We start from the raw sequence: 56,361 nt of genomic DNA, 5'->3' as shown, positions 1-56,361 counted from the left end.
AGGATCGGCGACGGCGTGTGGGTGCCGTAGTAGCCCTGGCCGATGTAGGTCTTGAACAGCTGGTTTTTGCCGGCGATGGACTTGATCAAGGCCAGGGCATCGGCTTCGCTCAGGCCGTCTTCGAGGCCGAGGACGCTGGTGCCCTTGATGCTGTCGGGGATGACGCTGGCGCTCAGGGCTTCCAGCGAGTCGAAACCCAGGCTGTTGAGCATGGCTTGCTCGTCGCCGGCACGCGGGCCGATGTGGCGGGCGATGAATTCATTACGGGTGTCGAGGAAGTTAGTCATGCTGAAGTCCTCAAGCGTCGTCGTGGGTCAGGCGCTCGTAAGCGGCTTGGTCGAGCAGGGCGTCCATTGCGCTGGCATCGCTGGGGCGCATGCGGAAGAACCAGCCCTCACCCAGTGCGTCTTCGTTGATCAATTCGGGAGAGTTTTCGAGTGTCGAATTCACCTCGACCACTTCGCCGTCCAGCGGCATGTACACGCTGCTGGCGGCTTTCACCGACTCCAGCACCGCCACCTCATCGCCAGCGCCGAAGGTGCGCAATTCAGGCACCTGAACGAAGACCACGTCGCCCAGCGCTTGCTGGGCATAAGCGGTGATCCCCACGGTGATCAGGCCATCGCTCTCAAGACGCAGCCATTCGTGATCGACGGTAAAACGCAATTCGCTCATATCAACTCCTCATTGTTCAGACTCATCCACTGCTGGTGGCGGATGACGATGGGCAGGCTCGTGCCGGGCAACGAGCGTGGCTTGAGGGTTGATAGCAAGGGTGGTGCCAATGTTGTTTATTTGTTTTAAATCAATGGTTTGAGATATTTCTAGCAGGGTTGACGTGCAGCTGCCGTATTGAAATCAATACAGGCATTCATGGAGGAGGGTGCGAAGCCCGGGCCAGACGCGTCGAGAGGGATTTGTCTTGAAATCGATACGCTGTATCGATTTGCAGACATTTTGCCTGATGCATATCCCCTGTGGGAGCGAGCCTGCTCGCGATTGCGGTGTGACAGGCAACATAGGTGTCGCCTGAAACTACGCCATCGCGAGCAAGCTCGCTCCCACAGGGTTAAGTGTTGGTGATGGAATTGTGCTCCGGCAATGGCTTCATTGCTTGTTCGGAATGCCGTACTTACGCAAACGAATGGCTATCGCGCTGTGCGAGGTTTGCAGGCGTGCCGCCAGTAAACGGCTGGAGGGATAGCTGCTGTAGAGCTGTTCCAGCAAATTCTTTTCAAACCCTTCGACGGCATCCTCCAGGCTGCCAACCTCACCGTCGTTTCGTCGCTCCATCGCTGTTCTGGCGATGTCGAGGTCGTCGATGTCCACCAGTGGATTTTCGCAAATGGCGGCGGCGCGGAAAATCACGTTCTGCAGCTGCCGCACATTGCCCGGCCAGCGGTTACCGAGCAGCGCCGGAAAGGTCCCGGGCGCCAGGCGACAGACCGGACGCTGGATCTGCGCGCAGGCCTGTTGCATGAAATGGTTGGCCATCAACAGGATGTCATGACCACGCTCGCGCAATGGTGGCACTTGCAGATTGAGCACGTTGAGGCGGTAGAACAAGTCCTCGCGAAAACTGCCTTCGCTGACCATTTTCTCCAGGTCACGGTGGGTCGCGCTGAGGACCCGCACGTTGACCCTGACCTCACGATCGCCACCCACTCGACGGAAGCAGCCATCGCTTAAAAAGCGCAGCAACTTGGCTTGCAGGTAGGGCGACATTTCGCCGACTTCGTCGAGGAACACCGTGCCCTGGTCGGCCAGTTCCAGCAGGCCGAGTTTGCCGCCACGCTGGGCGCCGGTGAAGGCGCCCGCGGCGTATCCGAACAGCTCGCTTTCGGCGAGGCTCTCCGGCAGTGCCGCACAGTTCAGTGCCAGGAAGGGCGAGTCATGCCGTGCGCTGATCGCGTGGCAGGCACGCGCCACCAACTCTTTGCCGGTGCCGGTTTCGCCCTGAATCAGCAGCGGTGCGTCGAGCGTTGCCACGCGCTGGGCGCGGGCCTTGAGCGTACGAATCGCCGGGGACTCGCCGAGCAGCGCATCGAATCCTTCGGCATGGTCATGATGCAGCGCCGAGAGCCGTTCACCGATGCGGTTCGGGTGATACAGGGTCAGCAGGGCGCCGGCATCGGTGATCGGCATGGCGTCCAGCAGCAGTGTCTGGCCTCCGAGGCTGACCTCGTGCATGGGCAGGCGATAACCGTGTTCGATCAACGTCTGTTGCAAGGAGGGATCATCGAAGAGTGCCGTCAGCGGTTCACCGGCAGGCTCCCGGCCGCACAGCGAAATCAGCGCCGGATTGGCCAGCAGCACATGACCGCGCTCATCCACCGCCAACACCGGGTCGGTGCTGGCCGCCAGCAAGGCATCGAGTTGCAAGCGTCGGCGCTGCCCCGGGAGGATGTCGACCATCGTCACCGCTTGCACGCCCTGGACGCCAAGAAAGGCCTCGCGTAACTCCTCCAGAACATCGGCGCCGAGGGTGGGTGCATCGATGTAAACGTTGGGCGGCACCATCTCGACGGCATCCAGATTGAAACGGCGCCCACCGAGCAGGGCCAGCACTTCCTGGGTGATGCCGACGCGGTCGATGAAGGTGACGTGGATGCGCATAGGTGGCCTGCAAGGGTTGCGAAACAGAATGAGTATGACCGGCACGCGCCGCGTCTGTCAGGTGTTGCCGGTGGTGCGCGAACAGGCGGCCAGATCCTCAAGGAACGCCTGAAGGATCGGCGGCGGGGCCGTGCCACGTCGGGTGATCACGTCGAACGGCGACATCAGTTGCAGGCTCGTCGGTGCCAGTTGGTGCATCTCACCGGTCTTGATCCACTGGGCTGCGAAGTGCATCGGCAGAAAGCCCAGATAGGCGCCGGAGATCAGCAGAATCGCCAGCGCTTCGATGTTGTCCACGGTCGCGGCGGCTTTGCTGACGCCCAGGTGTTCCAGGTCGTACTGCTGCATGTAGCCCCTGACGACAATCCGGCTCGCGGCAATCTCTTCGAGCAGTTCGTCGCCCTCGGTCTTGCTGCCATACAGCGGATGCCGCCGCCCGCAATACAACCCCAGTGCTTCCTGATACAGCGGTGAGTGCAACAGGCCCGGAACGTAGATCGGAAAGTGCCCGATGGCCAGGTGCAGTCGGCCGTCTAGTACGCGTTCCTCCAGTTCGGCGGGGGTGCCGACGTACACGTTCAGGTGCACATCATGTCCCCTCGACACGAAGCGCTGGGTGGTGCGCGGCAACGGTGAGTCCGGGTCGGTAATGGTGGTGTCGATGATCCCCAGATTGAGCTTGCCGCTGATGTGCTGCTTGAGCACGTCGGCGTCCATGCAGAAATTTTCGACCGCCGACAGCAGGCGTTGAGTGGCTTCATGAATCGCCACGCCTTGCTCGGTCAGGCGAAAGCCGCTGCGCCCGCGTTGACAGAGCTTGACCCCCAGGCGGGTTTCCAGATGAGTCATCTGTTCGCTGATGGTTGATTGGCCGGCATTCAACGCCGCCTGCGCGGCAGAGAAACCGCCGCACCTGACAATCGTGGCAAACACCCTGAGCAGTTTCAGATCGACATCGTGTAGCTGGATCACCTTGAACCTCCCGCGTGTGGATGCATCGGTAATGCCGATATGAGTATCTGATGTTTAGCATTTTTTCCACGAAAACCTGCGCCCATAGTCATTCCAACGGCGGTCGCCTTCCAAGTCCGCTAGCTGATAACAAGAATTGGAGATGCCTGAAATGTCGAACAACGGTTATGAATCCGGTCGCTTGAACCTGCCATTCGTGGGTCACTGCACCTTTGGCAAATCCCCGGTGTGCACCGATTGGGATGCATTGGATGCGGACGTGGCGGTCCTCGGCGTGCCCAACGACATGGGCACTCAGTGGCGTTCCGGCGCACGCTTCGGACCACGTGGCATTCGTGAGGCATCGACCCTGTTTTCCTTCGGCCATGCCGGCGCCTATGACCACGAAGATGACGTCATGTACCTGACCGCCGCCGACGTGCGCATGGTCGATGTGGGTGACGCCGATATCGTGCACACCGACATGGTCACCAGTAACGAGAACACCGAATACGCCGTGCGCAAGATTCTGGATGCCGGTGTCATGCCGGTTGTACTCGGTGGCGATCATTCGGTTCACGCCCCGGTGATCAAGGCGTTCGAGGGCCGTGGCCCGATTCACATCATCCACTTCGATGCGCACCTGGACTTCGTCGATGAGCGTCATGGCGTTCGCTACGGCCATGGCAACCCGCTGCGCCGCGCGTCCGAAATGAACCACATCGTCGGCATGACCCAGATGGGTATCCGCAACGTGTCGTCGTCCAATCGCGATGACTATGAAGCCGCCCACGCGGCCGGCTCGAAGATCCTTTCGGTCCGTGATGTGCGCCGCCTCGGCGTCGAAGGTGTGCTGGCGTTGATCCCGCAGAACATCAACTACTACATCACCATCGACATCGACGGTTTCGACCCGTCCATCGCCCCTGGCACCGGCACCCCAAGTCACGGCGGCTTCCTCTATTACGAAGTGCTGGAAATCATTCAGGCCCTGGCCAAACGCAGCCAAGGCAACATCGTTGGCATGGATCTGGTCGAGGTTGCACCGGTCTATGACCCTTCCGGCATGACCTCGATTCTGGCGGCGCAACTGCTGCTTAACAGCATTGGTTTCATCTTTCATGAGCGGGCTCAAGCACGGCAAGCCATGAGCGAAACCACCACGGCCACGGCGTGATCTGACCGCCGCACAGAGGGAACAAAAATGGACACGATCGTTAAGCAGTATTTGCAGAAATTCGGTGTATCCGAAGCCACCCAGACCTTCCTCAGCAAGGTTCAGAAAATGTTCATCGGTGGCGCCTTTGTCGAGGCCAGCGACGGGCAGACATCTGATGTTATCGAGCCGTCGACCGAGGGCCTGATCACGCGTATTCCGATGGGCACCACACAGGATCTGGACCGCGCCGTGCAAGCCGCCCGCGCACAGTTTGACGGTGGCGCCTGGAGTCAAGCCAAACCGGCGGAACGCGAGCGGCTGATGCAACGCCTGGCGGACCTGATTGAAAGCAACGCCGCCGAACTGGCGGAAATCGAATCGATCGACATGGGCAAGTCAGTCGCCTTCGCGCGGGATGTCGATATCCAGGGCACGGTCGATACGCTGCGTTACTTCGCCGGTTGGGCGACCAAGCTGCATGGTCGAACCGTTGAGCCGTCGCTGCCGGGCAACTACCTGGCCTATACCCGCAAGGAAGCGGTAGGAGTGGTCGGCGCCATCGTGCCCTGGAACTTCCCGCTGCAAACCATGGCCTGGAAGCTCGGCGCCGCGCTGGCAACCGGTTGCACCGTGGTGGTCAAACCCGCCGAACTAACCTCGCTGTCGGCCTTGCGCTTTGCCGAACTGGTTCAGGAAGCCGGCATACCGGACGGGGTGATCAACATCGTGACCGGACGCGGCAGCGTGGTCGGTGCGGCGATGGCCACGCACCCCGGTATCGACAAGCTCACCTTCACCGGCTCGACCCCGGTCGGCCGTACCGTTGGCCGTGCCGCGCTGGACGAAATGAAGCGACTAACCCTCGAACTCGGAGGAAAATCACCGGTAATCGTATTGGCTGATGCCGACGTGCCAGCCGCCGCCCGGGCCATTGCCAACGGCGTGTTTTTCAACTCCGGCCAGGTGTGTGATGCCGGTACTCGCGCCTATATTCATCGCAGCGTCTACGACGAATTCCTGCGCGAACTGATCGCCTACACCCGCACGCTGAAAATCGCACCGGGTCTGGATCCAGACTGCTTCATCAGCCCGTTGGTCTCGGCGTTGCAGAAGGAGCGAGTGACCGACTACATCGAAACCGGCAAGCAAGAGGGCGCCGAACTGGTCTACGGCGGCCAGCCTGTCGAGGGGCCCGGTTTCTTCGTCGAACCGACCATTTTTGCCCATTGCCGCAACGACATGCGCATCGTCCAGGAAGAGATCTTTGGTCCGGTGCTGGTCACCGCACCGTTCGACGATGAAGAAGAGGCCTTGGCCCTGGCCAATGACTCGCCTTACGGCCTGGCCGCCGCACTGTATTCCAATGACCTTGGAAAGGTGCACAGCCTGATCCCACGGTTGAAAGCGGGTTCGGTCTACGTCAACGCCCACGGCACCCTCGACCCGTCGATGCCGTTCGGTGGCTACAAGCAGTCCGGGTTCGGCAAGGACCTGGGCGCAGAGCAGCTCGATTATCTGCTGGAGACCAAGGCGGTCTGGATCACGCTCCCCTGAGTCATGGCTGACTCAAACCCTGTGGGAGCTCGTTCCCACAGGGGTGTACACCAAAAGAATGCAGTTATCTCGTCATGATCTTCCAACAATAAGAGACCATCATGAACACTAACGCCAAGTCAGCCCTGAGCGTGTCGGTCCTGGACGACAAACCCGTCGTCGAAAGCCATTCAATCGATTTCATCCCGGAGAGCGAGCGCACCGATAAACTGTCGAGCCAGGGCCCGTTCTGGTTCCTCGGCAATTTCACCTTCTTCACCATGACCATCGGCTTCGTCGGCCCGAGCGTCGGCCTGACCGCGCTCTGGACCACACTCGCCGGCACGCTGGGCATCATGTTCGGCACATTGTTCATGGCGTTTCACGGCTCGCAAGGCCCGCACCTTGGCTTGCCGCAAATGATCCAGTCGCGTGCGCAGTTCGGCTATCGCGGTGTGATCCTGGTGCTGCTGGCGACGCTGTTTGTGTTCGCCGGTTTCAACATCGTCAACCTGGTGTTGATGATGCAGGGGCTGCACACACTCTTCGGCTTCAACCCCGCGGTGATCGCGGTGGCGGTGACGATACCGGCGGCCGTATTGGCGATTCTCGGGCATGACTGGATGCACCGCAGTTTCAAATGGGCGTTGTACCTGTCGCTTCCTCTTTACGGCCTGGTGACATTGGCGGTGCTGATGGGCTGGGTTCCCGATGCCGCGGTGCCGGTACTCGCGGCCGGTGAAGTAGCCCCGGCGCCGCTGGGCTTCAACTGGACCGGTTTCATTGCCCAGTTCGCGGCAGCGGCGAGTTACAACATCGCTTACGCCCCGTATGTGTCCGACTATTCGCGTTACCTGCCGAAGAACACCTCCAGCGGCAAACTGATCGCGGTGGTGTTCCTGGGTGCCTCGTTGTCCGGCGCATGGATGATCTCTGTCGGTGGCTGGCTGGCCGATCACCTGCATTCCACGGACGTGCTGGTGGCCCTTGGGCAAGTCGGCAACACCGTGTCGCCACTGATGGGGACTGTGGTGGTGGTTGTCACGATCCTGGCGTTCCTGCCGGTCATCGCCATGAACATCTACAGCGCGAAGTTGACCACGCTGACCTGCGTCGACTCGATCAAGCACATCGAACCGACCCGCAAGGCACGCATTCTGGCGATTGGTTTTGTGATCCTGCTGCAACTGGGCGTGGCCCTGAGCATTCAGAGTTCGGGCAAAGGCCTGTCAGTGTTGGGCATCTACCTGGTGGTGATGCTGTACTTCCTGGTGCCCTGGACCTCGGTCAACCTGACCGACTACTTCTTCGTCCGCAAGGGGCGCTACGCCATCCCGCACTTCTTCATGCCCCACGGCAACATCTACGGCAGCTGGGGCCTGCGCGGCATTGCGGCGTATGCCATCGGCTTCATCTCGATGATCCCGTTTTTCTACATCTACGACGGCGTCGAGCAGCGTGAGGTCTATGTCGGCCCGCTCGCCAAGGCACTCGGCAGCATCGATATCGCCTGGCTCGTCGGGCTGATCGTGTCGGGGCTGGTGTACTACTGGTTCAGCCGCTCGATCGACCTCAAGCGCGAAGAAATCGTCATCCAGCACATCGAAAAAACATCCCCGCAATACACCACCGGCGACACGTTGACCAAGCCGTCGTTGCCCGTTTTCAACGAATCGGCGGTCCGGAGATAATCATGGCTACGCAAAAATACGACTACATCATCATCGGCGCCGGCTCGGCAGGTTGTGTGTTGGCCAACCGCTTGAGCGAAGACCCGGCCACCTCGGTCCTGGTGCTGGAATTCGGCGGCAGCGATCGCAGTGTGGTGATCCAGATGCCAAGTGCGTTCTCGATCCCGATGAACACCAAGAAGTACAACTGGCGCTATGAGACCGAGCCGGAGCCGTTCCTCAACGGACGTCGTATCCACTGCCCAAGGGGCAAAGTGCTCGGTGGCTCGTCGTCGATCAATGGCCTGGTGTACATCCGTGGCCACGCCTATGACTTTGATGAATGGGAGTCCCTCGGTGCAGAGGGTTGGGGTTACCGCAATTGCCTGCCTTACTTCAAACGGGCCGAGCATTACGAGGAGGGCGGTGACGGCTATCGCGGCGGTACCGGCCCGTTGCACACCACCAACGGCAATCACATGAAAAACCCGTTGTACGGGGCCTGGGTCGAGGCCGGCGCAGAAGCGGGCTACATCAAGACCGAGGACTGCAACGGTTACATGCAGGAAGGCTTCGGTGCCATGCACATGACGGTGAAAAATGGCGTGCGTTGCTCCACGGCCAACGCTTACCTGCGTCCGGCCATGGGACGTCCGAACCTGACCGTGATCACCCATGCAATGACCCGTCAGATCATCCTTGAAGGCAAGCGAGCCGTCGGCGTCATGTATGACCACGAAGGCCAGACACACCAGGTTTATTGCAACCGTGAGGTGCTGATTTCCTCGGGGCCCATCGGTTCGCCGCACTTGTTGCAACGCTCCGGTATCGGCCCGGCCGAGGTCCTGCGCAAAGCCGGAATTGGCGTGCGCCATGACCTGCCGGGAGTAGGGGAGAACCTGCAGGATCACGCCGAGGTGTACATCCAGTTCGGCTGCAAGGAGCCGGTGACGCTGAACAGCAAAATGGACCCGCTGAGCAAACTGTTGATCGGGCTGCGCTGGCTGTTGTTCAAGGACGGACTCGGCGCCACCAACCATTTCGAGGCCGGTGGTTTCATCCGCTCGGACAAGGGCCTGCGCTGGCCGGACATTCAGTTCCACTTTCTGCCTGCGGCCATGCGTTATGACGGCAACAAACCGATCAAGGGCCACGGCTTCATGGTGCTCACCGGGCCGAACAAACCGAAAAGTCGCGGCTACGTTCGGGTGCGTTCCGCTGACCCTTACGAGCATCCAGAGATTCAATTCAACTACCTGCAACGCGAAGAAGACCGCGAAGGTTTCCGCCGCTGCATCCGCCTGACTCGCGAGATCATCGGCCAGCCGGCGATGGACCGCTTCCGCGACGGCGAGATTGCGCCCGGGCCACAGGTGAACACCGACGAAGAAATCGACGCCTTCGTGCGTGCAAACCTCGAAAGCACCTACCATCCTTGCGGCTCATGCCGCATGGGCGAGGACGAGATGGCAGTGGTTGACTCCGAGCTGCGTGTGCGGGGCATCGCGGGTTTGCGGGTGATCGACTCATCGGTGTTCCCGACCGAGCCAAACGGCAACCTCAATGCACCGACCATCATGCTGGCCGAGCGGGCTTCCGATCTGGTTCGTGGGCGCACCATGCTGCCAGCTTCCGATGCGCCCGTCGGTCTGGTCCAGGATTGGGAAACCAGCCAGCGATCATCGTTGCCGGGGCGCAATGTGAGGGTTTGAACCCGACGGGTTAATCGCTTAGGAAACATGTAAAACGGGCGCCTTCAGGGCGCCCGTTTTTTTCTTCGCAGCCCGTACAGGCGCTAGCTCATTTCAACACCAGCAGGCGATAAACCCCGCCCTCGCTTTCGATCCCGTGGGTGTCATGGGTGAAACCCGGGAAGGATTTGTCGAAGGCTTCCAGCGCCTTGAGATACGCCAGCAAAGGCCCGTCTGCAGGCCCGGCGTTTTCACCCGGCATCAGCAATGGAATGCCCGGTGGATACGGCACGATCCCGGTGGCGGCGATACGTCCGGCGGCTTCTTCGAGTGTCACCCGTTCGATGTCGTTTCTGACCAGTTTTTCGTAGGCCTCCACCGGGCTGAATTCGGCTTTCGGCAGTGTGCCGAACGCCTGGGCCATGTTGGCGGTGGTTTTGTGTTTCTTCATGGCGGCGAAGATTTCGTCGGCCAGGTCCTTGAGGCCCATGCCGGCGTAACGAGTCTGGTTGGCGGCCAGCAGATCCGGCAGGCACAGTTCCAGTTCGACGTTGTCGTCATAGTCGCGTTTGAAGTCGAGCAGGGCATTGAGCAAGGTGCCCCATTTGCCTTTGGTGATACCGATAGAGAACAGGAACAAAATGGTGAAATCGGTGGTTTTCTCGACCACGATGCCCTGACGTCCCAAGTACGCCGTGAGCACACAGGCCGGGATGCCCGAGTCGAGCAGGTTGCCGTCGTCGCCCATGCCGGGGCTGAGCACCGAGACCTTGATCGGGTCGAGCATGCAGTAGCCTTCTTCGATGTCACCGAAGCCGTGCCATACCGCGTTGGGATGCAATACCCAGCAGTTCGGCTCGGTTTTCAGAAGCACCGGGTCGACTTCATGGAACGGCACGGTGGCCGCGCCAACCTGCACGGTCGGCGGCTGCCAACAGGTAAAGAACCAGTCATCCTTGCTCAACATCTCGTTGTGCATGCGCGAGACGACCTGGCGGAAACTGATGGCTTCTTCGATCGATTCGGTGGTGAGGATTTGCCCGCTGGGCGCTTCCATCATCGCCGAGCTGACGTCGCACGAAGCCATGATTGCGTAGTTCGGTGAAGTCGAGGCGTGCATCATGTACGACTCGTTGAAGCGCCCGTGCTCGATCGGGTTGCGGCCGTTACGCACGTGAATCATCGAGGCCTGGGACAGGGCGGCCAGCAACTTGTGGGTCGACTGGGTGGCGAACACGGTCGGCTTCGAGTCGTCGTGATCGTCCGGGCTGCCGTGCATGGCGTGGCGCTCGCGGTACAGCGGGTTGAAACGCGCATAACCGTACCAGGCTTCATCGAAATGCAGACGATCGACGCTTTGCCCCAGCAACTCTTCGACGCGGGTGACGTTGTAGGTCAGGCCGTCGTAGGTGGAGTTGGTGATGATGGCGTGGACGGGTGTCGGGTCGATGCCTTGCTTGACCAGCGGGTTGCTGGCGATAGCGGCTTTCACGCCTTCGGCGCTCAGGGTTTGCGGCAGGATCGGGCCGATGATGCCATAGCGGTTACGGGTCGGCACCAGATAGGTCGGAATGGCCCCTGACAGGGTCATCGCATGCTCGGCGGACTTGTGGCAATTGCGGTCGCACAAGGCGATCTGATTGCGCGTGACGCTGGCCATGAGGATGACGCGGTTGGACATCGACGAGCCGTTGGTGACGTAGTAGGTGCGGTGGGCCCCGAACACTTTGGCAGCGTAACGCTCGCCCTGGCCGATGGGGCCGCTGTGATCGAGCAGCGAACCGAGTTCACCGACCGAAATCGACAGGTCGGAACGCAGCAGGTTCTCGCCAAAAAACTCGTAGAAGGCGCGCCCCGCCGTACTCTTTAGAAACGCTGTGCCACCGGCATGGCCGGGGGTGTGCCACGAGTACTCATAAGTCCGGGAAAACTTCACCAGCGCACCGAACATGGGGGGCAGTGCGGCTTGGCGATAACGTTCGATGGCCGCCAGGATGCGCCCGCTGAGGAAACGGCTGGTGTCCTCGGGCAACCAGATGAAATCGTCGGCGTGCTGCATGACCACCAGCGGAATGCTCGACGCGGTGCTGCGGTCGCTGATCAAAAACACCGGCACCCGGGTGTTGCGCTCACGCAGGCTGACCAGCAGTTGGATGCATTCCTCGTGGTCTTCGCTTTTGTCCATTTCCCAGCTGAGCAGCACGCATTGAATGGCCGGGTCCGAACGCAGGATCGACGTGGCGTCGCTCAGGGTTTCCGAGGCCAGCACCCGGACGGCGCGTTCTTCCACATCGTTGATCAACTGATGCAGGGCGCGACCAAAGACGGTGCGTTTGTCCGGCGGGCTGCTGACCAACAGCGTGAGCATCCCGAGCGTCTGTCTATATTCCGTCATGATTAAGCCTCCACTCTTACTGCTTGCAAGTTATTGACCGGCACCGGCTCACCCGTGATGTGCTGAGCGCTGACGGTCTGTGTCGGTACGCTGTTATTGAGCGCTTCGAGACGGATCAGGCGGTTGTTGACGAAGCCAAACAGCGTGTAACCAAAGATGGTCGCCACGCCGCCGAGCATCAGTGCCTGCGCGCCCGAGCTGTACAGCGCCAGGTAGCTGTAAGCCGCTGCCACCCACGCAACGATGTTGCTCACCAGCGCCGTGCCAGCCGGAACGTTGGAGACCTTTTGTATGGTCATCAACGCGGCCATGGAGAGGATGTAGGGCACGAGGTTGGTGACCACCGCGAGGTTGACGAGTGTGTCGAACTGCTTGCTCAGGTCAGGGCTGATGGTGAGAAAAGCCAGCGCCGTCTGCACTGCCAGCAGCACCAGCATCCCGACAATCGGTGTTCCGGCCTTGTTGGACTTGGCAAAGATCGACAGGAAATAACCGGTGTCCGCGGAGCTTTTGTAGACCTGTGCGATGGTGAATTGCCAACCCAGCAGCGAACCGATGCAGGCGAGAACCATCGCGGCCATCACAATGTCGCCGACCATTGGGGTGAACATCTTGGCAAAGACCAGCCCGAACGGTGCGGTTGAGGAGGCCAGTTCCGGGTTGTCGACGATACCGGCGATGACGTTGGTGGAGACGATGTAGATCACCGCCGCGCCGAGGGTGCCGCCGAGTACCGCAATCGGTACGTTCCTCTCTGGATTTTCCACGGCATCGGTGTTGGCGCACGCCGACTCCAGGCCGAGGAACGCCCATAAGGTGATCGCCACCGATGCACCTGCAGCTTCGAACCAGCCCATGTTGTGCGGGTTCCAGCCTGCGGCGTAGACACTGCTGTCGAACCAGTACCAGCCAACGGTGGATACCAGCACCACCGGCGCAATCACCCCCCAGACCGTAATCGCACCGATCCGGCCGGTAATCCGCGCGCCGCCGAAGTTGGCGAACGTGGTGATCCACAACAGAGCGATGGTCGCCAGACCCACTTGCAGTGAATCAAGCTTGATGTGGAACAGCTCCTGGATATAGCCGACCGCCGTAATACTGATCGCCACGTTGGCAATCAACAGCGAGAGGCCATAGGTGTAGTTCGTGATGTAGTTGCCCGCCTTGCCGAAGGTGTATTCGGCATAGCCGCCCATGCCCCCGGTCTTTCGGCTGAGCATCCCGCAGCGCGCAAAGGCATAGGCCAGTGCCAGGGAACCGGTGGCCGTGATCAGCCAGGAAAGGATGGAAATACCGCCGACTTCGGCAAGTTTTGTGGGGAGCAGCACAATGCCGGAGCCCAACATGTTGACGGCTGTCAACATCGTCAGTTGCCCCACTGTCATTTTCTTTGCGACTGACATTCCGTTGCCTCATTCGTTGGCGGGAGAGAGTGTTAGCTATAGCAAAGGATTGAAATGCCGCAAGAAATGTCCGTAAGACACTGAGAAAACAAGCTATAGCGCACTTAAGGCATTTTGCTGGCCCCGAAGTCTGAAAGTTTTGATCAAAATCAATTTATTTTCAGATAGTTAGGATCGAATACAAATGCGGAATGTGATGGTTGCGCTGATTTCGTTAGGCCTGGCGAGCGTTGCCGCCTCTGTCCAGGCCAAAGAGCTGGCATCGAATGATCGTTACATTTGCAGCTGGGGCGCAGGTACTGCGGCGAGAGCCCAGGAACTCAAGCTGTCCGGGGTTTCACTGTATGCAGCGCGGCAAAAGTTACATACCTACAAGTTCAGCAAGCCGTGGATGCACATGATGGCGATGGGCATTACCGAGCAGACCTATGACAGTCATTCGCGGATGAAGCCCGCAGCCCTGCGCGAGAGCTTTTATGAGGAGTGCGTCCGGTACAAGTTGGCGCGCAAATGAGGAGGGTGGTCCGCCGCAATCACCCGGACACGGCTCCTGCGCCGTGCCGGGCTGGTTACGTCAGGCATTGGATGCTTCAGACCATTCCTAAAGAGAGACAACTATCGAGTTCTTCTCAGGTTTTTTGCCTTTAACCTCCTGAGCATACCCATTACCGGCCGCAGGAGAGGCACCCTGTCAAAGATGGAAAGCTCATGCAGGTCCGTCCGCGAGGGCCTTTGATAGCCACAATTCCAGGTGAAATAGTAAGCCAGAATCTCTTTATTCTTATGAATAAGCGTATTGAGAGCAGCGTCATAATGCATCGGACCTCCGTCAGGATGTCCCGGTGGCCGCTCCAGAACCTGGAATAAAAAATCCCTCAATTTCCCAAAGCATTTCCCGTTTACAGCATAGAAATGGGCCAAATGTATTGGCCGGTCGACTGCTTTCCAAGCGGGCAAGTTTGAGTTTTCTTCAAACGGATGCCCAAAATAGACGATGTCCCACTCCATACCTTCCAGAGACTCGATGGCCTCTCTCCCATATTGAGAAATATGTCTGGAAAACTGTATGTCGTCCTCCATGATCAAGATATTTTTCAAATTCAGGCGCATTGCCTCTTCCAGTACCCCCAGATGACTCAAAAAGCAGCCTCTGACCCCGACGCTCGGGAAGCCATTTCCCTCACTGGGCGTAACAGCCTCAAAAAAGCCTATTTTTTCATCATCAATGTGAAAGCCGTTGCGAGTGAATTCTTCTACTGTTTCTAAACGGCGATCCTTTCTTGACGAGATATTGATGATTCTTACTCGATCAAAGTATTCGATCACATTCATCTGTCAGGTCCTTAGCGCAGACAATCAGGGCAGTTGGATTGGCCGGATTGCAGTATAGGCAGCATTTCCGGATGAAGTTTTAGTCTCGTAAATCGGCATGCGGCACCCGTCCGATAAGACCCGCCGGATAGGTGCACAGTGAATGGGCACCGGGCGGAAAGCTTCTATAGATCCGGGCACGCCAGCGCTTCGGCGGGGTGCAGAGCGAAGTCTTCAAGGTCTCCTATACTGGATCGTTCCGAGAGTTTCCCTACCCTTCACAGCGAGGAGAACGCACATGACCATTCGAATTGGCGACGAAGCACCGGATTTCACCGCCGAAACCACCGAAGGCACGCTCCATTTCCACGAATGGATTGGCGATAAGTGGGCCATCCTGTTCTCACATCCGAAGGACTTCACCCCGGTCTGCACCACTGAACTCGGTTATATGGCCGGGCTCAAGCCGGAGTTCGACAAACGCAACACCAAGATTGTCGGCCTCAGCGTCGACCCGGTCGGTAATCATCAGACCTGGGCCAAAGACATCGAAGAAACCCAGGGCCATGCGGTCAACTACCCCATGATCGGCGACGAGAATCTGGTGGTGGCCAAGCTCTACGACATGATTCACCCGAACGCCAGTGGCGGCGCTCGTACTGCCGTGGACAACGCCACGGTGCGTTCAGTGTTCATTGTCGGCCCGGATAAAAAGATCAAGGCGATGCTGGTCTACCCGATGAGTGCCGGGCGCAACTTCGATGAGGTGCTACGGCTGCTCGATGCTATTCAGTTAAACGCCAAGCACACGGTTGCCACACCGGTGAACTGGCGTCCGGGTGAGGACGTGATCATTCCTACGTCGGTATCCGACGACGACGCAAGGAAGAAGTACCCGGATGGCTTCAAGACGGTGAAACCTTATTTGCGTACGGTGGCGCAACCGAAGTAATGGTCAGTCATTCATCCTGTCTTCAATCGCGATGCCCTTTACGCGCATTGCATTGATCTGCTCGGCGCGGGTGCCAGGGAGGTTGAGCATGCTTCCCTGGCGCAGCGCCGAGACTTCTACAGTGTTCCAGGGCTGAGAATGCACGGGGAGCCTTTACCCGCCATGCCGTCTTCATGCGTCAAAAACTCTCGGCCGCCGGGTACTTTCAGAAAGTTGCCGACAAACCCGCCTTTACAGGCGTCGTCGGCAGTCGAGCCCATGCCATTGCCAAGGTGCTTCGTTGCCCGGTGCAGGGCGCTTTGCCGGGTCGCGTGCCAACGTCCTGATGCGGGCTAGCGCCCATGCGTAATGCTATTTCACATGGATAGAATTCATTGGACTGACGTGCTTGTTGTGGCGTTATTTTGACGCCACCCGCCCTAAAATTAAATTTCGATTTATTATGGTGACGAGCTATTGACGTAATGGCGATGTGCTTATAGGCTCAATCTAGCCGATAAAGATTCCTTCAACCGACAAAAGAATAACCCCCTACGCAAGGAGGCGGTGTTATGCGCTCAACACTTGTCATTAAATTTGTGTTGTTGTCTGTGATCCTGAATGGTGCAGCCGTTGCTAGTGCTCAAGCGACCAGTTTGGCCTATGAAATTAGTCGCATAAGCAGCGCATGCGAGGAGTTAGGGCCTCAACTTTGTACTGCTCTCAAAGAGCACGCGGGTGGCGCACTGCTTACTTTTGGAAAGGGTCTTGGCTTGCCTTCATTGATCACTGATGTTTACGTCGATGATGCCCATTCTGCGAAAGTTAATAGTGTCATTCATCATGCTGACTCGGGCGTGGATGTAACCGTCAATTCTTCTTCGCGTGACAGATTAATGGCGGCGGTTGACAATAAGCAATTCAAGATTGATTCATCTCTCCAGGATAAAAGTCTGGTGGGGGTATCTGATATCAACCAACCCAATGCAGTACCGCTTTCTGCGGCAGCATGGTTATTTTCTTCCGCGTTGTTTGGTTTTATTGTGGTCGCCAACCGACGGAAGATATAGGTGGTGGTAGTTAGTATTTTCGGCAATAAGGTCTGTTAGACAGTCACTCTGGTGGCTGGCTAGACACACGACTTTATATATTGTTTTTGCGGATAATATCGGTCTTGCAATGATGTTGGTTTGTAATTGTTGATATCAGTTAGTTGCGCTGGCAAACGTAGCCATCGTCGGGTTGACAATGTCGCAGTTGAGCCAGCTCAAGCGGGCATGGTGTAGTTAATATTGGCGCGTAATACATCGGGGGCAGCTTGCTTGCTCCAAGTCATTGTTAAATAACGCCATTCTGTGGTTTTGCACTAACGTTCCGGTTTTGAGTGTGTTTCATTGGCGGAATTGACCGCCCAGACGCTCAAGGGGAATGCTGTTTAGGCATTTCTTTGGCGTGAAATAGGCTAGAGTGATTTGACTTGGTTTTTTTGCTCTAGACTCCTTGCATGGCTACTAAGACGGAGGGATCCCGATGTTCCGTTCAATGATACCTGTGCTCTGCGCGCTGGCCGTTTGGCCCAGCATTTCCAGTGCCGTCGAAAACGACCCGACTTACCGGCTGAGTCCGGGAGATAACCTTTCTGTTTCCGTGTGGGGCGAAGATAAGCTCAAACAGGATGTACGCGTACTCCCCGATGGCAGCATTACCTTCCCGCTGGCAGGGCAGGTCAATGTTGCGGGGCTTGATGCCACCGCTGTCGCGAAGCAAATCGCTGCCAAGCTTGAGGCTTTCATACCTGATCCGCAGGTGAGCGTTGTCGTCACCGGCACCGAAGGTAATCTCGTCTACGTTCAGGGCAAAGTGCTGAAACCCGGCACTGTGCATATGTCAGGTCAAACGTCAGTGCTGCAGGTAATAAGCATGGCGGGTGGGCTCGACAAATTCGCCGATAAAGACGACATTAAGGTCGTGCGGTCCACTGGGGCTAAACAAGAGATCCTGCGCGTCGACTACAGCGAGTTGATGTCAGGGAAAGACATGACCACCAATTTTCTACTTAAAGCCGGCGATACGCTGGTCGTGCCTTAGCCTTGCGCGAGGCACTAGGGATTACTTTGCTTGGATTTCGAACTACCGGGGTTGCGACGGCAATCCTGGCTTTGTCGTGTTCGGACATGGCCTATGCTGCCACTTGGCAATCAGCAATAGCAGTGCCTTCGACGGTCGAGTACGACAGCAACCCACTGCTGCTCACGAGTGATGAGAAGGGGGTGACCCGTACCATCATCGCCCCCGATTACAGCCTCGTGGGTACTTCCGGACGGGATGAGTTCCAGTTCGGTCTCGGATTAAATATCGTGCGTTCGTCGGATACGTCCGTCGTTTCGGACCGTGAAGATCCCAGATTGAAGTTAGGGTGGCAGCGCGAGACCGAAACGGGTGCTTTTGGACTCACGGCGAGATATGAAGAAAGCTCTACGCTTTCCTCGGCGGTTCAGGAAACCGGCGCAGTAATAACCACAGATGGCACGCAAAAGCTGTATTCGCTAGGCGGCAACTGGCGCACTGCTCTCAGTGAACGCGGCACCTTGGCTAACGAGACTGACTACAACCATGTCACCTACGATATTAATTCGCTGACCAGCTATGACGAGCTGTCGACCCGGTTGAGCTATACCTATGCATGGAGCGAACGTGTGGAGCTATTCACGCGTTTTGGAGCGAGGCGTTATGAGCCCGATCAAGGATCTGCGGTGGCCTCTTCAAACAGCTACACCCCCGATATTGGCATGAACTACCAAATCTCCGAGCGGCTCAGGGGCTCGGTATACGTGGGCGCCAATCAAGTCTCCGGCACGAACAGCGGTCCCACTGGCCAGGGCGGTTTTACCTTGAACTATACCGGTGAGCGTATTGATACCAGTATTGACGTCGGTCGTACCACTCTCGCCAGCGGGGATGGTGGTTTCGTCGAGGTTGATTCCGTGAGGGGTACATGGAGCTATGCCGTCGACGAGACCCGACGCACCGGTTTCGATGCCTCCTGGCAAGACTCCAAAGGCCAGAGGCCTAATACCCTGAAAAATTACAGTGCCTGGTTTAGCCAAGAACTCTCGCCTTTTTGGATTGCGCGCCTATCCTACACATACAAACAACGCCAGCAAGATGGCTTGCCGGATGCCACTGCAAACGTCGTCGGGCTGATGCTGACTTATAGTTATCCCGGTCTCTGACATTCAGCTGTGTGAGAAATATGGCCTCTGATTACGAAATGTCGTTCAACGACTACCTAGCTATCATCAAGCACCACGCCCTGCTGTTGATCGTGAGTTTCGTGGTCATACTCGGCGTGTGCATAGCGGTAGCGATCTCTCTCCCGCCGACCTATGAGTCATCCGGCACGATTCTGGTGGAGTCTCAACAGATTTCGCCAGACCTGGTGGCGGCCAACAACAATACCTTTGCCGATGAGCGCATCGAAGTCATTCGCCAGCGCGTGATGACCCGTGAGCATCTGGAAGGGATCATCGACAAATACAATCTTTTTGCTTCGCAAAGTCGGCAGCTGAGCGTTAGCGAGAAGATCGAAGAAATGCGCAATGCGATTGTGGTTTCCCTGGTCAGTGCTGCCGTCAAGGGGCGCGGAGAGGTGACGATTGCTTTCCGTCTTTCCTTTGAACACAGGCAGCCAGAGATTGCGAACAAAGTTGCCAAGGAGCTGGTGACGCTGTTTCTGGATGAAAACATCAAGCAGCGCACCGAACGCGCCAGTGAAACGACAGAGTTCCTGACGCAGGAGGCGGACAAGCTCAGGGTAGAACTGGAAGCCCTGGAGAACCGGTTGGCGGACTTCAAGCAGGCACACAGCAACGCGCTGCCCGAGCATCAGGAGCTGCGCATGAATATGTTGTCGCGTGCCGAAACCGAGCTTAAAGAGGTCGACCGTGACTACAAAACTGCCCGTGAGGAGTTGCGCTTCAATGAGTTGGAGCTCTCCGCCGCGAATGCCGGGCTAGCGACCAAGCCTGGGGCACCCGGTGCGACAGCTGATAAACCACAGGATCTGGCTAGCCTCAAAGCGGAGTACACCCGGTTGCTGTCGCTGTATACGCAAGCCCACCCCGACGTGCGTGCCGTCAAACGCAAAATTGCTGCGCTTGAGGCTGGCAAAGGTGCTGATGGTGCAGCGGCCCCGGTCAATCTGGACGCGGCCAAGGCCCAGGCGCGGATCTCCGCAGCAGAAGCACGTATCAAGTCACTGGCCGATCAAAAGCAGCAAATACTCGGAAAAATTGCCGAATACGAGGCGGAAATTCTTGAGACGCCGCAAGTCGAGCGTGGCCTGGTCACGGTGATGCGTGACCATGATAATGCTCGTAAAAAATATGAGGAGATTCGCACGAAGGAAATGAGTGCGAAAATTTCCGAAAGCCTGGAGCAGGAAAACAAAGCCGAGCGTTTTGTTCTTCTGGAGTCACCGCTGATGCCCGAAAAGCCGGTACGGCCGAACCGTAAAAAAGTGGTTGCCATGGGTTTCTTGCTTGCCCCGGTGGGTGCTGGCGCACTGGTGATGCTTCTCGAGATGATGAGTCAGCGTGTGCGCGGTGCCCAGGCCTTGGCCAGCGTGCTGGGTAGACGCGTATTGGTTTCCATTCCCTACATTCACACCAAGGCTGAACTGGCACGCCGCAGGAAATGGCGAACGCTATTGATCGTCTGTGGAGTCGCGACAATCGCGATCTTTCTGGTGCTCCTGCACTTCCTCTACATGCCTCTGGATCTTCTGATGTTTAAAGCTCTGGGCCGGTTTGCATAAGGAATATAGCCATGGAAATATTCAATCCCGATACCGAAAATGCCGAGCAACAGACCTCGTCAAAAGCCATGACACCGACCGCGCAGTCCACAGGTCTGAACGCTCTCAGTTATGTGCAAACCAAGGTTGTACCTTTGCGACCAGATCACCTTGAGCGCCACCGCATTGTGGCTTACAACAAAAATTCGAACATGGGCGGGGCATTCGATCTACTGCGTACACAAGTGCTGAAAATCATGGAAGAAAATGGCTGGCGCACGCTCGCCATCACTTCGCCGACTCCGGAGGCAGGCAAGACGGTGTTGGCTATAAACCTGGCAATGAGTATCGCGCATCACACGACCAAGACGGCGTTACTGGTGGACTTCGACTTGCGTCGTCCGAAGGTGGGTGAGTATCTGGGTCTGCCGATGGAAAAATCGCTGAATGAATTGTTGGCAGATGAAGCTGAACTGCAAGAAGTACTGGTCAATCCGACCTTGCCGCGCTTTGTGGTCCTGCCGACGCGTGAGCCGATTCCTCTTTCCACCGAGGTGTTGTCATCGCCTGCTGTGAGTCATTTGATTGCTGATCTGCGCGAGCGCTACAACTCACGCATCGTGATTTTCGACTTGCCGCCGTTGTTGAGTTCGGATGATGTGATTAACGTCCTGCCCAGGTTCGACTGCGTCCTGCTCGTTGTCGCTAATGGATTGAACAGCAGGAAAGAGATCGAGGAAAGCCTGCATCATCTTGGGACCGCCAATCTGATTGGCACGGTGTTGAACAAAGCCGAGCCCGAAAACCGCTCTTACTACTAGAGCATCACCCGCAGGAGATCGGCGCTATTGGCTAGCGCCGACGCTCAGTGCCAAGGGTACTTCTGCTCCCAGCTCCAGGCGTGCGCCACTATCTGTTCAAGTGAGCCAAATTGCGCTTGCCAGCCAAGTAATGTGTTGGCCCTGCGGGGATCGGCCACTAGGCGTGGTGGATCGCCCGCGCGACGTGGCGCTTCGCTGACAGAGATATCCTGGCCGGTCACGTAGCGCGCGGTATCTATTACTTGCTGTACTGAGAAACCTTGACCGTTGCCGAGGTTGAACGCCGTGCTTGCCCCCCCTGCCAGCAAATAATCCACGGCAAGTGCGTGAGCTGCAACGAGGTCGACAACGTGGACGTAGTCGCGAATGCAAGTGCCGTCAGGTGTGTCGTAATCACGGCCATAGACGGTGATGGTTGCGCGCCGTCCTGAGGCTGCTTGCAGGATCAGGGGCAGCAGGTGGGTTTCCGGTTCATGGCGTTCACCTAACTGTCCTTCAGGGTCTGCTCCGGCGGCGTTGAAGTAGCGCAGGCAGACCGATTTCAGCCCGTAGGCGCGGTCGAAATCTTCAAGCATCTGCTCCACCATCCACTTGCTGCGTCCATAAGGGTTGATCGCGGCCTTGGGATGCTCCTCGTCGATGGGTACATACACCGGGTCACCGTAGACGGCGGCGGTCGAGGAAAAAATGAAGTTTTTAACCCCGGCGCGAACCATCGCCTGGAGCAGTGTCAGGGTGGCGGCGAAATTGTTTTGATAGTACTTGGCAGGTTCAGCAACGGATTCGCCCACCTGTATAAAGGAGGCGAAGTGGAACACGGCATCAAAGTGGTGTCCCGCAAACAGGGCGTCCAGCGCCTGTTCGTCGGCTATGTCCAGTTCGACCAATGTCCCGCCCCTCAACGCGCTGCGATAACCGGTTGAGAAATTGTCTGCCACCACAAGATCGTGACCTGCACTCAGTAGCTGCTTGACCATGTGCGAGCCGATGTAACCCGCGCCACCCACCACCAAAAATTTCATCCTGATCTCCGATTTCCAGGGCACTATTGCTGTGCAAGCACCGATGGCAACGTCAGTGCGATCCGTCTGATCATTACATTAAAGGACAAGTTGGATTTTTCGCTACACGCTTGCTGGCAATAGCCGAGACTCGCTACGTTTGGAACGCCAAAGGAGAGAATATTTCGAACAAGACACAGCGAGCGGGCCAATTGGAGCTACCCTCTGAGGAGACATATGGGCATCCCGCGAGAGTAATTGTCAAATGAAAAACTCTGCCAGAATTATCGATGGCTCATCAAAAATATTAAAAGCAGAATGGCCAAATTTAGTATTGTGGTCATTTCTGCTGTCACCGTTGATTGTTAGAACGCTAGCAAACTATCAATATTCTAAAATTGATTTATTGGTCGTTTACACCCTTGGCATGTCGGTGTTGTGGCTTTTGGCAATTCGATTTATTTCATCCAATCAATTCAAGGTTCACCTTATTCTGTTGCCGTTCTATTTGGTAGCAGCTATTGATCTCTTTTTGGTTTTGAATTTTAACTCGAGATTAACAGCTGCCTATATATTTATTGGCTTGACAAACTATCAGGAGGCCCGCGAATTTCTACCGACCTATTGGCAACCGATCAGTATCGTTTTGGTGATTTTCATATTTTGCTATGGGGCTGGATTAATAGGCCTGCATAAGCGCGAATTATATAAAAACAAAGGCGTTTTTGTTTTGGTTGTTAGCGCCTTGCTAGTGGGGTATGGGGCGTATTTTTATAAAACCGCCAAACTTAATTCTTTCGGGAAATCTGCGGTCATGGATCTCCTTGCAAAAGATCAAAGCACGCCAGTAGGTTATTTGTCGCAAATTGCCTTGACTGCAAATTTGTATTTGGGGACGGAGGAGCTTATCACGCGCCGTCGGGAATCTGATGTAAAAATAACCAGCCTGTCGAATCAATCAAATATAGAAACCATCGTTTTTGTAATCGGTGAGTCATCACGGCCGCAGAACTGGTCCCTCTACGGTTATAACAAGGAAACCACCCCGAATCTCGGTAAGCAGGCGGGGCTTTTCAAGTTTAATAAGATCTGCACGACAGCCCCCTATACCTCGTTCGCGGTTCCTTCAATGCTGAGCCTTGAGCCTATATCGGATTGGGACGCCATTGCGTCAACCAAATCATTGGTGAGTATATATCGCGCAGCCGGGTACATGACCTACTGGTTGTCTGTGCAAGAGGTTGATAGTTTTGGCGGAATAATTCCACAAATAGCCGCGGAGGCACAGCACCGTCAGTATTTTGAGAGAAGCTATGATGGAGCATTGATTTCAGAGTATGAAAAAATACTAAATAAAAGCGGTACAGAAAAGAAAGCCATATTCATTCATGTCAAGGGTAGTCATTTCGAGTATTCACGCCGATACCCGGAAAACTTCGATAAATTCAAGCCGTCAACAGACAGCTTCAAAGACAAAATTACCGCAGAATATGACAATAGTATTTTGTATACGGACTGGCTGCTGAGCACAATCATTGACCAATTGAAGTCAAGCAAAAAACCATCTGTCTTGTTTTATTCATCGGATCATGGTGAAAATATGATGGATGACAGTCGAGGCCTCCTGGGTCATGGTATTGGCAATAAATATGACCTTCCGGTTTCGGCATTTATCTGGGCATCCGATAATGTTTCAAGCCCGCAATCGCTCAAGCTTTTAAAGTTGAAGGAAAGAGAGAGTCAGAAAATCAGCATCTCCTCCTTGCCACATACTCTTTTAAGTATCACAGGGGTTTTAACGAGTAAGTACAAAAGTTCGGATGATTTATTAAGTGATGATTTTGTATCGTCGAAATGTCCACATCTGCTCGGCGCAGGCTATGTTCCATCGTTTGATTTTGACGCCCTTTAAATAGCCCTCACTGAAAAACGCCGCAAGGCGTTGTTTCATCAAGTTGAGGTCGGCTGCGCATAGCCTAAGGTTGTGCTTGCGTGACGTCTTTTTTCAAGAACAACCAGTTCGACGCCTGCAAGCCGTCGAACTTGATTGTATAGCGGCCATCAAGGTAGGTCGCGGGCAGCTTCTTCATTTGCCTCAGAATGCCGTGGGTGAACAGTGTCAAGCCTTGCGGCGCCTGGATGGTTAGTGTGCCTTCGAGGGGCTCAACGTAAAAAGGTATTTTGTCGCCGTCCTGGGGGACGGCACGGGTGCCTAACGAAATCAGTAAATCCTGCGATCGGCCCAAAGGCGCGTCGTCCAGACTTTGCACCACCACACTGGCGTTGGCGGTCTTCACTTGAACCTTAATGTTGCCAAGGCTGATCGACTCGCCGCCGATCCAGCCGGTAGCGGCCTGGGTACGTGGTGTATTGATGGTGTAGACGCCTTGTTTCCAGTTGCGCTTTAGCTCACCCGTGTCTGTCGTGGACTCGCTGGCATTGGCGTCCAGCAGCGACTGGTCAGGGTCATGAAATTCCTGTGCATTGCTTGGGATAACGCTCTGTTGCAACCAAGGCAATTCCGGCGTCTGTGGCATCGCGATTTCCAGCTTGCCTTTCTCCATGGCTGTGCGCAGGAGAGCAGAGTTGGCCGGTGTGATCATTTGGTTGAACAGGGTTGTTGATGTCGGCGCGAAGACGTAGGTCGTTGTTGCTTCGCGAACGTCTGCACGGCGATAAAGCAAGGCGGCGGCGGGCAGGGTGGCCAGCATTGCAGGGTCGTTATAGGCGTGCCAGTTGTTGGCACTCATCCCTTCGCCCCCCATGGGCTCCTGGCTGTAGGCATATTGCATCAGTGCATCCCAGCCTTGGTGGCTGGCGGTGCCGGCGATATAGAGTGGCAGCGAGTGACGGTCTGGTATCGGGAAGGGCTCATTGTTCCACTCGGTGACGGTCAAGGGTTTGCCGATGACCTGGCCGGCGGCAATCCAATTCACTATGCCGTCGCTGTAGAGCGGGTTTTTCTCGACCTGTCCCGAGCCCCCGTAGCTATGGACATCGATTACGTCGCCGGCAGTAAGGGCCGGCAGGGAATTCAGGCCATTGCGGCCCCAGCTACTGGTCGTGGCGATGGGGACCTTCACGCCTATTCCACGCAGGTGTTGAATCATGTCGACGTTGAAACGTCGCTCCAGATCGTTAAGGAACATCTTGGAGGGGCCTGGCTCCCAGGAGCGCCAGGTCTGGTCTGCAGACAGATTGTGCTGTTTGGCAAAAGCCTCGGCCTCCGCCATGTAGACGCGGTTGTGCTTCGGCAAATTCTTGTCTGGCAGCAGGGCGTTGCCAAAGTGGTTGGTGACGTCGTTTTCGTTGGTAATCAGTACGGCGGCAATCGCCGGGTCGTCTTTGTAGGCGAGACCGGTGTAGCTGTTTACATGGGTCAGGTAGGCTTCGGCAAAGCGCTTCATAGCTTTCTGAATGGTGAGATTCACATAGGAATAGCCCTTGAGATAGGTAAAATTCTGTTCTTCTTTTGGCAATTCATCGAAGCCAAAAATGTTGTCGTTTTCAGTAAAGACTCGCTGGACGTGCAGATCGAGCCACACATAAATGCCTTCGTCTTTCAGGCACTTGATCCACCAGTCGATTTTTTTCAGCGATTCCGGGCTCAGTTGCTGGGTGGTGCTGCGCGTGACCCTACCGTCGCCAAAGATGTTCGGGAAGACCCATGGCGAGTCATGGTGGTGCAGTCGTACAAGATTGAAGCCCAGTGCCGACAGGCGTTTGGCCTGCAGCTTGATTGCATCGTCTGACGTGAGGAACAGCGCGTAGGCTGAAAGGTTGGTGCCCCAGAAACGCGCCGTAGTGTTGTCGGCAAATTGCAATTGCTCGCCGGAGGCTTTGATGAAGCCGCGCTTGCCTGCAGGTTTTTCCTGAGCGTTGAGAAAGGACAGGTCGACCGGCGAAGTTTTCCAGTCGAGCTTGTCAGTCGGCCAGCTCTTTGGGTCCGACAACCCGAAGCGCTCGGTCGTGGTTGGGCCGACCGCCACATCGCCAGAAACGCTCAAAGTGGCTGTGAAATCCAGGCGGCCAGGTTTGATCGTGTTCTTGTAGAAAAAAGCACGCACCTCGGATTTACTGCCCGGTTCTAAGTACACACTCGCCAGTGCGGGCTCGAAGCGCATTTCGATGCGTCGCCCTTGTGCATTGCCCCAGGTCCAGCCGCGGTTGTCGGGCAGCAAAGTGGGCTCGCCCATTTCTCCAGCGAAAAGAGCGGGGTCGAATGTGAAGACCATGCCACCACCTGAAATGCCCGACTTCCCGCTGTGTGCATCCACGGCAAAATTCCAGGTCAGCTTTTGCTCGTCTTGCTTCTGAATCTGCGCAGTCAAGTCGAAATCCAGCGCTTTGTTTTTGCCTGCAAGGGAGTATCGATAAGGGGTGTTTACCTTGAATTCGGTCTGCAAATACGTCCAGTCCCAGTTGCGCCCAAAGAACGAGAATGTCGTAGCAAAAACCGGACTGCCGCCACGCTCCAGCATTGGCAGGCCGTTGCGCTCATCCACACTGACGACCCAGTCCGACGCCCAGCTACGAAACGGCCAAATAGCAAAAAACAGCAGGAGCAGTATCTGGGGGCGGCGAAACAACTGGATCATGGGTTCTACCTGAGTTGGAGATGGGCACTCGCCGTGACGGCCGTCGAGGTCTGCTTGAACCTGCGTGCCATCTGAGCGTAGGCCACGCACAGTCCAGCCACCGACCAATACACCACGGGGATGACCGTGATACTGCTAACGGTAACGATGGTGATCAGGATCCCGGACAGTGTTGCCAGAAGTGCACGTCCGAGTCGGCGTGCCTCATCGTCTTGGTTGGGGAACGAACGCATCCCCTTGCGGATGCCCAGCAGGACACTGGCGAAAAAAACCACGAAAAGCGTCAAACCAATCAAACCGAACGACAGCGCTATGCCGATATAGGTGTTCACGATATCGATGATCCCCTGGCCCTGAATCATGGACTGCATTTCCGGTGTGTTGCGGAAGTCGAAAGAACCCAGCCAAGGGTTGCGCTGGATAACGATCACGGCGTTATCAATCAAGCGCTGCCGGTAGGTGATATTTTCGACCTCCACCGTGCCGATAAACGGTAGCAGATCAAGCACTTTTTGCCCGCCCGGTACGATGGCCAGCAAGGGCAGGGCGAGCGCCCCGGCGGCCGCCAGCAGCATCAGGCGTTTGATCGCTTTACGGCCGGTGCCGATGAACACGACGATCATGACGGCTGCACCGATCCAGGGGCCACGCGACAGCGGTGCGAACAGACCACCGGCGAGCAACAGTGCGCCGAGGCTGCGCTGCATTTTGCTACGTACCTCCTCCTGCAAGTACAGGTAAAAGCCGATGGCCACGCTGATGACTAAGCCCAGCGCAATGGCCTGGCCGGTAGTGGCGCTGGCGCGTAATGAACCACCACGGCTCAAGTAGCCGGGATCCCATTGCAGGCCCATGGCGTAGACAACCGCGCTGTACAGCTGCCAATGCTTGGCATATTCGAAGAGACCTATAAGCGACAGCACCATGGCGGCAAGTACAAAACCGAACAGAGCGTCCTTGAAGTCGCTGAGGTTCTTCAGCGCCCGGCTGGCAACGTAGTAAGGCAAAAAAACTTCGAGGAACAGGTAGAGCATTTGGCGCAAGGTGTCGGTGACGGTGGTTTCGCGCAGGAAAAGCAGACTCGTCAGCAGGAGGTAGGCGGCTAACAGTTTGTCAGGCCAGGTGCGCCCGAAAGAGATCGTGTCGGCGCGTTTGCGCAGAACCAAAAAAGCCGGAAGCAACACACACAGTGCCAGCAGACGAACATGGTTAAGAGCAAAAAAATAGTTGACCAGGCCGAAGCCAGGAATCTCCGCCGTGGCCGGCGGGATGAGAAACAGCAGAAGGAAAAATAGCGCCACGGGGTTGCGTTCGCGATTTCGTGCGAAGGTCAAAACGATCGCGGCAATGCCCGCGTACACCCAAAAGCTGTGCGACACAAAGGCCAGAAGCGTTAATACGAACCACAGATTACGCCGACGAGTGAAATTACGGTCGGGAATCAGGTCTGCTGCTGGTCGATGTGCCATGGCAAATACGATGCCAGTAAGGACCAGAATGACGATTAACGCTCGGAAGTGCTCAGGCATGGATGATTGGACTTATTGATTGATGAGCGACGGCTAGTGGAATGGCCAAACGCGACTATAGTTCCTTTTGAGCCATTGAGTCCGGGGATGATGCTATGTCGTTAGTTGATTTGTCGCCAACGTTGGGCCTTCGTAAGCGAGCGATCTCTGCCGGAGCATGGAATCTGGGGGCGCTGGTTACGTCGCAAGCCTTTCGCTTGGGCGGCAACCTGATAATGGCCCGTCTGCTGATGCCGGAGATGTTCGGCATCATGATGATCGCCATCACCGTTTCTCTGGTTCTGCACATGCTTTCCGATGTCGGCTTGCGCCAGAACATCATCCAGAGCCCGCGTGGCGACGATCCGGTGTTTCTCAATACCATCTGGACCGTGCAGATCGTGCGCGGCTTTATCCTCTTTGCCTCGACACTTCTCCTTGCGGCTCTCGCCTGGTATGCACAGACCCTCAATCTGTGGTCGCCCAATTCTACCTACGCCGCACCCGAGTTGCCGCTGGTGTTGGCCGTGACCGGTTTCTCGGCAATCATCGTGGGTTTTCAGTCGACGAAAGTCGACCTGGCAGTGCGCGCTTTCCAGCAAAAGAAAGTGGTACTCACCGATTTTGGGTCTCAGATCGTCGGGCTGTTGGTCATGCTGGCCATCGGTTACTTCACCAGGTCCATCTGGTCGCTGGTGATTGCAGGTCTGGTCCAATCGATGGTCAACACGCTGCTGGGGCATTTCTGGTTTGAGGGCCCTTCTAACCGTCTACAGTGGGAGCGTTCTGCGCTCGATGAATTAGTCGGCTTCGGCCGTTGGATACTGTTGTCGTCGGCGGTGGGCGTATTGGCCATGTACGGTGATCGTGTCTGGTTCGGCGGCAGCATGACGGCCGGCGAACTGGGCGTTTACTCCATTGCCGTGCTGATTTTGGGAGCTGTTCAGCTTGCGTTGCAAAAGATAGTCGGGGCTGTGGCCTTGCCGGCCTTCAGTGAGGCCTCAAGAACTAATGACACCGTACGGCTCCACGCTTTGTACTACCGCTTGAAATTGATGCTCGATCTTGCCTGTCTGTTTCTCTGTGGACTGTTTTGGACTGGCAGTCCACTGCTCATCAGCATCTTGTACGATGAGCGTTACGCTCAAGCCGGCAACATGATGGCCATTCTTTCACTCTCTTTTTTCACCATGCGCTACATGCTGGCGAATCAGGTCTGGATTGCGTTGGGACTCACCAAGTACCAGGCCATTGATAACATTATTCGCGTGGTCTCGTTGTGGGTGCTGCTGCCACTGCTGCTGGCGATTGGTGGGGTCAAATATGCGATTTGGGGCGCTGCCCTGTACACGTTTCCTACGCTTATCCTGGTTTTTTATGTCAATTGTCGTCTGGGGATGTTCAGTCTCAAGCGTGAATTGGTGGTGCTGCCTATGCTGGCGGTGGGGGCATTGTGTGGGGAGTTGTTGACGGATTTTGTTAAATGGCTTTGATCTATTTCTCGTGATGTTTCCAAAGCTGTGGCACAGCGTCGCCATTGAGGTATTGATGGCCGTCGCACAAAAAAATGTGGCCTTGATGTGTAGTTGACATTTCCAACGTAATCTCGGTGTCGTGGAGCTTTGAATCATGAGAGAAACTGATTTGAATACCTCTGTGATGGGGCGCAGAGGCTTCCTCCAGGCTTCTGCCGTGTTGAGTATTGGAGGGCTCATGTTCGGATTTTCCAAAGCCGTTGCCCGGCCTTCTGCTGCTAAATCCGAGTTTGTTGTCATCAACGGATGGGTGCTGCCCGCCCAGCATTTTCGGCAAACACAAGCATGATCAAAGATTACCAATCGCAGAAAGAACTCCGCGACCACTATGACATCTGCATCATAGGTGGGGGGCCAGCCGGCATTACGCTGGCCTTGCGTTTAGCCGGTAATGGTCGGCGTGTGGTGCTTGTCGAGGGCGGCGGGCACGAGTATTCGCCGGCCTCGCAGAACCTCTACCAGGTCTCATCGTCAGGCCTCGAGGTCTACGCTCATGAAACACGCCTGCGTTATCTTGGCGGGACCTCCAATCACTGGGCCGGGCGATGCCGTCCATTCGAACAGTCGGACTTTACCGTAGGCCCTCCGGTGCCCGTGCCCGGTTGGCCCATCGCGTTTTCCGAGATCGAGCGCAATCTGTCGGCGGCCATGGATATTGTCGATCTTCCGCCGCACTCCGGATTCAAGGCTATCAATGCGACTTTGGACGGCACTGACTTTGAGGCTGATCGTTTCCTGCTGAGCCCGCCGACGCGATTTGCACAAAAATATGCCAAGGAACTTAATGAGACCGAGGGGCTGGATGTCTTCATCCATTGCAATTGTGTCGATCTTGAGTTCGACAGCAAGACTGGCCGCATAGCAACGATAGTCGTCTCGGACTACGAGTTGCATCGAGAGCGAGTCACGGCAAAACAATTCATTCTGGCGACAGGCGCGATCGAGAATGCCAGGCAACTGCTTAACAGTGAGTCCCTGGCAGCTGGCGGTATTGCTGGCAAGGATGGTTACGTCGGTAGATGCTTCATGGAGCACCTGAACGTCGATCTGGGTACCTTCATCCTGAAAGACGGGCAGGGTACAGATTCTCGGAAGGAGTACTTCACGACCGATGCCTTCGTGATGGAGCACAAGTCGGGTAAAGGGAATGTGACGGCCTCTCTAGTATCTGAAGTGAAAGCCTATGGGCGAACGGCGGCAATCAAGGACTTTTTCGAGAATCTCGTCTGTGACATCGGTGCGGAGCGCAAGGTTGAATTTATTGCCAAGTTCGATTGCCCTGGAGATGGGGTGCTCGGCACGCTGATCGAGCAGTTTCCCAACCCCAATAGCCGCGTCTCATTGCTCGACGAGCGAGATGCGTTAGGGATGAGGAAGACCAAGATTCATTGGGAGCTAACTCCTGCAGACAGGGAAACCGTCAAGTCCATAGGGCTCGAAGTGGCAAAGTGTTTTGCCGACACAGGGCTGGGCTTCGTCAAGTTGGAAGAGTGTGTGTATGACGTCGATTTGCCACTGAAGCTCAATCCCCATGCTCATCATATGGGGACCACGCGGATGGCGACGTCGCCTGAGTTTGGTGTGGTCGACGAGAACTGCAAAGTGTTTGGTGTTGAGAATCTTTACGTTGCGGGCAGCAGTGTTTTCGCTACAGGCGGTGCCTGTAACCCCACGATGCCTCTTTTGCAACTTGCTCTAAGGCTGGCAGATTATCTCAACCATCAGATGGGGCTCGTGGTGGGCAGGTATTCCTGAGTGGGAGCATGGGAGGATTATTTGAGTGTTGAATTTTAGGGGAGCGTCTACTCTTAGAGTAGTGGTAATGAAGAATCAGGGTGTATCTAACTCTGGCACAGATGTCTATCGCTGAATAATTGAGGCTGACAGGATGATTGGTCTACTAAAACGTACGATTGCTTACATTGCAAAAACAACGGGGCATGGGACCTCACTCTATAAAAAATTCTGTAAACCGGACGGGTATGACTGGGCTAAACATATGGTTCGGTGGGGTGGGCTACACTCCATCGGTAAAGGCGTATGGATCAATCCTGCTGCCAACATAACTGACCCTTCGCTAGTACGACTCGGAAATAATGTAGGTTTATCGTGTTGCACGCTATTCGGCCACGATGGAGTAGTTGGCATGCTCGAGGTGCGCTATGGTAAAAAACTTGATTCTGTCGGCGCTATCGACATACTTGATAATTGTTTTATCGGCTATGGCTCTATCATCATGCCGCGTGTGACTATTGGCCCGAATTCGATTGTCGCAGCCGGTGCTGTAGTCATAAAAGATGTTCCGCCTGGGGTAGTGGTTGGGGGTAATCCAGCCAAGGTTATCTGTACCCTGGATGAAGTGTTGGCGAAAGTCGAAGAGCGTAGCGCCACTTATCCGTGGATTGACCTTATCAGGCAGCGCGATGGTGTATACGACCCGGCATTTGAACCGAAACTTATAAAAATGAGAGCGCAACACTTTTTTGGCGAGCAACCCAATGGTTAGTGCTCCCCTTGACGTGTTGGTAGTTAATTACAATACAGCGGCGCTGTTGCAACCGATGTTTAATGCGTTACGCCAGTCAAACAGTGTAGGTCGCACGCGCTATTTGGTGGTGGACAACGCCTCTGCCGATAATTCGCTGGAGTGTCTGGCAACTGTTTGTCCAGAGGCGTTGCAACTGGCCAATGAAAATAATGTGGGATTTGGTCGTGCCAATAATCAATTGGTTGAGCACCTGCAGGGCAAGTATGCGTTGCTGCTCAATACCGATGCCTTCGTTTCTGCGGATACGCTGAGCAAGACCCTCGACTACATGGAGACTCATCCTGATTGCGGTGTCCTCGGCGTTCGGTTGGTTGGACGAGAGGGAGATTTACAGCCCTCCTGTCGCTATTTTCCGACGCCGTTGAATATCTTCCTTGCGCGTACAGGGCTTGAACGCTTTTTCCCTGTGGTGAAGAGGGTCGACGACATGGCCTGGGATCATGCTTCGGTGCGTGAGTGCGACTGGGTGCCCGGGTGCTATTACCTGATCCGCCGTGAAGTCATCGACCAGGTTGGTTTGTTCGATCCGCGCTACTTCCTTTACTTCGAGGAGATAGATCACTGCAAACGCGTTAAACAGGCAGGCTGGAAGGTGGTTTACTACCCGCATACCACGGTGGTGCATATCGGTGGTGAAAGTGCCAAGTCTGTTGACACACTCAATGCGGCTAGTCGCCAGCTACCCACGTTACAAATCGAAAGTGAGCTTTTGTACTTCCGCAAGCACCACGGTCTGCCTGGTTTGGCCTCACATATGCTACTGGTGAGTCTGGGTGATCTGATTTTGGCGCTCAAGGTGCTATTGAAAGGCCGTGGTCGGGCCGCTTTAGGGGCGTGTTGGCAGCATACTCGTGTGACCTGGGCGTTGCTGCGTGATACCAAATTCGCTAGCCAACCAACACGGTAGAGCCAGTTATGTTCGAAAACATACGTGCGGACTTGCGTGCATACGCCGGAGATTGGGGGGCTCAGGGGTTTTGGGTGATGGTGGTTTATCGCTTTGGGCGCTGGCGTTACGGTGTGCGACCGGCACTGCTACGTAAGTTGTTCTCCTTTATATACAAAGTGCTCTTCAAACTGGTGCAGATTGTCACGGGTATCGAGTTGCCGTGTGAGGTGGTGGTCGGGCGCAACTTCGTCATCGATCATTTCGGCGGAATCGTGATCAGTGGCTATGCGCAGTTCGGCGATGATTGCCGTATTCGCAATGGCGTCGTCGTGGGCCTCAAGAATGTGAGTGAGCCGATTGCTCCGGTGATGGGTAACAATGTTGATATCGGTGCAGGGGCCAAGGTGCTGGGCAATATCCGCATTGGTAACAATGTCGTGATTGGTGCCAATGCTGTGGTGCTGACCGATGTACCGGACGACTCGGTGGCAGTGGGCGTGCCTGCGACTATCAAGAAAAGGAAGTACGAAGAATCGAGGGAATTCTCATGAACCACCCGATGGATTACTTCAATCGCGTCGCTGAGTGAACGCCATGGCTATGGGTATGGGTGTCGTTGTTATCGGTCGCAACGAAGGCCTACGGCTTGAGCGTTGTCTGACTTCCCTCGTCGGTCCGGCGCAGAAGGTTGTTTATGTCGACTCTGGATCAACGGACGGGTCGGTGCAGATGGCACTGAGGCTTGGGGTCGAGGTGGTCGAGTTGGACATGACCATTCCCTTTACGGCTGCGCGTGCGCGCAATGAAGGATTTGCCTGCATACAACGCTTATTGCCGGCGATGCGTTATGTGCAGTTCGTCGATGGTGATTGTGAGGTTGTCGGCGGTTGGCTGCCCCGGGCGCAGGCCTTTCTTGATGCACATCCTGACGTCGCGGTGGTCTGTGGACGGCGCCGTGAACGTTTTCCGCAGCACTCTGTTTACAACTTACTGTGTGATTTCGAATGGGATACGCCGGTAGGTGAGGCCAAGGCATGTGGTGGCGATGCGCTGATGCGGGCTGACGCCTTCGTTGAAGCGTCCGGGTTTCTACCGGGTCTTATTGCCGGGGAAGAGCCTGAATTGTGCGTACGTCTGCGTGGGAATGGTTGGAAGATCTGGCGTCTGGGCGAGGAAATGACCTTGCACGATGCAACCATGACCCGGTTCGGCCAATGGTGGCAGCGTACCCTGCGCGGTGGTTATGCCTTTGCCGAGGGCGCATTTTTACATGGGGCCGCACCGGAGCAACATTGGTTGCGTGAGTCGCGGCGTGCCTGGTTCTGGGGATTGGGTGTCCCGCTGGCGACTGTTATCGCGAGTTTAGTGTTTGGATGGTTTGGGCTGCTTGTGCTGCTGGTCTATCCATTGCAGGTCGTGCGCCTCGCCCGCGGGGGCGATAGATCCACGCGCGAAAACTGGCTGCGGGCTTTCTTTCTCGTGCTGGGGAAATTTCCCGAGATGCTCGGGCAAGTCAAGTTTCTACTGAACAGATTCGGCGCTGGCAAGACGGCGCTGATCGAATACAAGTGAGACTTATATGAATAATTGGGTGATATTAAAGAGCGTGTTTTTTTTACACGCTGGGTATTCCTTAAGGGCATTGAATAATAAATTTAAAATGTTGGTTCTGGTTGCAAAAAACTGGTCCGAGCTAAAGTTGTTTTGCGGGCGGATGTCGAACGCCCTGGGTAAGTCCGGTGTTGAGAAGTTGGGCGGGGATTGTGTCGGCGTTGTTCATTGGCCATACATCAGTAAAAGCTGGAGCCCCAAGAATAAACTTAGTGTTTTAGCCTCGCACTACGAAGTGGTTACCAAAAGCTGTCCGCAGCTATTGCTGTTGGGGCGAAGTGACAGTTTGAAGCTGAGTGATTTGTCGGAGTTTGCGGCTGGTTGTTCCCTGGTGCTGGATCGTCCCTTCTGGTTTATGCGTGAAGGGGAGTTGGTGCTGAACTTGTTTCAGGGGGATCTGCGCATTGCATCAATAGCCTTCACCTTATGTCGCACGGACACAGAGTTATGTATTTTTATCGGCGCCGTTCAAGGGATACATAAAGGCGTCGAGAGTGAGTTGTCGTTGAGTATCTACAGGGACCTGACTAAAGACTTTGAAGGCCTTCGGCCAAGAAGCTTTTTGATCGAAGTTATTAAATACATTGCCATCAATATCGGAGTTGAGAAAATTTATGCGGTAGGGGATGGGTATCGCCACCATCGTCATCCGTATTTTGGCGCTCACAAAGCCCTGGAACTGGCGGCAAATTATGATGTGATCTGGTTAGAGCATGGAGCGACTCCGTCAGAGCGCGAAGATTTTTTTGAGATTCCCATGATGCTGTCCAGAAAGCCGCTCGACAGTATTGCTTCAAAAAAACGTGCCATGTACCGCAGGCGCTATGAGTTGCTGGATGACACCTTTAAAAAGATAGACAGCGTGTTGATAGGCAGTTATAGCAGTAGTCGTGTGGCTAGTTGACGTTCCTGAGACCTGTACTACTGTGGGATTACTTGCAGTAATAATCCACCGCAACGACAACTAAGTCTGGTTCCTATGCGCATCGCTTATTTCATCAATCAATACCCCAAAGTCAGCCATAGCTTCATTCGTCGCGAGATTTTGGCGTTGGAGCGTCAGGGGTTTGTGGTGCAGCGCATTGCCCTGCGTGGCTGGGATGCCGAATTGGTGGATGCCGAGGACGTGTCCGAACGCGATAAAACCCAGTATGTGCTGCAGGGCGGAGTCAAAGAGCTGTTAGTGCCTGTGCTTCAGGTGCTGCGCGCCCAGCCGCGACGCTTTTTTTCGGCGCTGTGGCTGGCGCTACGCATGGGCCGGCGTGCCGATCGCCCCTGGCCATACCATTTGGTTTATTTGTCCGAGGCGTGCCGCGTGCTGACCTGGTTGCAGGCGTTTGGGGCCGAGCATGTGCATGCGCATTTCGGCACCAACTCAACCGAGGTGGTGATGCTGGCCAATGTACTCGGTGGGCCGGCGTACAGTTTTACCGTGCACGGGCCGGAAGAGTTCGACAAACCGCAGTTTATTCATTTGGGTGAGAAAGTCCGGCGCGCAGCTTTTGTCGCGGCGATCAGTTCTTATGGACGTAGCCAGCTGTTTCGCTGGGTGGCTCATGCGCACTGGGCGAGGGTAAAGGTGGTGCACTGTGGGCTGGAGCGGGCGTTTCACGATGTGCCGGCCGTTGCCGTGCCATCCGCGCCGCGGTTGGTTTGTGTAGGTCGTTTGTGTGAGCAGAAGGGACAACTGTTGTTGCTTGAGGCTGCCCGCATCCTGGCAGCGCAAAACGTGGAGTTCGAAATAGTACTGGCCGGCGATGGAGAAATGCGCGCGGAAATCGAAACCCTGATTGCACGGTATGGCTTGCAGGCGCGGGTGCGAATTACCGGCTGGATCAGCAGCGATCAGGTGCGGGCGGAGATTCTCGCGGCGCGGGCCTTGGTGTTGCCGAGCTTCGCCGAGGGGTTGCCGGTGGTCATCATGGAAGCCATGGCGTTGCGCCGACCCGTACTGACGAGCTATGTGGCGGGCATTCCCGAGTTAGTGCGACAGGGAGAGAACGGTTGGTTGTTTCCCGCTGGAGCGGTGGATGAGTTGGCGGCGGCACTGGCGGACTGCCTCGCGCAACCTGTCGAGGTGTTGCAGCGGATGGGCGAGGCGGCTTATCAGAGAGTGCTGGAGCGACACGACATCGATATCGAAGCGACCAAGTTGGCTAATTTGTTTAGGGCGCAAGCATGATCACATTACTTAGTTGGCTGTTCAGCTTACTGCTGATACTCCTCCTCCTGCCGGTGTTGGTGCTGTTTGTACAGGTGCTGATGGCCTGCCTGCCTGCACGGTCGCGCTCGTCGGTGCAAGGATCGCGACCGCGGGTGGCGGTGTTGATACCGGCACACAATGAATCCTCGATCATCGTCGCGACGTTAAACAGCATTCGGCCGCAGTTGCTTTCGGGTGATCGCCTATTGGTGGTGGCGGACAACTGTTCTGACGACACGGCGGCGCTGGCCCGCACGGCGGGCGCCGAGGTGGTGGAGCGCAGCAATGTTCAGCAGCGTGGCAAGGGTTATGCGCTGGACTGTGGGGTGCGTCATTTGGCGAGCGATGCGCCTGACGTCATGATTGTTATCGATGCGGATTGCCAGGTGGCCGAGGGTTCTATTGAGCGTTTGGCAATCTGTTGCATCGACTCAGGGCGGCCAGCGCAAGCCCTTAATTTAATGCTTGCTCCCGCAGGTTCCGGGCTGAAAGTGCGGCTTGCCGAGTTTGCCTGGTGTGTGAAGAATCGGGTACGACCGCAGGGTTGGACCCGACTTGGTTTGCCCTGTCAGCTAATGGGCACGGGAATGGCTTTCGTCTGGCGGGATCTGACGTTGATCAATTTAGCCAGTGGCCACATCGTTGAAGATTTGAAGTTGGGCCTGGATTTATGCCGAAGCGGCAAGCCGCCAGTGTTTTGCCCCGATGCGCTGGTGACCAGTTACTTTCCGCGCAGCGATGAAGGCTTAACTACCCAGCGTACGCGCTGGGAGCATGGTCATTTAGGGGTGATTCTCGGAGATACGCCAAAGTTGCTGGTGGAGTCGATTGGCCAGCGTAACGGGAGTCTGCTGGCGATGACGCTGGATTTGATGGTCCCTCCATTGGCCTTGTTGACGTTGGCCTTGGCGGCGGCATTTGGTCTGTCATGGTTGGTATTTATGCTGTCGGGAGCGTTGGCGCCAGCATTGATCGCTTCTTCCGGGGTGGCAATATTGGGTGTGACGATCTTGCTGGCATGGAGCCAATTTGGTCGCGGGATTATTTCTTTTTCAGCCTTGTTGTATGCGCCGTTCTACGCGCTGAAGAAAATCCCTCTGTATCTCGGATTTTTGCTTAAGCGCCAGGTTGAATGGGTGCGTTCGAAGCGAGATGACAGCTAATGCGTGCTTTATCCTGGCAGCACAGCTGGCAAACGATTACCCGGAAACTCAGGGTGGTCAGCGATGTTGATGACGAGCAAGCCTTGATTGATGCGTTATCCAGACCTGACGTGACGACAGTGCTCGGGTTTGCGAATGCCCATGCCATGAATCTGGTGGCGGCCAATACCGACTACTTTAACGCGCTGCTGGCTGCTGACGTGTTATTACGGGACGGCTCCGGCATGGCCATCCTGTTTCGTCGCCTCGGCCTGGAGCCGGGGCTAAACATGAATGGCACCGATTTCATTCCCAAGTTGCTGGCCGCGTTCAAGGGCCGGCGCGTGGCTTTCTGGGGGACTGAAGAGCCCTTTCTAGCCAATGCGGTGCAGCGTAGCGAAGCACTATTTGCGATCAATGTAGTGTCTGCTCACCATGGATTCGCGCCGGTGGATGCCTACATAAACCTTGCACGGCAGTTTCAGCCGGAACTGGTTGTGCTGGGTATGGGCATGCCCAAGCAAGAAGCCGTTGCTGCCAGGTTAGCCGTCAGCGGCGTGCCCTGTCTGGTCGTGTGCGGTGGGGCGATCCTGGATTTTCTCGGCGGTAAGGTGACGCGTGCTCCGCAATGGGTGCGTCGTCTCGGTTGTGAGTGGCTGTTCAGGCTAATAGGTGAGCCAAAGCGATTATTCAGTCGCTATGTGGTGGGTAATCCGATGTTCTTGTTACGCACGTTGATCTACAGGGATTCCTGACATTACAAGAATTTGACGCCTGGCCGGCGCCATAAAAAACACGGCTGAAATATCTTGCAAAACCCCGACGTAGCACCTTTACTCAGGTTGGAATTATCGACTTGACGGGTATGTTCGGGGTCGTTTTCATCATTAAGATTGGCGTCAACAAAATGTTGTCAGACGCCGCATATTTTGAAAAAAGTGCTCGGCTGTCGAGCGCTCATTTCGAGTAGTTAGGTTATTGATTTGTAAACTCAAATGGCCATTCCTTGAAGTGTGCTAATAACCAAATGAAAAAATACATAACCGAATTAATACGTAAGCTAATCTCTCCTTCAATGCGATTTGAGCTAAGGAAAGCGCGCGCCTGGTTGCAAGATATAGGGGGGAGGGCATGTTTTTGGCGCTGGGAAATTGCCAGATTCAAACTGCGCGAAGACAGCACCTATGACATTCTCTATGTGGGCAGGAAAACACAGCGGGAATTTGTAAAGGTTCTACTGGGCGCCGAATCTCAAACGGTTAATAGCCAATTGAAGTTGGATAATTCAGAGCGGACAGTGTGGGTCAGTGAAATGCCGACCTTGGGTGCATTATCTGTGCCTCAATATTTAAGTGCTGTCGTTCCGCTGAGCCGGTCAATTGAGGATATTACGGCCCGGTACAATACCGAGTTGCGTCGAAATCTGCGCAAGAACCGGTTGCGCTATCGTATGAAGCAGGCCTTGAACGATGACGAAATTGAAATCGCAGATCGGGAAATGCTGAAGCCCTATGCCAGCGCAAGGCATGGAGCAGCGGCCTCTCAAATTGAATCCCGTGAAGTTCAACGGGTGGCAAAAAGCGTCGGGCGGCTCGATCTAGTACTGCTGGAGGATGAAATTGTTGCATGCCATCTTGGGTGCGTGATTACCCGGGCAGGAAAACGCTACTGGAGCACCGTCCGTTTCGGCTACCCCGATGTTGTATTTTCAGATGCTAAGAAATTACGTGAAATTAACTCGATTACCACGTTCATGGCGCTTGAGTGGGCGATAGAAAATGGTTTTGACTATTATGATATCGGAACTTGCCTGGCACGCCCGGACGATGGACTTCTCGAATGGAAAAGACGGCGTGGTGGTGATGTCGATACGCTGGGTAACTACGGTTATTTATTTGTTCGACTGCCTAAGGTGGGCGCGGCGCAATTTCTTTGGGAGACGCCTCTATTTGCTGTCGAAGGCAAAAAGCTGACACTTCATCTTGGGTTGCCGGACGGACCAAGTGATGAGGAGGTCGCGGGTCGATATCGTGAAATGGGTTTTGGTGGACTGTTCAAAATATATCTTCATTGTTCTAGAAAACCGGAAGAGGCGCTTCTCGACACCTTGCGCGGCCGCTACGCTCATCTGGCATTACCCCCTGTTCTGGAAACTGTTGTATCCACCTGAATAGGTTGCTTTAAAGAAGTACGGTTTACGTGTTTGGCGATAAACGCTGTTTCGGTATAACCACATTACGATGGGGGGCATATGTCGAAATTTAACGCATTGACGAGTGGCGGCCAATCAAAGTGGAGCCTTGCTGCGTATAAACACATTCTTGAAACGCGACTTATACGGAAGCCGTCGTTAGCGCTGCAAAGCCTGGCCGTGAAAACGTGGGAAATTGCTCCAGGCGAAATCTCAATTGCTCCGCCCGCTTTTTTCCTTCCCAATCAACTCGAACGTGTGACGGGATGGGCAGGGGAACTTTTTTATCCTTACGAGCATCCCCGTCGCACAATGGAAGGAGTGGGCAGTGTTGAACATGGGTCAACACGAGGCTACCTGCTTAAAGATGTCTGGTTAATTGATGGCACTCTTTACAAAGGTAATGCCAAGTCTTCGTTGTCGCCTAGATCTGGATGGTTACCAAAGATTCGCGTAGAAAACGAAATTGATCGCGGTGCGATGTTTTGCACGGCGGGAGGGAATAAATGGTTTGGCTCGTGGTTAATGGATGATTGTATAACCTATCCAATAGCCTGCGAGGAAGGCGTTCCGGTGACCACGGCAGTGTCTGCCAACCGTGTGTCCACCGTTACGACCTGCATACTTCACGCCCCTGGCTATGAGGACTGGCTTGGTATGACGCCGGTTCGTTTACGCGATGCATTTTTTCGTGAGCTCGTTATCTTTGACGACCTAAGTCAAAATCGACATAAGCACCTGCGTTTTCGGGCGATGGGTGAAAAGTTACTCTCGCACGTAAAAGTTTGCGATCACCCAGGCGTGTTCGTTCTGCGAGGTGGCACGGGAGAATTGCGATTGTTACGCAATGAATTGGAACTTGCCGAGCGTCTTCGTGACCGCAGGGGGTTTCGGATTATCGATCCTGCAACATCCGACGTTCCGACTATCGTAGCGGCCTGTGCCGGTGCAAGAACAGTGGTAGGGATTGAAGGGAGTCATCTAATACACGGCGTTAATGTACTCCAGCCGGGTGGTTCGCTGCTGGTATTGCAGCCCCCTAATCGCTTCCTCTGTTTTTTCAAATATCTAACGGATCGTGATCACCAAAACTTTGGCTTTGTGGTCGGTACGCAAGAGGGCAATGGCTTCAGGATCGATCCCGATGAGGTTGAGCGGACGCTGGATCTATTTCCGGCATAACAGCTTCTTCAGGTTTCTGGATATCTGAATTCATGCCGGGGCAGGAAGCCACCCCGGTATTGTGGGTAATGTCAGCTTAGTAGGCATGCTTACCGGAGAAGGCAAACACCGTTCGTACAAGGATGACGAAATCGAGCCATAGCGACCAGTTGTTGATGTATTCAATGTCCGAGTCAACACGCCGAATCATCTGATCTATGTCCCTCGTTTCACCACGATAGCCACGCACCTGAGCCAGGCCTGTGATGCCCGGTTTAATGTTGTGACGCGCAAAGTAGCCCGAGACGTCGGGCGAGTACTGCACATCGTGTTGAATAGCGTGCGGGCGAGGCCCCACCAGAGACATTTCCCCCATCAAAACGTTGAACAACTGCGGTAGTTCATCGAGGCTGGTTCGCCGAATAAAGGCTCCCACCCTGGTCATGCGCGGGTCATTCTTTTGCGCCTGTTTGACGATGCCGTCTTCCGGCTGATGGACGACCATGCTTCTGAACTTCCAGATCCGAAAAGCTTCTCCACTCCACCCCATGCGCTGCTGACGAAAGAATATGGGGCCGGGGCTATCGAGCTTGATGGCAATGGCGACGGCTACCAGGACTGGCGCTGCAAGAACCAAAATGAGAAAGGCCAGGACTTTGTCCTCAAGGTTCTTCAGAAACAGACGCATCCCCATCAGCGGAGTTTCAGACAAGGTCAGCACGGGAATGCCGGCAATTTCGCGAACACTATGGTTGATCAGGCGCAACGAGAAAATGTCAGGCACCCAGTTAACAGAGATGTGTTTATCGAACAGCCTTAAATAAACATCCTGGATGACCTCTGAGCCACCCAGAGGGGTCACGAAATAGACGGTACGAATGGCATGTTTAACAACTAACTCATCAAGGTCGGAGATATCGCCCAGTATCGACAGACGTTGCGCGCCTTCCAGACTTTCCTTTCCCCGATCATCGTCCGCGCCAATCAACACACAGCCGACTATGCGCTCACCGAGCCAGGGATTATTGCTGATTTTCTTGTGAAGATAGCTGGCCAGTTCGCCCGAGCCAATGATGAGCGAGTTTTCCAATTGAGTCGGGTGGGCCAAAAACTTCTTCTGCATCTCGCGTGTCGCGAGGTGCAAAAGCAACTGGGCAAAATATCCAACAACAAATAACTGCCCAACCAATAAACGTGAGTACTGTTCGCTTTGCTTGGTAAGAAAGGCCATGGCAACGAGAAAGCCAAACGTGGCAGTCCACGCTTTCAAAAGCTTGAAGGCTTTGACGGTAAAAACAACATTGCTGCGGTAAATGGCATAGTGGTCGTACACGACGGCCAACGCCCCCAGCAGCAACAGGAGCAGGATGACATAGGACTGCGTGATGAAGCCGATATGATAATTGATCAAAAACCACGCAACACCGGTCACCGCAACACAATCGAGACCAGCCTGAATAACGATACTGGTACTGCTTCTTCGCTGGAGAACGGAACGGGTACTGTTGGGCTCAAATATCATATTTAGACCTCATGTCTGCTGCCCCTCGCGCTCGATGATGACGCGATTCAGTTCATGCTGCCCTCGTTTGAGAGCGTTGGCGTCACCGTGATTAGCCACCCACCTTCGAAAATTACAGGCTTTGGGAGCATGTGGCGACGCGTGCTATCACTTTAGCAGTACTGTGAAATCATTCACTGAATCTGCGTAGTCCTGAGTAGTTTAGTAGAACCTCAGGGCCTGAAAAAATGAAGCCCATCGAAATACCGACCGGCCTGCAGCGGGGCCGTCCGCGGTGTCTGCAGCAAGGTCGTGCCGGGTCTGCAATCGGGATTGTTCGCAGGGAGTCTGATTGCATTGCGCACTGATTCCATCGTGCTAAAACGAAACGGCGCCCATAATGGGCGCCGTCTTCGTTTGGGTCGATCAGACGCGTTCGAACAACACGGCGATGCCTTGGCCGCCGCCGATGCACATGGTTGCCAGGGCATAACGGCCCTGAACGCGGTGCAGTTCGTGAATCGCCTTGGTGGCGATAATCGCACCGGTCGCGCCCACCGGGTGGCCCAGAGAAATCCCGGAACCGTTCGGGTTGACCTTCTCCGGGTCGAAGCCCAGTTCCTGCGCCACGGCACACGCCTGGGCCGCGAATGCTTCGTTGGACTCGATGACATCCAGGTCGGCAACGGTCAGGCCGGCGCGTTTGAGGACCAGGCGGGTGGCGGGAATCGGTCCCAACCCCATCAGCTCTGGCTCCACACCGGCATGGGCATAACCGACCAGTCGGGCCATCGGTTTGAGACCTTGATCGAGAACCATCTGACCGGTGGCCAAGATCAGAGCTCCGGCACCATCATTGAGGCCCGACGCGTTGCCGGCGGTGACGCTGCCGTCTTTCTTGAAGGCCGGTTTCATCTTGCCCAATTGCTCGGCATTGACCTCGGCGCGGACATGCTCGTCCGTCGCAAACGTCACGGTACCTTTGCGGGACGCCACTTCGATCGGCACGATCTGGTCGGTAAACCGCCCTTCGGCAATCGCCCGGGCCGCCCGTTGCTGGCTGAGCAGCGCCAACTCATCCTGAGCCTGACGAGTGATGCCATAGCGCTCGGCGATGTTTTCCGCAGTAATGCCCATGTGGAAACCGCCAAACGGGTCTTGCAGAGCGCCGAGCACGTAGTCGATGGCTTGCATATCACCCATGCGTGCGCCCCAGCGCGCCTGCGGCAAGATATAGGCCCCGCGGCTCATGGACTCGACGCCACCCGCCAGCGCAGCCCCGGCATCCCCCAACATCAAACTTTGAGCGGCACTGACAATGGCCTGCAAACCAGAACCGCAGAGGCGGTTGACGTTGAAGGCGGGCGTCTCTTTCGGCAAGCCGGCATTCATCGCCACGGCACGAGAGATGTAGGCGTCACGTGCTTCCGTCGGGATCACATGCCCCATCACCACGTGACCGATGTGTTCAGGTGCCAGCCCCGAACGTTCGATGGCGGCACGGCAAACGTCAGTGGCCAGTTGGATAGGTGGTACATCTTTGAGCGAACCGCCAAAGCTGCCGATGGCGGAGCGGACGGCGCTGATAACAAAAATGTCGGATGGGTTCATGTGGGTTCCCCTGGAACAGCCCTGGATTCAAGTGTGCTTTCGCACTGTCATATGGGGGTGAGTCTAGACACAGCAATGATTTTGGCCTATGCCAAAACTGCTCAAGGGGGGTGGCGTTTTTGGCCATTTCAGTTGAAGTCGCTTTTTGATCCTTCTGATCCGGTAAAAAGCGCAGAAAAGGAAATAAAAAAGCCCGGTACACGTCCGGGCTTTGTAATTCAGGTCTTTGTCAGGCGCACGTTTGGTCTTGCTTGTGCCATCCATCTTCAAACTGAAGGTTGAGCTTATGCAGCTCATGATCCAGTTCATTGATCGAGTGAATGGCGGCCATCAGATCCGCCTCGCCAGTCTTGGCTTCCAGGTAAAGTCCGCGCAGGTAGCGATCATTTACAGTCGGAATCTTGTCAGTCTTTTCCCAGATCGCCACCGCTTGGGAGGTCAGTCCGACAATGCTGGCCAGCCTTTCTTGAGACAAACCCAGCTCTTTACGCAGGAACCGAAACTCTGCACCGGTCAGAGTTGCCGGTTTTTGCGCAATCGTCTTGCCGATAAAGTCGTGAAGGCCCTCGACATCCGTGATAGCAACTGACTCGCCATAGGCAGTCTCTTTCACCCTGTAGCCGTTGCTAAGCCAGACGTTCGGTAGCCCGCTCTCAACGTAGTGGTACATCAAATTATCTCTCCCTTTGCATCGTGGTCACTATGACGAGATATCTCCCGTCTTCGTCGACATCGATTGCGCCCAGTTACCTATAATTTTTATAGGTTTTGCAGGCTAAAGCTCAAGCGCCGATTGTCAAAGCAGGGAAATAAAATGAGACATGTAGCGGAGCCGCGACGGGCAGATTCAGTTCATGCGACAGGCCGGTCCGACTTCATTCATCCAATTGCCGCGCCGGAAAGAACAGCTCAAAGCAGGTGATGCCCTCGCTGCTGCTAACGCTGTAAGCCCCATTGTGCAGCTGCATGATCGTCGCCACGATCGACAGGCCCAGTCCGTTGGAGTGGGCCGAGCGTTCGCGGGATTCGTCGACGCGGTAGAAGCGCTCGAACAGTCTGGGCAAGTGTTCGGCGGGGATGGTCTGGCCGTGGTTGCGCACGTGCAGGCGGATGCCGTCGGCCGCGGGTGTGGCGCGGATGAACAGCTCGGAGTCAGGCGCGCCGTATTTGATCGCGTTGGCGCAAAGGTTGGCCAGGGCGCGGCGTAGCAACATCGGTTCGGCCCAGATCATTCCGCTGCCCTGGGCATCGATGCTGATCCCGACATCCGCCGCCAGCCCTTCGAAATAGTCGGCCATGCGTTCCATTTCATCGGCTGCATCCAGTTCCTGCCGTTGGCGCAAAGCACTGGCCGGGTCGGTGCGGGCCAGAAACAGCATGTTGTCGAGCATCCGCGCCAGTCGCTCCAGCTCTTCGACGTTGGAGGCGAGCAGTTGCTGATAGGCCTCAATGCTGCGGTTTTGCTGCAGGGCGACCTGGGTTTCGCCGAGCAGGTTGTTGATCGGCGTGCGCAGTTCATGGGCCATGTCGGTCGACACCTGACCCAGTTGCACGAAGCCCTTGCCGAGACGGTCGAGCATCGCATTGAACGCTTCGATCATCGGCAGCAGTTCCCGCGGTGCGCCCTGGCTGTCGAGGCGCTCGGCGAGGTTGCCGACGCCGATGCCTTGGGCGTGTCGGGCCAGGCGTCGCACGGGCAAGAGCCCGCGATGCACCAGCAGATAGCCGGACAGCGCCAGCAGAATCGCCGCCACGCTGGCGAAGAGGTACACGTTGAGTCGGTAGCGGGCGAGGACCGCGGTGCGCTCGGTCATCAGGCGCCCGGTGAACACTTGCAGGCTGCCCAGATCGCCGGAGTCGATGGTCGCCGCCAGCGCTGCGAAGGGCACGCCGTCCACACTCGGGTAATGCTGCACGTCGGCCAGCGCCAACGGATGGTCCATGGCCACCGGCGCCAGTGACGGCACGGCGAGGTTTCCCGGGTTGACCACCAGCAACGGTTTTTGTCCGGGGGCGCCGATGGTCAGCAGTGCCTCGCGATTGCCGAGCATGTTCTGGAACAGCGCCGGTTTGGTCTTGATCAGGTCCAGCGTGTTGCTGTCGTTGAGGAAGGTGCGCAATTGATCGATGCGGTTCACCAGGGCGGCGTCGTCGCGACGAATCAGCTCGCGTTCCAGATCCCGGGACAACGCCACACCCAGGAGGGTCAGCGAGACAAAGGCGAGCAAGGCAAACACCAGGGCCAGGCGCAGCGTCAACGAGTGGCGAAGGCGTGAGGTCATGGTTGAGTATCGAAGCGGTAGCCGATACCGCGCACGCTGTGAATCAACTTGAGTTGGAACGGGTCGTCGATTTTCAGCCGCAGGCGCCGCACCGCGACATCCACGACGTTGGTGTCACTGTCGAAATTCATGTCCCAGACTCGCGAAGCGATCATCGAGCGCGACAGAACCTGGCCTTGGTGCGCGGCGAACAGATGCAGCAGGGCGAACTCCTTGTTGGTCAGGGTGATCCGCACGCCGGCACGGGTGATGCGGCGTTTGAGCACGTCGATTTGCAGGTCGGCGACTTGCAACTGTTCTTCTTCCCGGGTGGGACCGCGCCGGGTCAGGGTGCGCAGGCGCGCCACCAGTTCGGCGAAGGAAAACGGTTTGATCAGGTAATCGTCGGCGCCCAGTTCCAGGCCCTTGATGCGGTCGGCGATGTCATCGCGGGCCGTGAGAAACAGCACCGGGGTATCGGCTTCCTTGCGCAAGCGGCGCAGGACTTCCCAGCCATCCATTTTCGGCATCATGACGTCCAGCACAATGACGTCGAAATCGTTCTCCAGCGCCAGGTGCAAGCCATCGGCGCCATCGCGGGCCAGGCTGACGGAGTAGCCGAGTTCCTGCAGGCCGTTGAGCAGGTAATTGCCTGCTTTGGGTTCGTCTTCGACTACGAGGATGTTCATGGGGTCTGCCTGGTTCGGTGTCGGCAACATACAGGTCGCGGCGGCGGGCTACAGAGGTCAGCCAGTGGCGCCAGTGTAGCCCGATCCTCCGTGAGTACAGGCGTCTGATCAATTGTCACCAATGCAACCCATGCCCTGGACCTGGTAATCCAGCACGTGCTTGCGACCCTGATGGTCGAGGTAAATCAGCTGCTCGGGGACGATGCCGCATTCTTGCGAGATGATATTGCTGGACAGGTCTTTGGCGATGTCCAGATGGACGAAGAAACCGGTCTTGTCGTGGATGACAGGTTCGGTGGTCTGGGTAGCGGCAAACGCCGAACCGGTGGCGAGGAGAGCAGCAACACCGAGGATTAACATTTTCATGATGATTCCCTCTATTCAGGGGCGGGTTGGCTGCCGATGGGTTGCCTGGCAGTGAACTCAGGTTAACCAGGCGATCCGCACAGCCGACCCACAGTTGAATGACAATTTTGTAATGAAACGGCGTCGACGTTACGGTTGGCGACCAGCGGCTTCGAGGATCAGGTCAGCGATTTCTTTGGAGTGGGAGACCAAAGACAGGTGACTCGACGGCAGCTCGATGGTGGTCGCGTTCATGCGTTTGGCGAGGAAGCGTTCCAGGTCCGGGTTGATGGTTTGATCGAGGCTGGAGACCGCGTACCACGACGGCTTGGTGTGCCAGGCCGCGGCGGTGGTGCGGTCGGTGAACAGGGTTTTGGCGATCGGTTGCTGGACGGCAAACAGTTGCATCGCCTTGTCGTGGGGCACGTCGCTGGCGAAGTATTTGAGGAAGGCGTCTTGCTTCAGGCTGATGAAACCATCGTGCTCCTCGGTGCCGGCGCGCACGGGCATGGTCGGGTACTTGGCCGACAGCGCGACGAAGTCCTCGCCGGCGTCCGGTGCCCGGGCTGCGACGTAAACCAGCGAGCTGACGTTTGGATTGATCCCGGCTTCACTGACCACGGTGCCGGCGTAGGAGTGGCCGACCAGTACGGTCGGACCGTCTTGCTGATCGAGCACGCGTTGCGTGGCGGCAACGTCGTCGGCGACCGAGGTCAACGGGTTTTGCACCGCCGTGACGTGCAAGCCGGCGGCCTGCAACCGGGTGATCACGTCCGACCAGCTCGAGCCATCGGCCCAGGAACCGTGCACCAGCACCACGTTGTTGGCCTTGATCGGCGCGATGTTGCTGGCCATGGCGGAACCGGTGCCCAGCATCAAAAGGCTGGTGGCGATCAGGCAGAATTTACTCATTGCTTTCATGGTGTCGACCCTTGTCATCAGTGGGAGGTGTGTCACCCGCGGTAGGTGACTGACGACGCCACTGTATGAAGCGAGGGTGCTGGCGACGCTGACAACTCAATGACAAGTTTGTAATGCACGGCGCGCCCGTCTTTATGCGTGCCTGCCGTATGTCGGGAGCGAGGAACGCCACCCATGAAAAAACTTCAAACCGAAGAGTGTCTTTGGGAGTTTGAGCATGAGTGATGATCAAAAGAGCGAAGCCTTGGCGGCCTGGTATCAGCTCCTGAAAGTGCCCGAAATCCGGATGGATGCCGAAGAGCAATATGACGCGTTGCTCAAGGCTGCCGATGAGATGGAGCGCACCGGCCTCATCAACAGCGCTGAATGGCGCAGGCTGGTCCAAGAGGCGAGCGCCGCTTTTGCCAATGCGACAGAAGGGTTAGGGCGCGGAACGTAGTGTTCAAACCCTGGTGGTCAAACTTCGCCTGCTGGCTGTTCGGCCTGTTGGGTGAACCACTGCATGATCAGCGAACAGGCTGGATGAGCGGCGGCGGAAGGTTGCAGGTTCAAGGCGTAAATGCCACGGGTCTTCAAGGGGTTGCCGAACGGAACGACGAGCACGCCTCGTTCGAGTGATTCGCCTGCCAGGGTCAGGTCAGTCATCGCGACCCCCAGCCCTCGCGCCGCCGCATCGAGCGCCAACTCGTCGAGGTTGAAGGGGATGTGGCGGTAGTCCTCGAGTGACTGGCCGCCATTGGCGTGCAGCCACCGGAACCAGTCATGTTTGTCTGCCGAGCGATGCAACAGCGGGAAACGCACGAGATCGGCCACCGACTCCAACGGCTGGGAGATGCTGCCCAGACCCGGAGCGCACACCGGCACCAGCGCCTCCTCGAACAACGTCAGGCAGTCAGGATCGCGGGACGGCTCTGGCAGATAGAGGATGTAGGCGTCGCTGTCGATGGCCGGTTCCACCACTTCTGTGGCCACGGTTTCGATCGACAGCGAAACCTGCGGATGACTTCGATAGAACTCGCTCAACTTTGGCAGCAACCATCGCACCGCCAGCGACACATGCATGCGTATGCGGAAGGGTCGTTTCTGCGGTGTCAGTCGATCTTCAAGGGTTTTCAGTTGCGCCAGGATACTTCGAGCGGTCGCAAGCACCTGTTCGCCTTCCGGTGTCAGTCGAACGCTGCGGCTATTCCTCACGAACATCGGCAAGTCGAAGTGGCTCTCCAACTGCTGGATTTTTCGGCTCACTGCGCTTTGGGTCAGACACAGCTTTTGCGCCGCGTGCGTGAAGCTGCCCGAGCCTGCGACCTCGACCAGCGCCTGCAAGGCCTGGAGAGAAGGAACGTGGTGAATTTTATCCATGCGTTTTTTGAATGGCTCGATGATTTTATAACGTTGGTTGTATCACTACAGGCCTTATAGATTCTAGCTCTAGCCAGCGCCAGCCGGAAATACTCATGCGATGACGTCATGTGCGGTGCTTGCAGAACGACAGGCAGACGAGGTGATGCATGACCAATGTATGTGGCTGGATTGCGCAGGCGGGGAGTTCACCCGCTCGCGATGCTCTCAAAGGCACACAAAAAGCCGATTGGCTGATTGTCGGTGCCGGTATCACCGGGCTGTGCGCCGCTCACACACTCGCTGAAATGCACCCTCAGGCGCGGATCGTGATTGTCGACAGACAACGGGCCGCGCAGGGCGCCTCGGCGCGCAATTCGGGCTTCGTGGTGGGGCACGAACATCCGGCCAAAGATGAGCTGATCGGTAACCCGGGGTTCGCGGGTTTTGAAGTCGATACCTCGATTTCCCGTGCCGCCAGTGACGAGGTGCGCCGGCGCATTGCGCGTCTCGATATCGAATGTGAATTCAGGGAGTCGGGCTACTACTTCGCCGTCAACGATCCCGGCAAGTTGACCGATGTCGCGGCCAAACTGGCAACGCTACGCGCTGTCGGCGCCTCTGCGCATTTTCTGGAAGGTGAACCGCTGAGCAAACAACTGGGCACCGCGCATTACCAGGCCGCGATCTGGTGCGGCAATGGCAACGCACTGCTGCAACCGGCGAAATACGTGAAGGGCCTGCTGGATACGCTGCCGGCCAACGTGACCCTGTTTGAGAACACCGATATCACCGGTCTGGAGCGTTTGGGCAAAGGGCGTATTCGCGCCAATGGCGCCGAGGGAAGCATCGAGGCCAGGCAAGTCCTGGTGTGCCTGAACGCGTTCATCCCACGCTCCGGAATAGAAGACAGCGGGACGTTCCCGATGGAACTCAGCGCCAGCCTGACACGGCCGCTCAGCGACGCCGAGTTCAAGTCCATCGGCGCGGTTGAGCCTTGGGGCGTGCTGTCCACCCGGCCCTTGGGCGCCACGGTGCGACTGACTCCGGACCGCCGCGTGATGATCCGCAACACCGCGGAATACCGTTCTCGGGATTTATCCGACAGTGAGCTGCTGCATCGGCGCAAACACCATGTGCTCGGCTTGCAACGACGCTTCCCGTTCTTGATCGAGCAGGACATTCAATACACCTGGACCGGACACTTGAGCGCTTCACGCACCGGGCAACCGTATTTCGCCAAGGTCGACGAAGGTGTGTTTGCGGTGGCCGGCTGCAATGGTTCGGGCGTCGCACGCGGCACCCTTTGGGGACGCTTGCTCGCCGAACTGGCTTCGGGTGACAGCTCGCCCATCCTCGAATCAGTGATGCGCAGAGCCGCGCCGGGCTGGCTGCCGCCGCGCCCCTTGCTCGATATCGGTGCCATGCTTCGAATGCGCGTGGAGGCGGTCAGGGCAAAAACAGAAATCTAGAAAACCCGGCGATCAAAAAAGAACAAAAACTCATCAAACACTCGGTGATTGAACATGCGCGTCAATAACATTTCCCTGATGGTCGTGCTGGCGACGTTGTCGGCAGCCACTTACGCCGACGAAGTCGTCAATATTTCAAACTGGAACGGCTACATCGCCGACGACACCTTGACCACGTTCACCAAAGAAACGGGGATCAAGGCAACGTACGATATTCACGACAGCAACGAAGTGCTCGAATCCAAACTGATGACCGGCAACACCGGCTATGACGTGGTGAGCCCTTCAAACCATTTTCTGTCCCGATTGATCAAAGCCGGGGCGGTACAGAAACTCGATAAAAGCCAGTTGCCCAACTGGAAAAACTTGGATCCGGCGTTGATGAAAAAACTCGAGGTCAATGATCCGGGCAACCAATACGGTTATCCGTACATGTGGGGTACGGCGGGTATTGGCTACAACGTCGAGAAGATCAAGGCGATTTTTGGCAACACCGATGTCACCCATTCCTGGAAGCTGTTTTTTGATGAAGACAACATCAAGAAGCTGAGTCAGTGTGGCGTGGCGATTATCGATAACCCTACGCAGATCCTGCCGATCACCCTGAATTACCTGGGGCTGCCGCCCCATAGCCACGAGCCGGCGGACTACAAGAAAGCCGAGCAGGCGCTGCTCAAAATCAGACCTTACGTCCAGTATTTCCACGCCTCCAAATACATCAGCGACCTGGCGAACGGCAATGTCTGCGCAGTGATCGGTTTCAATGGCGACATCGTGCAAGCGGCCGCCAGCGCCAAGGAAGCCAACAACGGCATCGACATCGCCTATTCGATCCCTGACGAAGGTTCCACCCTGTGGTTCGATATGGTGGTCATGCCCAAGAGTGCGCCGCACGAGAAGAATGGCTACGCCTACATGAACTACCTGCTGACACCTCAGGTCATTGCCAACATCAGCAACAGCATCCATTACGCCAACCCCAACCTTGCGGCGGATCAGTATGTTGTTCCGGCGGTGAAGCAGGACCTGGCGATTTACCCGCCGACACGTGTGTTGGACAAGTTGTTTACCGTCGAGGAACTTCCCGCGGCCATTGCACGGCTGACGACCCGCCTGTGGACCAAGTTGAAAACCAACACATAACTTCGGGCACTCAGGCAATCGGCGATAATTCGCGGAAAGTGTCCAGGTCTTATTCCAAGAGATTCTTTGTTGTATGTCATGGCCCTAACCATGGCCTACGCTTATCCCGAGATGGATATTCATTGATCAGGGTTTGCTCCCTGATCAACGTTCAACGGGTGCCCATAAAAACAAAAGTCTCGGGAGACAACTTATGTCCGCTTTGTTCCGTCGATTCAGCCGCTGCATCGCAACGGCCGTTACCGCTGCTGCACTCGTGACACCGGCTTTTGCGCTGGACACCGTCAAGTTCATGGCCCCGGGTTCTGTGGGTGGCGGTTATGACCAGACCGCCAGGGTCCTGGGCAAAGCTTTGATCGAGGCCAACACGGCCAAATCCACCACCTTCGAGAACAAGGGCGGAGCAGGGGGGACATTGGGGCTGGCGCAGTTCGCCAACAGCACCAAGGGCGATCCGAATGCGCTGCTGGTTGTCGGTGCGATCATGGTCACTGCCATTGAACAGAACAAGCCACAAATCACCTTGAAGGACGTAACACCGATTGCCCGGCTGTTTACCGAATACAACGTGATTGCCGTCCGCAAAGAATCCGAGTTCAAAACCCTGGAGGACTTGCTGAAAGTCTTCAAAGACAAGCCGACCAGTATCTCCTGGGGCGGTGGCTCCAAGGGGTCGATCGATCACATCGGCATTGCCGAATTGGCCGCGAAAATGGGTGTGCCGGTCAACAAGGTGAATTACGTCGCCTTCGCGGGTGGGGGTGAAGTCGTTGCCCAGGCATTGGGCGGGCAGATCAAGGTGATCACCGGTGGTTATGCCGAGCTTGGCCAATACATCAGGAACGGCCAGTTCCGTGTACTCGCCATCGGCGCGCCAGAACGCATTGAAGGCATCGATGCACCGACCCTGAAAGAGAAAGGCTACGACGTGACCATCGGCAATTGGCGTGGTGTTTACGGTGCCGCGAACCTCACGCCCGAGCAGCGCAAAGAAGTGATCGACGCCGTCGTGGCCGCCACCAACAGCAAAGTCTGGAAAGAAAATATCGACACCAACAAATGGTCACCCAACGTCCTGACCGGCGATGAGTTCGGCAAATTCGTCGACGAAGAGCATGTGCGGCTGCGTGCAATGCTGGTCGAGGTCGGGCTGGTTTCGAAATGACCCAGCCTCGCGCAATCGTGCCGGTGCAACTGGCGATTGGCGTCGGAGTGATTGCCATCAGCGCCGTGTTGGCGGTGGGCGCATTCCGGTTTCCTCCCGAGATGGGCTTCGTCATCCTGGGAGCCCACGTCTATCCGTACGCCGTCTCGGTGTTCCTGGGCGTCGTCGGTCTGTTGCTGTGCTATCAGGCCGTCACCGGCGGTTTCCGCGAGCTGGCAGACCACAGCGACGAAGCTGCCCAAGCGCTGCCCGGCGGCAAATCCGGCGCAGCCTGGGTGACGGCGGGGCTTGTGGGGGTGGCCGTGCTGATTAACCTCATCGGGTTCGTATTGGCCGCCGGGCTGCTGTTTGCCTGTTCGGCGCGGGGGTTTGGCAGTCGGCGTCCGGTGCGCGATCTCGCCATCGGCATTGCCTTGACCCTGCCGATTTACTGGCTGTTCAACGCCGGGCTAGGGGTTTCCCTGCCGCCCCTTGTCAACGCCTGGATCTGACCCGGGCCGAAGGAGGTAAACAAGGTGGAAACTCTCGCGAACCTGGCCATTGGTTTTTCCGCTGCGCTGACACCGATCAATTTGATGTGGGGCTTTATCGGCTGTTTGCTCGGCACCGCCATTGGGGTCTTGCCGGGTATTGGACCGGCGCTGACCGTTGCACTGCTGCTGCCGATCACCGCCAAGGTTGATCCTACGGGCGCCTTGATCATGTTCGCCGGTATCTATTACGGCGCGCAGTTTGGCGGCTCGACCACCTCCATCCTGCTCAATACGCCCGGTGAGTCGTCCTCCATGGTCACGGCGCTGGAAGGCAATCTCATGGCGCGCAACGGCCGGGCAGGACCGGCCCTGGCAACGGCCGCGATAGGCTCATTTGTTGCCGGCACCATCGCGACGGTGTTGCTGACGTTGTTTGCCCCTGTTGTTGCCACGCTGGCGCTCAAGTTTGGTCCTGCGGAGTATTTCGCGATTCTGGTGCTGTCCTTCACGACGGTGTCTGCGGTACTCGGCGCTTCAATGCTGCGCGGTTTTGCCTCGCTCGGGATTGGGCTGACCATCGGCTTGATCGGCCTGGACTCGACCTCGGGCATTGCCCGCTACACCTTGGCGGTGCCGGAGTTGGTGGATGGCATCGAAGTCGTGCTCGTGGCGGTCGGTTTGTTTGCCGTGGGTGAAGCCTTGTACAGCCTGCTTTATCAAAAAGAAGAAGCGTCCGGTCGGCACCGCTTGACCTCGTTGTGGATGACGCGCGCTGACTGGAAACGCTCGGTACCCGCCTGGCTACGGGGCACGTTGATCGGCTTTCCATTCGGCTCGATTCCGGCCGGTGGCGCTGAAATTCCGACGTTCCTGTCCTATTCGGCGGAACGCAAACTGAGCAAGTACCCGAAAGAGTTTGCAGGCAGCAAGGGCGAGGGGGCGATCGAAGGGGTTGCCGGTCCCGAGGCGGCCAACAACGCGAGCGCGACGGGTTCTTTGGTGCCACTGCTGACGCTCGGCATCCCGACGTCCGCCACGGCGGCGATTCTGTTGGCCGCGTTCCAGAACTACAACCTGCAACCGGGGCCGATGCTCTTTCAGACTTCTGGGGAATTGGTCTGGACCCTGGTGGCCTCGCTGTATGTCGGCAACGTGATTCTGCTGGTATTGAATCTCCCGTTGGTGGGGCTGTGGGTCAAGCTCCTGCAGATTCCCCGGCCGTACCTGAACGCCGGCATTCTGGTGTTTGCCACCATCGGCGTGTACGGCATGCGCCATTCTTCCTTCGACCTGTTGCTGATGTTGGCGATCGGTTGGGGCGGGGTGCTGATGCGTCGTTTCGATTTTCCCGTCGCGCCGGTGATCGTCGGCATGCTGCTGGGGCCGATGGCTGAAAAGCAGCTGCGCAATGCGTTGTCCATCAGCGAGGGAGACTGGCTGGTGTTTGTCACGCAACCGATATCGGCCGCGTTCCTCGCGCTGACGCTGCTGGTGCTGGTGGTTCCGCATCTGCTTCACGCTCGCGGTATCAAGTTGCATGAAGACGATTGAACGGTGTGCATATCCGATTCTGCGGTCATGGCGGCTATTGGTTTCGCTTTTACAGCGAGTCACTTTGGAAAAGAACCCCAAAGTAACCAAAGGGTTCTTGCCCCTTTCGTTCGGTGCCTCGCTTAGGCTCGGCATGCCCTCGCTCCGGTCCTGCTCCGTGGGCCCGCCGCCATCGGCCATCCATGGCCGGGGGCGGCTAACCCGGCATCCATGCCGGGTTGCCCA

The 56,361-nt window shown here is 56.3% G+C and carries 48 protein-coding genes and 2 pseudogenes; 31 read left to right on the top strand and 19 right to left on the bottom strand.

The annotated features are described in order from the left end of the window. The 4 genes and pseudogenes from ASC74_RS20430 to ASC74_RS20415 all read right to left on the bottom strand — a co-directional run. Nucleotides 1-287: pseudogene (locus ASC74_RS20430) on the bottom strand (glycine dehydrogenase (aminomethyl-transferring)); the annotation flags it as partial. A gap of 10 nt (nucleotides 288-297) precedes the next feature. After that, nucleotides 298-675 (bottom strand): glycine cleavage system protein GcvH, encoded by a 378-nt coding sequence (gene gcvH / locus ASC74_RS20425; protein WP_056743532.1) that lies wholly within the window; start codon nucleotides 673-675, stop codon nucleotides 298-300. Nucleotides 676-1,107: 432 nt separating this feature from the next. After that, entirely contained in the window at nucleotides 1,108-2,616 is a 1,509-nt protein-coding gene (locus ASC74_RS20420; RefSeq protein ID WP_056743530.1) for a sigma-54-dependent transcriptional regulator, read from the bottom strand. Nucleotides 2,617-2,673: 57 nt separating this feature from the next. Then, a complete protein-coding gene (locus ASC74_RS20415) occupies nucleotides 2,674-3,588 on the bottom strand; it encodes a LysR family transcriptional regulator (protein WP_056743528.1) in 915 nt (304 codons plus the stop codon). Nucleotides 3,589-3,739: 151 nt separating this feature from the next. Between ASC74_RS20415 and speB the strand changes: the two genes are divergently transcribed. The 4 genes from speB to betA all read left to right on the top strand — a co-directional run bounded on the left by speB (nucleotide 3,740) and on the right by betA (nucleotide 9,641). Then, nucleotides 3,740-4,744, top strand: coding sequence for an agmatinase (gene speB, locus ASC74_RS20410; RefSeq protein ID WP_046049331.1), 1,005 nt, complete (start codon nucleotides 3,740-3,742; stop codon nucleotides 4,742-4,744). Nucleotides 4,745-4,771: 27 nt separating this feature from the next. Beyond that, nucleotides 4,772-6,280: an aldehyde dehydrogenase family protein gene (locus tag ASC74_RS20405; RefSeq protein WP_056743526.1), complete on the top strand. Its 1,509-nt coding sequence runs from the start codon at nucleotides 4,772-4,774 to the stop codon at nucleotides 6,278-6,280. 101 nt (nucleotides 6,281-6,381) lie between these two features. Continuing rightward, nucleotides 6,382-7,950: a purine-cytosine permease family protein gene (locus ASC74_RS20400; protein WP_056743525.1), complete on the top strand. Its 1,569-nt coding sequence runs from the start codon at nucleotides 6,382-6,384 to the stop codon at nucleotides 7,948-7,950. Nucleotides 7,951-7,952: 2 nt separating this feature from the next. Next, nucleotides 7,953-9,641 carry a choline dehydrogenase gene (gene betA / locus ASC74_RS20395; protein ID WP_056743523.1) on the top strand — a complete coding sequence of 563 codons (1,689 nt, stop codon included), beginning with the start codon at nucleotides 7,953-7,955 and terminating at the stop codon, nucleotides 9,639-9,641. Between the two features lie 88 nt (nucleotides 9,642-9,729). Here the strand turns inward: betA and ASC74_RS20390 are convergent, their stop codons facing one another. Beyond that, nucleotides 9,730-12,015 (bottom strand): Orn/Lys/Arg decarboxylase N-terminal domain-containing protein, encoded by a 2,286-nt coding sequence (locus ASC74_RS20390; RefSeq protein WP_056743521.1) that lies wholly within the window; start codon nucleotides 12,013-12,015, stop codon nucleotides 9,730-9,732. Nucleotides 12,016-12,017: 2 nt separating this feature from the next. Then, on the bottom strand, nucleotides 12,018-13,421 hold the full coding sequence (gene potE, locus ASC74_RS20385) for a putrescine-ornithine antiporter (protein ID WP_056743519.1): 1,404 nt from the start codon (nucleotides 13,419-13,421) through the stop codon (nucleotides 12,018-12,020). Between the two features lie 184 nt (nucleotides 13,422-13,605). On the opposite strand from potE, the gene ASC74_RS20380 reads away from it, so the two are divergent. After that, nucleotides 13,606-13,935 (top strand): hypothetical protein, encoded by a 330-nt coding sequence (locus ASC74_RS20380; protein ID WP_008146735.1) that lies wholly within the window; start codon nucleotides 13,606-13,608, stop codon nucleotides 13,933-13,935. A gap of 101 nt (nucleotides 13,936-14,036) precedes the next feature. Here the strand turns inward: ASC74_RS20380 and ASC74_RS20375 are convergent, their stop codons facing one another. Continuing rightward, on the bottom strand, nucleotides 14,037-14,753 hold the full coding sequence (locus tag ASC74_RS20375; protein ID WP_056743517.1) for a glycosyltransferase family 25 protein: 717 nt from the start codon (nucleotides 14,751-14,753) through the stop codon (nucleotides 14,037-14,039). Between the two features lie 277 nt (nucleotides 14,754-15,030). On the opposite strand from ASC74_RS20375, the gene ASC74_RS20370 reads away from it, so the two are divergent. Then, nucleotides 15,031-15,684 carry a peroxiredoxin gene (locus tag ASC74_RS20370; protein ID WP_008155786.1) on the top strand — a complete coding sequence of 218 codons (654 nt, stop codon included), beginning with the start codon at nucleotides 15,031-15,033 and terminating at the stop codon, nucleotides 15,682-15,684. A 3-nt stretch (nucleotides 15,685-15,687) separates the two neighbouring features. Here ASC74_RS20370 and ASC74_RS32215 read toward each other — a convergent pair. Beyond that, nucleotides 15,688-15,959 (bottom strand): annotated as a pseudogene (locus ASC74_RS32215) (cytochrome C); the annotation flags it as partial. A 276-nt stretch (nucleotides 15,960-16,235) separates the two neighbouring features. Between ASC74_RS32215 and ASC74_RS20365 the strand changes: the two are divergent. From ASC74_RS20365 to ASC74_RS20345, 5 genes are all read left to right on the top strand, one after another. Then, nucleotides 16,236-16,733 (top strand): hypothetical protein, encoded by a 498-nt coding sequence (locus ASC74_RS20365; RefSeq protein WP_056743516.1) that lies wholly within the window; start codon nucleotides 16,236-16,238, stop codon nucleotides 16,731-16,733. Between the two features lie 460 nt (nucleotides 16,734-17,193). Next, on the top strand, nucleotides 17,194-17,751 hold the full coding sequence (locus ASC74_RS20360; protein ID WP_056743514.1) for a polysaccharide biosynthesis/export family protein: 558 nt from the start codon (nucleotides 17,194-17,196) through the stop codon (nucleotides 17,749-17,751). Between the two features lie 86 nt (nucleotides 17,752-17,837). Continuing rightward, complete coding sequence (locus ASC74_RS20355) at nucleotides 17,838-18,896, top strand: hypothetical protein (RefSeq protein ID WP_442965797.1); 1,059 nt, start codon at nucleotides 17,838-17,840, stop codon at nucleotides 18,894-18,896. Nucleotides 18,897-18,916: 20 nt separating this feature from the next. Then, nucleotides 18,917-20,479 (top strand): GumC family protein, encoded by a 1,563-nt coding sequence (locus ASC74_RS20350; RefSeq protein WP_056743512.1) that lies wholly within the window; start codon nucleotides 18,917-18,919, stop codon nucleotides 20,477-20,479. Nucleotides 20,480-20,547: 68 nt separating this feature from the next. Further along, the gene (locus tag ASC74_RS20345; RefSeq protein ID WP_236713314.1) at nucleotides 20,548-21,279 is read left to right on the top strand and encodes a CpsD/CapB family tyrosine-protein kinase; all 732 of its coding nucleotides are present in this window, start codon (nucleotides 20,548-20,550) and stop codon (nucleotides 21,277-21,279) included. 44 nt (nucleotides 21,280-21,323) lie between these two features. Here ASC74_RS20345 and galE read toward each other — a convergent pair whose 3' ends face one another. After that, a complete protein-coding gene (gene galE / locus ASC74_RS20340) occupies nucleotides 21,324-22,301 on the bottom strand; it encodes a UDP-glucose 4-epimerase GalE (protein WP_056743509.1) in 978 nt (325 codons plus the stop codon). Between the two features lie 244 nt (nucleotides 22,302-22,545). On the opposite strand from galE, the gene ASC74_RS20335 reads away from it, so the two are divergent. Further along, nucleotides 22,546-24,192, top strand: a complete 1,647-nt coding sequence (locus tag ASC74_RS20335) for a phosphoethanolamine transferase (protein WP_056743507.1) — start codon at nucleotides 22,546-22,548, stop codon at nucleotides 24,190-24,192. A 64-nt stretch (nucleotides 24,193-24,256) separates the two neighbouring features. Here the strand turns inward: ASC74_RS20335 and ASC74_RS20330 are convergent, their stop codons facing one another. Together ASC74_RS20330 and ASC74_RS20325 are read right to left on the bottom strand one after the other, a co-directional pair. Then, complete coding sequence (locus ASC74_RS20330; protein WP_056743505.1) at nucleotides 24,257-26,878, bottom strand: glycosyl hydrolase family 5; 2,622 nt, start codon at nucleotides 26,876-26,878, stop codon at nucleotides 24,257-24,259. Between the two features lie 5 nt (nucleotides 26,879-26,883). Beyond that, nucleotides 26,884-28,407, bottom strand: coding sequence for an O-antigen ligase family protein (locus tag ASC74_RS20325; RefSeq protein ID WP_056743503.1), 1,524 nt, complete (start codon nucleotides 28,405-28,407; stop codon nucleotides 26,884-26,886). A 95-nt stretch (nucleotides 28,408-28,502) separates the two neighbouring features. Here ASC74_RS20325 and ASC74_RS20320 point away from each other — a divergent pair, with 95 nt between their 5' ends. From ASC74_RS20320 to ASC74_RS20260, 13 genes are all read left to right on the top strand, one after another. Continuing rightward, nucleotides 28,503-29,879, top strand: a complete 1,377-nt coding sequence (locus ASC74_RS20320) for an oligosaccharide flippase family protein (protein WP_056743501.1) — start codon at nucleotides 28,503-28,505, stop codon at nucleotides 29,877-29,879. A gap of 136 nt (nucleotides 29,880-30,015) precedes the next feature. Beyond that, nucleotides 30,016-30,210: a hypothetical protein gene (locus ASC74_RS20315; RefSeq protein ID WP_056743499.1), complete on the top strand. Its 195-nt coding sequence runs from the start codon at nucleotides 30,016-30,018 to the stop codon at nucleotides 30,208-30,210. Then, nucleotides 30,207-31,676 carry an FAD-dependent oxidoreductase gene (locus tag ASC74_RS20310; RefSeq protein WP_056743497.1) on the top strand — a complete coding sequence of 490 codons (1,470 nt, stop codon included), beginning with the start codon at nucleotides 30,207-30,209 and terminating at the stop codon, nucleotides 31,674-31,676. The genes ASC74_RS20315 and ASC74_RS20310 overlap by 4 nt, the downstream gene beginning before the upstream one ends. A 133-nt stretch (nucleotides 31,677-31,809) precedes the next feature. Beyond that, entirely contained in the window at nucleotides 31,810-32,427 is a 618-nt protein-coding gene (locus ASC74_RS20305; protein ID WP_056743495.1) for an acyltransferase, read from the top strand. Further along, nucleotides 32,420-33,376 carry a glycosyltransferase family 2 protein gene (locus ASC74_RS20300; protein ID WP_056743493.1) on the top strand — a complete coding sequence of 319 codons (957 nt, stop codon included), beginning with the start codon at nucleotides 32,420-32,422 and terminating at the stop codon, nucleotides 33,374-33,376. Before ASC74_RS20305 ends, ASC74_RS20300 begins: the two co-directional genes overlap by 8 nt. A gap of 8 nt (nucleotides 33,377-33,384) precedes the next feature. Beyond that, nucleotides 33,385-33,909: a serine O-acetyltransferase gene (locus tag ASC74_RS20295; RefSeq protein ID WP_056743490.1), complete on the top strand. Its 525-nt coding sequence runs from the start codon at nucleotides 33,385-33,387 to the stop codon at nucleotides 33,907-33,909. Nucleotides 33,910-33,952: 43 nt separating this feature from the next. Further along, entirely contained in the window at nucleotides 33,953-34,930 is a 978-nt protein-coding gene (locus ASC74_RS20290; protein WP_056743488.1) for a glycosyltransferase, read from the top strand. A 7-nt stretch (nucleotides 34,931-34,937) separates the two neighbouring features. After that, entirely contained in the window at nucleotides 34,938-35,873 is a 936-nt protein-coding gene (locus ASC74_RS20285; RefSeq protein WP_056743486.1) for a DUF535 family protein, read from the top strand. Nucleotides 35,874-35,948: 75 nt separating this feature from the next. Further along, on the top strand, nucleotides 35,949-37,151 hold the full coding sequence (locus tag ASC74_RS20280) for a glycosyltransferase (RefSeq protein ID WP_056743483.1): 1,203 nt from the start codon (nucleotides 35,949-35,951) through the stop codon (nucleotides 37,149-37,151). Further along, entirely contained in the window at nucleotides 37,148-38,335 is a 1,188-nt protein-coding gene (locus tag ASC74_RS20275; RefSeq protein WP_056743481.1) for a glycosyltransferase family 2 protein, read from the top strand. Before ASC74_RS20280 ends, ASC74_RS20275 begins: the two co-directional genes overlap by 4 nt. After that, the gene (locus tag ASC74_RS20270) at nucleotides 38,335-39,069 is read left to right on the top strand and encodes a WecB/TagA/CpsF family glycosyltransferase (protein WP_056743480.1); all 735 of its coding nucleotides are present in this window, start codon (nucleotides 38,335-38,337) and stop codon (nucleotides 39,067-39,069) included. The genes ASC74_RS20275 and ASC74_RS20270 overlap by 1 nt, the downstream gene beginning before the upstream one ends. A 272-nt stretch (nucleotides 39,070-39,341) precedes the next feature. Beyond that, nucleotides 39,342-40,484, top strand: coding sequence for a hypothetical protein (locus ASC74_RS20265; protein ID WP_056743478.1), 1,143 nt, complete (start codon nucleotides 39,342-39,344; stop codon nucleotides 40,482-40,484). An 81-nt stretch (nucleotides 40,485-40,565) separates the two neighbouring features. Further along, a complete protein-coding gene (locus ASC74_RS20260; RefSeq protein WP_056743476.1) occupies nucleotides 40,566-41,687 on the top strand; it encodes a glycosyltransferase 61 family protein in 1,122 nt (373 codons plus the stop codon). Nucleotides 41,688-41,763: 76 nt separating this feature from the next. On the opposite strand, the gene ASC74_RS20255 is transcribed toward ASC74_RS20260, so the two are convergent. The 7 genes from ASC74_RS20255 to ASC74_RS20225 form a co-directional block, all read right to left on the bottom strand. Next, complete coding sequence (locus tag ASC74_RS20255) at nucleotides 41,764-43,188, bottom strand: undecaprenyl-phosphate glucose phosphotransferase (protein ID WP_056743474.1); 1,425 nt, start codon at nucleotides 43,186-43,188, stop codon at nucleotides 41,764-41,766. A gap of 405 nt (nucleotides 43,189-43,593) precedes the next feature. After that, complete coding sequence (locus ASC74_RS20250) at nucleotides 43,594-44,778, bottom strand: acetyl-CoA C-acyltransferase family protein (RefSeq protein ID WP_056743472.1); 1,185 nt, start codon at nucleotides 44,776-44,778, stop codon at nucleotides 43,594-43,596. 229 nt (nucleotides 44,779-45,007) lie between these two features. Then, nucleotides 45,008-45,448 (bottom strand): helix-turn-helix domain-containing protein, encoded by a 441-nt coding sequence (locus ASC74_RS20245; protein WP_056743470.1) that lies wholly within the window; start codon nucleotides 45,446-45,448, stop codon nucleotides 45,008-45,010. A 205-nt stretch (nucleotides 45,449-45,653) separates the two neighbouring features. Then, nucleotides 45,654-47,060, bottom strand: coding sequence for a heavy metal sensor histidine kinase (locus tag ASC74_RS20240; RefSeq protein WP_056743468.1), 1,407 nt, complete (start codon nucleotides 47,058-47,060; stop codon nucleotides 45,654-45,656). Next, nucleotides 47,057-47,728: a heavy metal response regulator transcription factor gene (locus ASC74_RS20235; protein WP_056743466.1), complete on the bottom strand. Its 672-nt coding sequence runs from the start codon at nucleotides 47,726-47,728 to the stop codon at nucleotides 47,057-47,059. The genes ASC74_RS20240 and ASC74_RS20235 overlap by 4 nt, the downstream gene beginning before the upstream one ends. Before the next feature lie 108 nt (nucleotides 47,729-47,836). After that, nucleotides 47,837-48,094, bottom strand: a complete 258-nt coding sequence (locus tag ASC74_RS20230) for a DUF2790 domain-containing protein (RefSeq protein ID WP_056743465.1) — start codon at nucleotides 48,092-48,094, stop codon at nucleotides 47,837-47,839. A 129-nt stretch (nucleotides 48,095-48,223) separates the two neighbouring features. Continuing rightward, nucleotides 48,224-48,994 (bottom strand): alpha/beta hydrolase, encoded by a 771-nt coding sequence (locus tag ASC74_RS20225; protein ID WP_056743463.1) that lies wholly within the window; start codon nucleotides 48,992-48,994, stop codon nucleotides 48,224-48,226. Nucleotides 48,995-49,211: 217 nt separating this feature from the next. Here ASC74_RS20225 and ASC74_RS20220 point away from each other — a divergent pair, with 217 nt between their 5' ends. After that, nucleotides 49,212-49,433 carry a hypothetical protein gene (locus ASC74_RS20220; protein ID WP_056743460.1) on the top strand — a complete coding sequence of 74 codons (222 nt, stop codon included), beginning with the start codon at nucleotides 49,212-49,214 and terminating at the stop codon, nucleotides 49,431-49,433. Nucleotides 49,434-49,450: 17 nt separating this feature from the next. Here ASC74_RS20220 and ASC74_RS20215 read toward each other — a convergent pair whose 3' ends face one another. Further along, nucleotides 49,451-50,353: a LysR substrate-binding domain-containing protein gene (locus ASC74_RS20215; RefSeq protein ID WP_056743459.1), complete on the bottom strand. Its 903-nt coding sequence runs from the start codon at nucleotides 50,351-50,353 to the stop codon at nucleotides 49,451-49,453. A 149-nt stretch (nucleotides 50,354-50,502) separates the two neighbouring features. Between ASC74_RS20215 and ASC74_RS20210 the strand changes: the two genes are divergently transcribed. The 5 genes from ASC74_RS20210 to ASC74_RS20190 all read left to right on the top strand — a co-directional run bounded on the left by ASC74_RS20210 (nucleotide 50,503) and on the right by ASC74_RS20190 (nucleotide 56,136). Then, entirely contained in the window at nucleotides 50,503-51,804 is a 1,302-nt protein-coding gene (locus ASC74_RS20210) for an NAD(P)/FAD-dependent oxidoreductase (RefSeq protein ID WP_056743457.1), read from the top strand. A gap of 54 nt (nucleotides 51,805-51,858) precedes the next feature. Next, nucleotides 51,859-52,947 (top strand): polyamine ABC transporter substrate-binding protein, encoded by a 1,089-nt coding sequence (locus ASC74_RS20205; RefSeq protein ID WP_056743454.1) that lies wholly within the window; start codon nucleotides 51,859-51,861, stop codon nucleotides 52,945-52,947. A 193-nt stretch (nucleotides 52,948-53,140) separates the two neighbouring features. After that, the gene (locus tag ASC74_RS20200; protein WP_056743452.1) at nucleotides 53,141-54,112 is read left to right on the top strand and encodes a tripartite tricarboxylate transporter substrate binding protein; all 972 of its coding nucleotides are present in this window, start codon (nucleotides 53,141-53,143) and stop codon (nucleotides 54,110-54,112) included. After that, nucleotides 54,109-54,603: a tripartite tricarboxylate transporter TctB family protein gene (locus tag ASC74_RS20195; protein WP_056743450.1), complete on the top strand. Its 495-nt coding sequence runs from the start codon at nucleotides 54,109-54,111 to the stop codon at nucleotides 54,601-54,603. Before ASC74_RS20200 ends, ASC74_RS20195 begins: the two co-directional genes overlap by 4 nt. A 24-nt stretch (nucleotides 54,604-54,627) precedes the next feature. Next, a complete protein-coding gene (locus ASC74_RS20190; protein ID WP_056743448.1) occupies nucleotides 54,628-56,136 on the top strand; it encodes a tripartite tricarboxylate transporter permease in 1,509 nt (502 codons plus the stop codon). The last annotated feature ends 225 nt before the right edge of the window (nucleotides 56,137-56,361 follow it).

Source organism: Pseudomonas sp. Root329 (assembly GCF_001424925.1).
GTDB lineage: Bacteria > Pseudomonadota > Gammaproteobacteria > Pseudomonadales > Pseudomonadaceae > Aquipseudomonas > Aquipseudomonas arabinosi.
Note: the sequence above shows the minus strand (reverse complement) of the source record. Positions and strands in the feature narration are given on the sequence as shown.

Coding starts and splice junctions, on each gene's coding strand:
- ASC74_RS20400 (WP_056743525.1), top strand. CDS start 6,382: ATGAACACTAACGCCAAGTCAGCCCTGAGCGTGTCGGTCCTGGACGAC.
- ASC74_RS20315 (WP_056743499.1), top strand. CDS start 30,016: ATGAGAGAAACTGATTTGAATACCTCTGTGATGGGGCGCAGAGGCTTC.
- ASC74_RS20405 (WP_056743526.1), top strand. CDS start 4,772: ATGGACACGATCGTTAAGCAGTATTTGCAGAAATTCGGTGTATCCGAA.
- ASC74_RS20360 (WP_056743514.1), top strand. CDS start 17,194: ATGTTCCGTTCAATGATACCTGTGCTCTGCGCGCTGGCCGTTTGGCCC.
- ASC74_RS20310 (WP_056743497.1), top strand. CDS start 30,207: ATGATCAAAGATTACCAATCGCAGAAAGAACTCCGCGACCACTATGAC.
- galE (WP_056743509.1), bottom strand. CDS start 22,301: ATGAAATTTTTGGTGGTGGGTGGCGCGGGTTACATCGGCTCGCACATG.
- ASC74_RS20290 (WP_056743488.1), top strand. CDS start 33,953: ATGGCTATGGGTATGGGTGTCGTTGTTATCGGTCGCAACGAAGGCCTA.
- ASC74_RS20345 (WP_236713314.1), top strand. CDS start 20,548: ATGACACCGACCGCGCAGTCCACAGGTCTGAACGCTCTCAGTTATGTG.
- ASC74_RS20390 (WP_056743521.1), bottom strand. CDS start 12,015: ATGACGGAATATAGACAGACGCTCGGGATGCTCACGCTGTTGGTCAGC.
- betA (WP_056743523.1), top strand. CDS start 7,953: ATGGCTACGCAAAAATACGACTACATCATCATCGGCGCCGGCTCGGCA.
- ASC74_RS20245 (WP_056743470.1), bottom strand. CDS start 45,448: ATGTACCACTACGTTGAGAGCGGGCTACCGAACGTCTGGCTTAGCAAC.
- ASC74_RS20375 (WP_056743517.1), bottom strand. CDS start 14,753: ATGAATGTGATCGAATACTTTGATCGAGTAAGAATCATCAATATCTCG.
- ASC74_RS20320 (WP_056743501.1), top strand. CDS start 28,503: ATGTCGTTAGTTGATTTGTCGCCAACGTTGGGCCTTCGTAAGCGAGCG.
- ASC74_RS20260 (WP_056743476.1), top strand. CDS start 40,566: ATGTCGAAATTTAACGCATTGACGAGTGGCGGCCAATCAAAGTGGAGC.
- ASC74_RS20265 (WP_056743478.1), top strand. CDS start 39,342: ATGAAAAAATACATAACCGAATTAATACGTAAGCTAATCTCTCCTTCA.
- ASC74_RS20215 (WP_056743459.1), bottom strand. CDS start 50,353: ATGGATAAAATTCACCACGTTCCTTCTCTCCAGGCCTTGCAGGCGCTG.
- ASC74_RS20350 (WP_056743512.1), top strand. CDS start 18,917: ATGGCCTCTGATTACGAAATGTCGTTCAACGACTACCTAGCTATCATC.
- ASC74_RS20295 (WP_056743490.1), top strand. CDS start 33,385: ATGTTCGAAAACATACGTGCGGACTTGCGTGCATACGCCGGAGATTGG.
- ASC74_RS20330 (WP_056743505.1), bottom strand. CDS start 26,878: ATGATCCAGTTGTTTCGCCGCCCCCAGATACTGCTCCTGCTGTTTTTT.
- ASC74_RS20355 (WP_442965797.1), top strand. CDS start 17,838: ATGGCCTATGCTGCCACTTGGCAATCAGCAATAGCAGTGCCTTCGACG.
- ASC74_RS20420 (WP_056743530.1), bottom strand. CDS start 2,616: ATGCGCATCCACGTCACCTTCATCGACCGCGTCGGCATCACCCAGGAA.
- speB (WP_046049331.1), top strand. CDS start 3,740: ATGTCGAACAACGGTTATGAATCCGGTCGCTTGAACCTGCCATTCGTG.
- ASC74_RS20200 (WP_056743452.1), top strand. CDS start 53,141: ATGTCCGCTTTGTTCCGTCGATTCAGCCGCTGCATCGCAACGGCCGTT.
- ASC74_RS20280 (WP_056743483.1), top strand. CDS start 35,949: ATGCGCATCGCTTATTTCATCAATCAATACCCCAAAGTCAGCCATAGC.
- ASC74_RS20275 (WP_056743481.1), top strand. CDS start 37,148: ATGATCACATTACTTAGTTGGCTGTTCAGCTTACTGCTGATACTCCTC.
- ASC74_RS20335 (WP_056743507.1), top strand. CDS start 22,546: ATGAAAAACTCTGCCAGAATTATCGATGGCTCATCAAAAATATTAAAA.
- ASC74_RS20270 (WP_056743480.1), top strand. CDS start 38,335: ATGCGTGCTTTATCCTGGCAGCACAGCTGGCAAACGATTACCCGGAAA.
- ASC74_RS20255 (WP_056743474.1), bottom strand. CDS start 43,188: ATGATATTTGAGCCCAACAGTACCCGTTCCGTTCTCCAGCGAAGAAGC.
- ASC74_RS20305 (WP_056743495.1), top strand. CDS start 31,810: ATGATTGGTCTACTAAAACGTACGATTGCTTACATTGCAAAAACAACG.
- ASC74_RS20235 (WP_056743466.1), bottom strand. CDS start 47,728: ATGAACATCCTCGTAGTCGAAGACGAACCCAAAGCAGGCAATTACCTG.
- ASC74_RS20205 (WP_056743454.1), top strand. CDS start 51,859: ATGCGCGTCAATAACATTTCCCTGATGGTCGTGCTGGCGACGTTGTCG.
- ASC74_RS20285 (WP_056743486.1), top strand. CDS start 34,938: ATGAATAATTGGGTGATATTAAAGAGCGTGTTTTTTTTACACGCTGGG.
- ASC74_RS20225 (WP_056743463.1), bottom strand. CDS start 48,994: ATGAAAGCAATGAGTAAATTCTGCCTGATCGCCACCAGCCTTTTGATG.
- ASC74_RS20365 (WP_056743516.1), top strand. CDS start 16,236: ATGCGCTCAACACTTGTCATTAAATTTGTGTTGTTGTCTGTGATCCTG.
- ASC74_RS20230 (WP_056743465.1), bottom strand. CDS start 48,094: ATGAAAATGTTAATCCTCGGTGTTGCTGCTCTCCTCGCCACCGGTTCG.
- ASC74_RS20195 (WP_056743450.1), top strand. CDS start 54,109: ATGACCCAGCCTCGCGCAATCGTGCCGGTGCAACTGGCGATTGGCGTC.
- ASC74_RS20210 (WP_056743457.1), top strand. CDS start 50,503: ATGACCAATGTATGTGGCTGGATTGCGCAGGCGGGGAGTTCACCCGCT.
- ASC74_RS20220 (WP_056743460.1), top strand. CDS start 49,212: ATGAGTGATGATCAAAAGAGCGAAGCCTTGGCGGCCTGGTATCAGCTC.
- ASC74_RS20300 (WP_056743493.1), top strand. CDS start 32,420: ATGGTTAGTGCTCCCCTTGACGTGTTGGTAGTTAATTACAATACAGCG.
- ASC74_RS20370 (WP_008155786.1), top strand. CDS start 15,031: ATGACCATTCGAATTGGCGACGAAGCACCGGATTTCACCGCCGAAACC.
- gcvH (WP_056743532.1), bottom strand. CDS start 675: ATGAGCGAATTGCGTTTTACCGTCGATCACGAATGGCTGCGTCTTGAG.
- ASC74_RS20325 (WP_056743503.1), bottom strand. CDS start 28,407: ATGCCTGAGCACTTCCGAGCGTTAATCGTCATTCTGGTCCTTACTGGC.
- potE (WP_056743519.1), bottom strand. CDS start 13,421: ATGTCAGTCGCAAAGAAAATGACAGTGGGGCAACTGACGATGTTGACA.
- ASC74_RS20250 (WP_056743472.1), bottom strand. CDS start 44,778: ATGAACCCATCCGACATTTTTGTTATCAGCGCCGTCCGCTCCGCCATC.
- ASC74_RS20380 (WP_008146735.1), top strand. CDS start 13,606: ATGCGGAATGTGATGGTTGCGCTGATTTCGTTAGGCCTGGCGAGCGTT.
- ASC74_RS20240 (WP_056743468.1), bottom strand. CDS start 47,060: ATGACCTCACGCCTTCGCCACTCGTTGACGCTGCGCCTGGCCCTGGTG.